The organism is Flavobacterium rhizosphaerae (assembly GCF_046000445.1).
GTDB classification, from domain to species: Bacteria; Bacteroidota; Bacteroidia; order Flavobacteriales; family Flavobacteriaceae; genus Flavobacterium; species Flavobacterium rhizosphaerae.
This window is the reverse complement of sequence record NZ_JBELPZ010000020.1, coordinates 1-57,671: the sequence shown is the minus strand read 5'-3', so window position 1 is coordinate 57,671 and position 57,671 is coordinate 1. Positions and strand designations below refer to the sequence as shown.

Sequence of the window (57,671 nt, the reverse complement as noted above, 5' to 3'; positions counted from 1 at the left end):
AACTATTGGAAAGCAGCGAAGCAGCTGCAAAAAAATACGCTTATGCCAATACAGGGGTAGGCATACACTCGCTCAGGGCGGTAAAGCCAGAGGATGTAAGAGAAGTTTGTAATACACTTGACGGTACCAAACCGTTTCATATACATGTTTCAGAGCAATTAAAAGAAATTGAGGACTGCTTGGCGTATCATGGCAAACGCCCTGTACAATGGCTTTTAGACAATTGCCCGGTTAATGAAAATTATCACCTGGTACACGCCACCCACCTGGATGACAGCGAGGTAAAAGGCATAGCCCAAAGCGGTGCCCATGTAGTGCTTTGCCCAAGTACAGAGGGTAACTTGGGCGATGGCTTATTTAGGTTTGGCGACTTTAAAAAGCATAACGGCAAATGGAGCATTGGTACTGATAGCCACGTTGGGTTAAACCCGTTTGAAGAGTTACGCCTGCTGGATTATGGCCAGCGCCTTGTAACACACAGCCGTACTACGTTTGTAACCCCGGATAGCGGAGACAGTGGTTTTAATGCTATAAAAATGGCCTGGCAAAGCGGCCGGAGTGCCATGGGTTCAGCTAACAGCCATTTTTTTGAAACCGGGCAGCCTTTTGATGCCGTGGTAATCAAATCAGGTTCGCCACTTACGGCAACGGCTGCTACCCGCCACCTGTGTAACACTTTTTTGTATAGTTCAGATGTTTCTGATATACAAGGTACTATGGTAGGGGGCAAATGGGTGGCTTTTCACACCTCGCAGTTAAATCGTGACACTATTGTGAACGATTTTATAAAAACAATGGAAGAGTTAGGTACAAGGAAGTAATTTTTTTTATTGCTACAGTAGTATATTAAAATGAAAAATATGCCTTTTGCCTGCAACCTATAATTATGTATTTTTGGCAAAAATTGTTATATCATGCTTGGACTGAAACTTTTAACCGACCCCCGTTGGGCCAATATAGCCGAAGGCAACCTTGAAGAAATACTTACTGACCATGCCTGGTGCGAGCAAAAGGCGGCATCAAATGCTATTTATTTGATTACCAATAATTCCGAGCATTTGGATTTTGTGCAGAAAATGGCAGAAATCGCTATGGAAGAAATGGAGCATTTTAAAATGGTAACCGATATTATAGAACAACGGGGCTATACATTAGGCAGGGAACGCAAAGATGATTATGTAAATCAGCTTATGAAATTTTGCAGGAAAGACGGCAGCCGTAATATGTCATTTATAGACCGACTGTTGTTTGCGGCCATGATAGAAGCCCGTAGCTGTGAGCGTTTCAGGGTGTTGTCTAAAAATATTAAAGATGAAGAACTGGCAAAATTTTACCATGAACTTATGGTAAGCGAAGCCACACATTACACCACCTTTTTAAACTTTGCCCGAAAATATGCCACAGATGTTGATGTAGAAAAACGCTGGGCAGAATGGCTAGAGTTTGAAGGGCAGCTAATACAGAGTTATGGTAACTCGGAGGCTATACATGGGTAGTTCACTTACTTTTTTGAAAGATACCTGTTCTTTTTGATTGAATTACTGAGGTTTATCTTAAGGATAAAGGGAAATGTAAATACAATAAGCCAAATCATTGTATTGATTGGCAGGAGGTTATAAATATAATTGATGCTAAATAATAAGCAGCAATATACAATACATAGTACAGATTTATTTACTGCTACCTGTTTTTCAGAGTAGCGTTTTATATGTGTTGTTTTATTTTCTTTAATGCGGGTTTTAAATTCTTTATAATTTTTATTTTTAGTGGGGAAAAAATTTGCAAGTAACATAACATTTTGAAAGGTATATATAGAAGAAACCCCTAATAAAAAGTAGCTTAAACCTAAGGCTATATTGCTTAAATCAGTATTAAGCCCTATATCTCCAAAACTGTAAATATTAAAAATATTATCAATGGCAATTGTAAGCATTATAAAGGTTGTCCAGATGCTGAGCCATAACCTTGTAGTTTTAGTTAATTTAAGATTTGACAATGCATGTACGAGGCAAAATACAGTAAAGCCAAATGTAATTAAAGCTATAATGTTTAAAACTAAACTGTTTGAAATAAGATGATACTTTTCGGATATCCAGTAAATAAAACTCAGCGAAAATAATAATGATGTGCCTTCGTCAAGGGGATAATTGTCTTCTTTTTATTTGTAATGGTGCTTAAAAGTAAAAAAAAGCCTAAGAACACATAGGGCCACCAGGTTAAATGTTGTTCAAAATCATATATGCGTTCGTGTTTACCCTTTATAAAAGTTATTAAGCTAAGGGCATATGCACCTGCAAAGTCTATTATAAACGCTTCTCTGTCTGGTTTTAATGAGTAGCCTTCGTAAGCAACTCCTGCAAATAAGGCAATAAGGCTAATAGAGAAAAATTTAGATTCAGAAGTGCTTATTGTGTATATAATATATAATGTAAGGGTTATAATAGCAACAGCAATTATTCCAAGTATAGTAATAAATACTAAGGAACCATTTGATATATTTCTTTTTTTTCTTTTTGCCACACTTCTTAGGGTATTAAAAGCCTCAAATATATCAAACTAATTCAACATGTTTAAAAGTAATATTTTGATTTTTGAATGATGTATAATTCCCTTATGTTTGTAGTTTATACGTTATGAAGAAGTTATTCGGTTACATTGCCTTATTCATACTTGCCTGCACCCTCACCTCGTTTGTGATGCACAAGTACTATGTATCGGTGTTTCAGTTAGATTATTCCCCCGAAAAAAAGAGAATAGAAGTTATTGCCCGTGTATTTGTAGACGACCTTGAAAAAGCCCTTGATTCCCATTATAATAAAAAAACATACATGGACACTTCGCAGGAAATTCCACAAGCTACAACATACATCAAGAATTATTTTTCAGATAATATAAAGCTTAAAATTAACGGGCAGGCTCAAAAATTAAAATACATAACCCGAGAGTTGGATGATGATACCGAAGTATTGTATTTTACGGTTCCGGCACCGGAAAAAGTAAAAACACTTTGGATGGAAAATAAAATATTGTTTGAACTTTTTAACGAACAGCAAAATATAATACATACCCGGGTGGACGACCAGAAAAAGAGCCTGCTCCTTACCACAGGCACCCCTTCGGGCACAGTTGAATTTTAATTATGAAGAAATTATTTTTTATCCTTTTAGCATTTGCCGCATTTCAGGCAAACGCACAAGATACCCCGACAAAAGAAAGACAGCCGGGCCATACCGATGAAACCGCTTTTAAGCAGATGTATGACCTGTTGGCTACCCCAAACATGTTTCGCACTGCATCGGGCGCGCCGGGGCCGGCGTATTATCAGCAGCAGGCCGATTATAAAATGGATATTGAGCTTGATGATAAAAATACGCGCCTGTATGGTACAGAAACTATTACATACCACAACAATGCGCCTGAAGCTTTAGAGTACCTGTGGGTACAACTTGACCAGAACCGACGTGAAAAAAACTCTATCACAGCGCAGGAAAACAGCCAGAAAATGAACCCTGCCTATAAAGCAGAAGGCTTTGCAAAAGATTTTTTGCAGGACGCTTTTGATGGTGGTTTTAAGCTGGAATATGTACAGGATGCCAATGGCAAGCCTATGGAGTATGTGGTAAACCAAACCATGATGCGCATAAACCTGCCGCAACCCCTAAAGCATGGCGAAACGGTTTCTTTTTCTATAAAATGGTGGTACAACATTAATAATTACAGGGTGCTTGGCGGGCGTAGCGGTTATGAACATTTTGATAAAGATGGTAACAACCTGTATGTAATAGCGCAGTTTTACCCACGCATGGCGGTGTATAATGATGTAGAGGGCTGGCAAAACATGCAGTTTTGGGGCAATGGGGAGTTTGCGCTTCCGTTTGGTGATTTCGAAGTAAATATTACCGTACCGGCAGACCATATTCTTGATGGTACCGGCGAACTCCAAAACCGTAAAGAGGTATTAACAGCAGCACAATACAAGCGTTACCAGGAGGCAGAAAAAAGCTTTGATGCCCCGGTTGTTATAGTAACCCAGCAGGAAGCCGAAGCAGCACAGAAAGGTTTTTCCAATAAAAAGAAAACCTGGCAGTTTAAAGCGCAAAACGTGCGCGATTTTGCTTTCAGCTCATCACGTAAGTTTATTTATGATGCCATGGCTGTAAAATTAGGAAGCAAAAATGTTATGGCTATTTCACTCTATCCGCCCGAGGCAAATCCGCTTTGGGGAGAAAAGTCAACCCGTATCGTGGCACATACATTAAAAACCTATTCAAAATATACCTTTGATTATCCTTATCCTAAAGCCATATCGGTTTCAGCCGAAGACCAGGGTATGGAATACCCCATGATATGCTGGAACTATGGCCGGCCTGATGAAAATGGCGTTGTGAGCGAGCGTATTAAATACGGTATGGCCAGTGTTATCATCCATGAGGTGGGGCATAATTTCTTTCCGATGATTGTAAATTCTGACGAAAGGCAATGGACGTGGATGGATGAGGGCCTAAACACATTCCTGCAATATTTAACAGAGCAGGAATACGAACAAAACTATCCTTCAAGCCGTGGCCCTGCGGCTAAAATAGTGCCGTATATGAGTGGTGACCAAAATTTTATTTCGCCTATTATGACGAATTCCGAAAGTATACACCAGTTTGGCTCTAATGCCTATGGCAAGCCTGCAACCGGGCTGGTAATGCTACGTGAACTTATAATGGGGCAGCAATTGTTTGATTATGCTTTTAAAACTTATGCCAACCGATGGAAATTTAAGCACCCAACGCCCGAAGACTTTTTCCGCACTATGGAAGATGCTTCTGCGGTTGACCTTGACTGGTTTTGGCGGGGTTGGTTTTATACCACCAATTATGTAGATATGGGCATTGAAGAGGTAAAATCGTATTACATAACAGAAACCCAGCCGGAAGGTATGAAAGACTATACCGTAAGAAAAGGCCGTTTTGGGCAGGATGCAGGGCCGTTTTTATATATGGTTCCCCAGGGTCCTGATGCTAATAAAATTAATACATCGGTTAATTATAACGATATAAAGCTGTTAAAAGAGTATATACAGCAAAAACTTACACCTGAGGAACGTGCCGCTTTAAAGCAGCCCAAATATTTTTATGAGGTTACCTTTAGTAAACCCGGGGCCATGCCTATGCCGGTTATAATACAGTTGCAGTATGAAGATGGTACTGATGAGGTGTTTACCTATCCGGCACAAATATGGCGTATGGATAACAAAACTGCTTCAAAGGTGTTTGCTACAGAAAAGCCGGTTAAAAAATTTCAGCTTGACCCTAAATTACAAACAGCCGACATAGATATTACCAATAACATGTGGCCAAGAGAAGCAGTGCCTTCCAAATTTGATGCAGTAGAAAAAAAATAATTTTGTTGAGCCAAAGGGTTGATAATGATGGTTTTGTTTTATATTTGAAAAAAACCAAATTTTATACCACAGATGAAAACAAAATTACTTTTATTTCTTTTAAGCTTTTCTTGTTTTGCCGTATTCGGGCAAGAACAGGTAAATATGTTTTATACCTACCCTAGCATCATGTCATCACCCGAAGTTACAGAGGCAGTAGATAACTATGCGCTGGTTAGCTCTGAAACTATTGACGAAAGTCAGGACGGTGAAAATGTAGTATGGAATTTTGATGACCTGCAGCTTATTACTTATACACATACTCAGTTCAGGCCCGCTACAACTGCCGAAGTTGAAGAATACCCGGCTGCTGACTTTGTTGTTGAAACCTTTATTGATGGCCAGGAAGACCCTACAAGCTACATGCTTTCTATGGATGAAAATATGCTGTCTAATGTATATTTTGTTGGTGGAGATATGGGAGGATATAGCGTTAATTATACAGACAACGCTTTTATTGGCAACTTTCCATTAAGCTATGGGTATATAAACACAGACGAAGTTGAAGGTACTTATCAAGCTGCTATAGGTATCTCTGGGACTTTCACTGGTTTTGCAACTGTAGAAGTTGATGCTTATGGTACACTAACGGTAAACCAAGGGGTAGCCAATAATACTCCTGTTGTACGCATGAGGCTTATTCAGACACTTTCTATAAATTATATGGGATTACCCGCCGGCCTTATTACCCAAAATATTTATAATTATTACGATGTCTCAGAGGGCAGTGTAACCCCAAACCCTATATTCCGGATTATATCAACAAATGTAGATATACCTGCTTTAAGCTTAGATGAAACCACGCGGTCTTATGAATCGTATATAGATACAACTGCGGGTACACAATCGTTTAAAAGGGTAAACCTTGCTATAGCACCAAACCCTGTAGGCGATGTGCTCCACATTACTGGAGACACACAAATACAATCTGTAACTGTAACCGATGCTGCCGGAAGGATAGTAGCCAGCGGAACCGGAAATGATATAGCTGTAAGCCATATAAGTACGGGCATATATTATGTAACGGTTGAAAATGGGCTTGGTAGGCAGGCTATAAAAATGGTAAAAAAATAGGCAAACACTTAGGTGGCCCATGTTTAATTTTTGCTAAATCCTCTCCTTCCTGTTAGTACTTTATATATCTTTGTAATAATAAAATTATCATGTTATGTTTGGAATAGGAGGAGGGGAACTAATGTTTGTACTGCTTGTGGTACTGATGCTCTTCGGTAGCGACAAAATTCCTGAAGTGGCCCGTGGCATAGGCCGGGGTATGCAGCAATTAAAAAATGCTACTAACGACATTAAGTCTGAAATACAAAACAGTGCAGATATAGACGGTATAAAAAAATCATTTACAGAAATAGGCAACGATGCCAAAAACCTTGGTAATGATGTAGCTTCAGAAATTGATAAGGCTAAGGAAAATGTAAAAGAAAACATTGAAGACATGTCGGGTCCTATAAAACGTAACTCATAGCATGCTCGAAAAACTGCTCGAACTTGACAGAAACCTTTTTGTATGGCTAAACTCGCTGGGAAGCGAAACGTTTGACCCGCTTTGGATTATAATAACCAAACAGGTAAGCTGGATTCCCATTTTTGCAATTATATTATGGCTTGCCTTTAAAAGGCTTGGGTGGCGCCATGCCGTACTGGTTATTTTTTGTATAGCAGTGCTGGTAGCGTTTACAGACCAGACCACCGTTTTTTTTAAAAATCACTTTCAAAGGCTAAGGCCTCAAAACAACAGTGATATTGCTTCTTTTGTAAGGGCAGTGCAGCACCGCAGTTCCTTCAGTTTTATGTCGGGCCATGCCGCTTCGTCAATGGCGGTGTCATTTTTTCTGTATAAAGTATTACACCCGTATTTAAAATATATGGGCTTCTTTTTTATATGGCCGGTGTTATTTGCCTATAGCCGTATATACCTTGGGCTGCATTACCCGGGCGATATTTTAGCAGGGTACCTTTGGGGGCTGCTTTCGGCATGGTGTATGCTAAAATTGTATGCTTACCTTCGTAACCGTTTCTTCCCCGTACAAAAAGAAGCGTTAGATCACCCTGCTAACAGTGAGCCCGTCTCTAATGGGTAGCAATACCGTTTCTACACGCGGGTCTTCTTTTATCATTTGGTTATATTCTAACAATGCCTTGGTGCTAAGGTCATTTGGCTTTAAAGGCTCCAATACCTTGCCGCTCCATAACACATTATCGCTCAAAATAATGCCGCCTTTGTTCATAAGGGGTACTATTATATTCCAGTAGTTTGGGTAGTTAGGCTTATCGGCATCAATAAATACCAAGTCAAACTTTTTGTCAAGGGTTACAATAATATCCAGTGCATTACCCAAATGTTGTATTATCTGGTTATTATAAGCCGATTTTTCAAAATATTTTTTCTGAAAATCATACAGCTCTTCATTGTGGTCTATGGTATCCAGTGTACCGTTATCCTGCAGGCCTTCGGCAAGGCACAAAGTGGCATAGCCGGTATAAGTGCCAATTTCCAGTATATGCAGTGGGCGTACCAATTTAGAAAGCATACTCAGTACCCTGCCCTGAAAATGCCCGCTAATCATACGGGGCTGTAATATTTTCTGAAGGGTTTCGCGGTTAAGCGCTGCTAAAAGTTCCGGTTCATTTTCGCTGTGGCTGGCAGCATAGTTTTCAAGCTCTTCACTAATAAAATGCATGGTAAAGGTTTTGCGGCAAAATTACGCAACAAATTATCAAATACATAAATAGTTAGTACCTTTGCGGCATGCAAACGGAAAAAAAGGATATAAGGGCACTTACAAAAGAACAGTTACGCGATTTTTTTGTGGCACATGGCGATAAGGCTTTCCGTGGCAACCAGGTATATGAATGGTTGTGGAATAAGCGGACGCATAGTTTTGAAGATATGACCAGCCTGTCTAAGGCCACCCGGCAAATGCTGGAAGATAATTTTGTGATTAACCACATACGGGTAGACCAGATGCAGCAAAGCAGCGATGGCACTGTAAAAAATGCCGTACGACTGCACGATGGCCTTGTGGTTGAAAGTGTGCTTATTCCCACTAATACCCGCACTACGGCCTGTGTAAGCAGCCAGGTAGGTTGCAGCCTTGATTGTAATTTTTGTGCCACAGCCCGCTTAAAGCGCATGCGTAACCTTAACCCCGATGAAATTTATGACCAGGTAGCCGCCATAGACGAAGAAAGCCGCCTGTACCATAACCGCCCCCTCAGCAATATTGTGTTTATGGGCATGGGAGAGCCGCTCATGAACTATAATAATGTGCTGAAGGCTATAGAGAAAATCACCTCGCCCGAAGGCTTGGGCATGAGCCCGAAACGTATTACGGTTTCTACTTCGGGTGTGCCAAAAATGATAAAAAAACTGGCTGATGATGAGGTAAAGTTTAAGCTGGCAGTATCACTCCATTCCGCTATAGATGATGTACGCTCACGCATTATGCCGTTTAGCGAAAAATTTCCGCTGAAAGATTTGAGGAAATCGCTGGAATACTGGTATAGCAAAACCAAAAGCCGCATAACCTATGAATATGTGGTGTGGAAGGGTATTAACGACACCAAGGCTGATATTGATGCCTTTGTAAAATTTTGCAAATATGTACCCTGCAAAGTAAACCTGATAGAGTACAACCCAATAGATGATGGGGAATTTCAGCAGGCAGATACGGAAGCTATTAACGCTTATATAGCCGCACTGGAAAAAAATAATATTGTAGTAAAAGTACGCCGCAGCCGCGGAAAAGATATAGATGCTGCCTGTGGGCAGCTTGCCAATAAAAACGAAGCAGTAGGCTAATTTCTGTTTAGCAGTCCAAACTTGTGGTACAGTTACTTTGCTACTTTAACTTTAAAATTAACAAAGTACTTTTATATCTTTGCAGTGCATGAAAATTACGGAGCAGATAAAGCAGCCTATTGCCAGAGAGATGGAACTTTTTGAAAAAAAATTCCATGAATCCATGTCATCTAAAGTGGCCCTGCTTAACCGCATTACCTATTACATAGTAAACCGCAAGGGCAAGCAAATGCGCCCTATGTTTGTGTTTCTTTCTGCCAAAATGGTTAGTGGTGGCCTGGTTAATGAGCGCACCTATCGAGGGGCTTCGGTAATAGAACTTATACATACCGCTACACTGGTGCATGATGATGTGGTGGATGACAGTAACCGCCGCCGTGGTTTTTTCTCCATCAATGCTTTATGGAAAAATAAAATTGCTGTTTTAGTAGGCGATTACCTTCTTTCTAAGGGATTATTACTGAGTATAGATAATGGCGATTTTGATTTGCTGCGCATAATATCGGTAGCTGTACGCGAAATGAGCGAAGGCGAACTGCTTCAAATAGAAAAAGCCCGCAGGCTGGATATCACCGAAGAGGTGTATTACGAAATTATCCGTCAAAAAACGGCTACCCTTATAGCCGCCTGTTGTGCGTTAGGTGCCTGTTCTGTTAAACCGGAAGGAGAAGACACTGCAACCATGCGACGCTTTGGCGAACTTATAGGCATGGCTTTCCAGATAAAAGACGACCTTTTTGATTATACCGAAGATGCCATAGGCAAGCCTACCGGTATTGATATAAAAGAGCAAAAAATGACATTGCCGCTCATCTATGTGCTTAACAATTGCACAAAAGACCAAAAAAAGTGGGTTATCAACTCCGTTAAAAACCACAATAAAGACAAAAAGCGTGTAAAAGAAGTTATTGCATTTGTAAAAGAAAAAGGAGGTCTTTTATATGCAGAGCAAAAAATGCTGCAGTTTCGTGATGAAGCACTTAATCTGCTTACCCCATATCCCGAATCTCCGTACAAGTCTGCATTGCAACTTATGGTAAAGTATGTAATTGAGCGTAAAATATAATTAATCTTCTGGTTTTACCACAACACATACAGTATGTTTACCTATACATTGCCTCAACAATAACGTTGTATTTCGCAATTATCAATAGCAATATGTCGCTACAAGCAAGAGTTTTTGTGCATAGTTTTAAAATACTTTAACTTGTATAGTATTTGTATTGGAGAATTGTTGATTTTAACATGTATTTATTTGTAGATTCATAAAATAATCGATATAAAATTAATTTATGAAAAAAATTTACCTATTTACAACACTGTTTTTGGGGATTACTGTAATGAGTGCTCAGGAAAACATCAATTTTGAAGCTACCGGAAATGGTACAAATTATACATGGAATGTATTTGAAAATGATACCAACCCACCTTTAGAGTTTGTAGCCAACCCGGACCCCTCAGGTATTAATACCTCTTCAATGGTGGCGAAATATACAACTCTTGAAACAGGTATGCCCTATGCAGGGTGCGAAACATCGCATGAAATGGGAATGGCCGATTTTGTATTGGATGCCGAACACAGTACGGTTAAAATAATGGTATATAAATCGGTAATAAGCAACGTGGGTATTAAACTGGTTACACCAGGCTCAGCTGCATTGCCGGAGGTACTTGTTCCAAATACCGTTATCAACCAATGGGAAGAACTTACATTTGATATGTCGGAATCTTTAGATCTTAACGAAGGCCCATTTGACCAGATAGTAGTTTTCCCTGATTATTCTGGCACACCGCGCACATACGGAACAATTACCTATTTTGATAACATAACCTTTGGAACCGCAGAAAATATGGATGATGTACCTATGACGGCTGCGCCAGACCCAACCTGGCCGGAAGGTGATGTAATATCAATGTTTAGTGGCGTGTATACTAACGTAGCGGTTGATACCTGGCTTACTGAGTGGTCTGCCGCCGGTTTAGTTGATATTCAGATTGAAGGTAATGATACCAAAAAATATACTAACCTTAATTATGCAGGTATAGAAACAGTAGCTACACAAATTGATGCCTCTGGAATGGAATATTTTAATGTAGATGTGTGGTCGCCCAACTTTACACAGTTGCGTATAAAACTGGTAGACTTTGGTGCCAACGCTGTTTATGATGGAGCCGGTGCAGGCGATGATGTAGAACATGAAATTACTTATGCAACCCCGGCACAATCACAATGGATAACCTATAGCATACCGTTGTCAGATTTTACAGGTCTTACTACAAAAGAGCATATATCCCAGCTTATTTTTTCTACCGATAACCTTGCTACGGTATATGTAGACAATGTGTTTTTTAGTAAAAACCCTGTTTCAGCAACTACGGCCTTTAATAAGTCAGCTATAAAAATATACCCTAACCCGGCAACCGATGTGCTGCATATACGCAGTACCACTGTTATTGATGGTATTACTGTGTACAATACATTAGGGCAGGAGGTATTGCAGCTTGCGCCAAATGCCGAAACAATAGCGGTAGATACAGCTTTGCTGGCTAAGGGTGTTTATAGTATAACCATCTCTTCAGAAGGCAAAACATCAAATCAAAAGTTTATAAAGAGCTAATTCTCTTAAGTTTATAGCAAAAAGCTGCCTTTTGGCAGCTTTTTTTTGTCCTGAAGTTTTATTATTTATATTGCAAACCCTTATATTTGAAAAGGTTAACCAAAAATTGTATAAATGAAAATATATAACTTATTACTTCTTTACTTACTTACCTGTTGGGGCGCCAGTGCGCAGCCGGACTCTTACACAGCTTTTAAAACGGAAACAGATTGGGCCGCAACCGGTTTTTATTATGAAATACCTTTTGAATATAAACAAAACGCAATAATAATTAAGGCAGATATTGGAGGAACATTATATGATTTTATTTTAGATACCGGTGCAGGGCTTGTTATAAGTGATGAGATAGCACGGGAAAACAACCTTAGTGTTGTATCTCAAAGAACTATTGCGGGGGCTAATAACCTTCGTCAAAAAGTAAAAGTTGTTAAGATAGACAGCCTTAAAATAGGCAAGCTTACATTTCGTGATTATGACGCCGATGCAATGGATTATATTGATTCCGGTTTAACGGAGTGCACCGTTGGAAATGGCGGTATTATAGGGTACAAAATAATGCAAAATGCGGCCTGGCAGATTAATTATAAAAAAGGTACTATTAGTATAGCAGATGGTGTTGTTGGCATGCCTAACCTGTCAAAGGCCGTAAGACTGCCTTTAGAAATTAAGAATTCAATTCCGTTTGTCGATATTAAAATTAATGGTAAAAAGGAGAGGGTGGTGTTTGATTTAGGGTATTTTGGGTCACTCTTACTTAATAAAAAAGGATTTAAAAGGTATAAAAACCTGCATTATGTAACAATAGAAGGCTCTTATTCAGAAGGTATAAGCGGCCGAAAAAAGGATACGTTTAAGATATATAAGGCTGATACTGTAAATTTAGGTACTGCAAGTTACACTAACAAGGCATTTGCGGTGAGTGACCAGATTGTTTTCTCTTTATTGGGCAATAAACTTATAAAAGATTTTATAGTAACTATAGATTATAAAGGCAGTTCTATTTACCTTACACCCTATGTAGATGCCAGCCTGGATAAAGGGTATACAGATTTTGATATTACCCTTAGCTATGATGATAACAAATTCATTATAGAAACAATAATTGAAAATTCTGAATCCGAAAAAATGGGGCTTAACACAGGCGATGAGGTTGTGGCAATAAATGGAAAGCCAATAGAGTGCCATAACACATGTGATTGCCAGGATTATTTTTTTAATTTACTGCACAATAGCGAAGAACTAAAAATTACTGTACTAAAAGAAGGGATGCCAAAAGAATATACACTGAAAAAAAATAAAATATTTTAATCAATGATTTTTTTTAATCTTCATGCAACCTTTTTTTAAACTGGCGCGTCTATGCTAATAGAAACCGGTTGATAATAAAAAAACCGGTAAGCAATAACCAACAACAATACGCTGTGAAAGTAATAAAATTACATCAGGAAGAGCGCGACATTATAGAGCAGGCAGCGGCCAACAACCGGCACGCGCAGCATAAAATCTATAATACGCATGCTCCTAAAATGCTGGGTATTTGCAGGCAGTATATAAAAGACCAGCAACAGGCCGAAGATGTAATGATAACTGCTTTTATGAAGGTATTTACCAACCTTAAAAATTTTGAGCATAAAGGCAGTTTCCAGGGGTGGATACGCAGGATTATGGTAAATGAATGCATATCGTTTATCAGGGTGCAGAAAAAGGTAGATTTTTTAGAAGATAAATTTTATGTAGAAGATACCTTTAATAATATAGAAAGCCACTTTTCGGTAGAAGACATACAATCGTTGATTGACGGCCTGCCCGAAGGATATAAAATGGTATTTAACCTGTATATTATAGAAGGTTACAAACATCAGGAAATAGCCCAAATGCTCGGTATAAGTGAGGGTACATCAAAATCGCAACTCTCACATGCCAGGAAAATGCTGCAGGAACAGGTTATCAAATTAAAAAATTATGAAAATGGAACAGAATAAGCTGGAAAAGCAAATTAAGCAAAAACTGGAGCAGCGCACCATACAGCCCGGGCCTGCCGCGTGGGACAGGCTTGATGCCATGCTTTCGGTAACCGAAAAAAAGAAAACACCCAACAGGGCATGGTTATATATGGCGGCTTGTTTTATAGCATTGTTAGTAGGCGGCGGTATATTTTTAAACCAGCAAGAGGGGCAGCAAAATGTTATAGATAATAATACCAATGTAGTTATACATCAGGAACAGCAACCGGAACCGTTAGAGGGTAAACCTGAAGTGTTTAGTAGCGAAAGTACACATGATATTGTTGAAGACATAACCCCTGAAACTCAAATACACAAAAACACAGCAGTAGCACAGGTAAGAGTTTCTAAACAAAATAAAGGCTTAAATACAGCAACACAGCAAAAAGAACAATTACAGCCGTTAGTTGTAACACCGACAGTAATTGATGAAACTCCTTTTACAAAGGCAGTAGCACAACAAGAGGTAAACAAAAATAAAATAGAAGTAAATGCCTCTTCATTACTGGCTTCGGTAGAAACTGATATCGCTCTTGAGCAAGTGCTTACTACTGGAAATAGTAAAATTTCAGGCAACAAAACCCGTGTGGCTATAAATTCAAACTCTTTGCTTACTTCTGTAGAAGGTGAGCTTGACGAAAGCTTTAGGAGCAAAGCCCTGCAAACAGTGGTAAAAAACTTTAATGCTGTAAAAACATCTGTAGCTAACAGAAATCACAAATAAAATCAGAATTACATTTTAAATCATCAAAAACATGAAAACGATCAATTTTTATGTAGTAGGATTGCTATGCCTTTTTACTACAGGGCTTTTTGCCCAGGAAACCTTTGAAGAAAAAGCCGCTGCTATTGCCAGAAACATACAGCAGATAACCAAACAGGAAAAGGATTCGCTTAAAGCGGAAGTAGAGGCGGTAAACCAGTTATTAGAGAATAATGAAATTACCAAGGATGAAGCTGATGAGCGCAAACAGGAATATGCCGAGAAAAGGGCTGCAAATATAGAGACCCGTGTAGCTGTTGAGCAGCAAAAACTAGATGAACTGGTACAGGATAAAGTAGATGGCAAAGTGGAGAGTAAGAGTAATACAACTACTATATTAGGTATAAAAGTTAACCATACCGAAAATGATTCGGTTAAGGTAGAAAAAGATTACAACCGCACCACCTCTCAATTTGTATTTGCACTGGGTTTAAACAGGCTGATGACCGATGGGGAGATTGATGATGAGAATTTTAAAAACAGCTCTGATTTTTATGAGTGGGGTGTAGCACTTAATACCCGCATATTTAAAGATAACAACCTGCTGCATTTTAAATACGGGCTATCATTACAGTACAATAACCTGCGCCCTACCAATAACAGGATATTTGCAGTAGATGGAAAACAAACCGTTTTAATAGATGACCCAAAAGGGAGGACGTTTAAAACAAGTAAGCTGCGTTATGTAAACCTTGTTATACCGGCCCACCTTGAGTTTGACTTTGGGGCTAAAAAAGTAAACGGGGATAAAACATACTACCCGGTGCAAAAAAGTGTACGCATAGGTATTGGCGGTTACGCAGGTATAAATGTAAAAGAAAAGCAAAAGCTGGTTTTTGATAATGATAATGGCAATAAAGTAAAAGAGAAAACCAAAGGCAATTATCACGTAAATGATTTTGTATATGGTGTAAGCGCCTATGTTGGTTATAGTTCCTTTAGCTTATATGCAAAATACGATTTGCAGCCTGTATTTAGTAATAATCAAATAGATCAGAATAATTTGTCTCTTGGCATACGTTTTGATTTTAATTAATACGTTAAAGGTTAGTTTTGTACTTTTAAGACGTCTTCAGATATCCATCTGAAGGCGTCTTTTTTGTTTTAATAAATTATTTAGAAGTTAAAAAATAATCCTTTGTAATTTAGGGGGCAAAACGCAATCGCCCATGCCACACAATCACGCACACGGCCATAGTCATGACCATAATTATTCTGGAAAAAACCTTAAAGTAGCTTTTTTCCTGAATCTTGTTTTTACCTTGTTGGAAATTGTGGGCGGTTTTTATGTAAACAGTGTTTCCATACTTTCAGATGCCCTGCATGATCTGGGCGACAGCCTTTCTTTGGGTATATCATGGTACCTGCACAATAAATCAAAACAAAAAGCCGATAATAAATTTACCTTCGGCTATAGCCGGTTCTCCCTTTTAGGGGCGCTTATAAATAGTATCGTTTTAATTGCGGGATCCTGCTTTGTGGTGTATGAAGCAGTTAACCGCCTTATGGCGCCAGAGCCAGCGGATGCCCAGGGAATGCTCTATTTTGCACTATTGGGTATTGCTGTTAACGGATATGCCGCGTATAAACTAAGCGGGGGGAAATCATTAAATGAGCGTGTGGTAAGCTGGCACCTTATAGAAGATGTACTGGGCTGGACTGCTGTACTGGTGGTAAGTATTGTAATGCTTTTTACCGATGCCCCATGGCTGGACCCTGCACTTTCGCTTTGTATTACACTATTTATATTATACAATGTTTTTGGCAGGTTAAAAGAGACGGTAGTCATCATGATGCAGTCTGTACCGGGAGATATAGATACTGACGAGATAAAACACAAAATTTTAAAATTACCTTATGTGGTAAACATACACCATACCCATATCTGGTCTTTAGAGGGTGAGCACCATGTATATACCACGCATGTACGCACACAGGGCATTACTACCTTTGCCGAGGTGTTGCAGGTAAAGCAGGATGTTAAAACCATACTTAAAGAATATCCGTTTACGCATTATACGGTTGAGGTAGAGCTGGAAAATGAGCCTTGCGACCTGAAAGACTGATAGTTTTGCTGTTATTGTAATTCTTTTATCATTAAGGCAGTAAACTTTGTAACTTTGCCGCTCTGTTATTCCGGCTTATTAAAAGGATTTGATCTCAAAAAATACCATAGATACCGTTTTTGAAACCGCCCGTGTAGAGGAGGTGATTGGCGATTTTGTAAACCTGAAACGCTCAGGTAGTAATATGAAAGGATTAAGTCCTTTCAGCAATGAAAAGTCGCCCTCATTTATGGTATCTCCTGTAAAACAGATATGGAAAGATTTCAGTAGTGGCAAGGGCGGTAATGTAGTGGCTTTTTTAATGGAGCACGAACATTTTTCATACCCCGAAGCCATACGCTATTTAGCCAACAAATACAGTATTGAAATAGAGGAAACCGAGCAGAGTGACGAACAGAAAGAGCAGGCAAATGAACGTGAAAGTATGTACCTGGTATCAGAGTTTGCCCAAAAATACTTTTACAATATACTGCATAATACTGATGAGGGCCGCGCTATAGGCTACAGCTATTTTAAAGAGCGGGGCTTTACGGCAGATACTATAAAAAAATTCGGTTTGGGCTATTCTCCTGCAGAGTGGGATGCATTCAGCAAAGAGGCAGCAGGTAAGGGTTATAACGTTGAATTTTTAGAAAAAACAGGGCTTACCATTGTTAGGGAAGATGGCCGCATGGCCGATAGATTCCGTGGCAGGGTGATGTTCCCCATACAAAGTATGAGCGGGCGTGTGCTTGGCTTTGGCGGGCGTATTCTGGGCAACGATAAAAAAGCAGCAAAATACCTAAATTCACCCGAAAGTGATATTTACCACAAAAGTAAGGTGCTGTATGGTATTTACCATGCCAAACAGGAAATAGCCAAAAAAGATAATTGCTACCTGGTAGAGGGTTATACCGATGTGATACAACTGCACCAGGCCGGTATAGAAAACGTAGTGGCCAGCAGCGGTACTGCCTTAACTCCGGACCAGATAAGGCTTATTAACCGGCTTACCAAAAACATCACAGTGCTTTTTGATGGTGATGCGGCAGGGTTACGGGCATCTATCCGTGGTATTGACCTCATTCTTGAAGAAGGTATGAATGTAAAGGTCTGCACTTTTCCTGAAGGGGATGACCCGGACAGTTTTGCAAAAAAAACACCGTATGAAGAACTGGTAAAATACCTGGATGAAAATGCCATGGATTTTATCCGCTTTAAGGCATCACTCCTTATGGATGAAGCCAAAAACGACCCGGTTAAAAAAGCAGGGCTCATACGGGATATGGTAAGCAGTATTTCTAAAATACCAGACAGGATACAACGCGAGGTATACATACAGGAAACCGCCCGTATTATGGATATTAGTGAGCAGGTGCTGGTAAGCACACTGGCACAGCTGGTACAAAAAGATATTACCGAAGCAGATAAAAAATATAAACAGGAACGTAAAGAGCAAACCCTCAAGCCGGTTACAGGCGAAGATACTGTTGCTCAGGTACGCATAAACATATTGGAAGGGCTGGAGCGTAAAATAATCGAAATTTTATTGCTTTATGGCGGCGCTGAGCAGGAGTTTGAAGATGTATACATAAAATATGATGAGTTTGGTAAAGAATATGAGTATACCGAGCGCAAAGATTATAAAGTATATGAGCGTATTTACCTAAACCTTCAGGAAGACGAAATAGAATTTACCAACCCATTATTTAAGCAACTTTATACAGTAATTATAAATCATTATATTGCCCATAACGGCACCCTTAATGCCGAATCTTTTCTAAATACGCTGAGTCCGGATTTGCAGGGGGTAGTGGCCGATATTTTTATGCAGGATGAAAAATACCACCTGCATGAGTGGGAAGAGAAAAAGCAAATTCCTGTAAAGGATAAAAACCTTTCTGTAGCCACTTATACTAATGAACATATAATTGATTTGCGCTGGCTACTTTTAGGCAGGCTTATAGAAAATTTAAAAAGCGGTGTAAGCCCCGATGCCGATAACATGGAAATACTCATGGCAGTTAATGATTATAATATACTGGTAAATTACCTTTCCAGAAAAATAAACCGAATCCGTAGCAGGTTTTATTAGTATAGTGTTCTCTAACTGGGCTTCCTTTTTGACCGTCGTGGAAGAATTTGTATGTATTTAGTTTTAGATTTCTCGGCTTCACTTCGTTTCGCTCGAAATGGAAGTTTTTATATTTGGCTTTAGTTCCATTCCGACCGTAGTGGAGGAATCTCTAAATTTCATCGTTAAAAAATCTGAATTCAGGATTATTCTGCCTAATTAAGTTTTCTTTCTTTTCCCTACTCCATTTTTTTAATTGTGTTTCCCGGTTAATAGCCGCCTGAACATCTGAATAATGTTCCCAATAAAGTAAATAATAATATTTATACCTGGCCGTAAAGGCTTTAGAATTCGCTTCAGGATTTTGATGATAATTTAAGCGTTCCTTTAAATTTTTGGTAAATCCAATGTATAAAACAGTTCTTGTTTTATTTGTAATGATGTAAACATAATAGTTATATTTATCTGAAGTTTGAAACATATAACATGATTTTTAATTGCTTGCCATACAAAAATAACAAAGGCTGTCTTTTAAAGACAGCCCGTTATATTATAAAAGTAAAGTTTTCTTTTTGGTAGTATGGTGTGGTTAGTTATACAATTTCGAGGGTTTTTGCTTTATTAACCAAATCTACAAGGTTGGTAACATGTAATTTGGTAAGCAGCCTTAGCTTATATGTACTTATTGTTTTTTCATTAAGCTCTAAAAGTTTGGCAATTTCCTTGTTTTTTTTGCCTTCGCTAAGGTAACGCAGTACTTCAATTTCGCGGCTCGAAAGTTTTCTGTACAACCGTTCAGATTTTTTACCTTTATTTAAAAGGGCAAGATTTTTTCTTACGGTTTCACTAAACACTACTTCACCACTATTTACTTTTTTTATAGCGTGCTCCAGCTCTTCCATTTTAGAACTTTTGTGTATATAGGCAGAAACACCGGCTTTTAGCGCATTTGGGGCATAAATCTGTTCAGCAAGGTTGGTAAATATAATAACTTTCGTTTCAGGAAAATCCTTAACGAGGGATTTTACAGAACTAATACTGGTTAATCCTTCAAGTTCAAGGTCTATAACAGCAACATCTACCGTTTTTTTGCCTAAAACATCTAACAGGCTGTCCAGATTATTTACCACCCCCACAAAACTAATTTGAAGATTATCGCTAAAATACGATTTCATTCCATAATGCACTACAGGATGATTATCCGCCAGGCATAACTTTATCATAATTGTGATTTTTTAGGGTTTCACTTATAAGTAAAGTTAGCAATTAATATCTTAAAGTATTGTGAATGAAAGAATTTTATGTCAAATTTAAGGGAATTTTACAAACTGGTATCGGTTGCATTTTATGTTGGTTGATAGTGTTTAAACGTTTATAAATTTCAAAAACCTCTTTTTCACGTCCGGTAAAATCTGCCGCAACTTTGCCAGAATCATTTTGTTGCATTGCCCATTCAAGTTCTTCATATGTAGCGCCAATCTGGTCTTCATCACTGCGGTCATCGCCAAAAAGCCCATCGGTAGGTTTTGCAACCAATATACTGTCAGGCACATTAAGGTGGCGTGCTAAAATACGCACCTCTGTTTTGGTAAGGTCAGCTATAGGGCTTACATCAACCCCGCCATCACCATATTTAGTATAAAACCCTACGCCAAAGTCTTCTACTTTATTGCCGGTTCCCGCAACAAGCGCATTATGTATGCCGGCAAAATAATACAGGGTAACCATCCTCAGGCGCGAGCGTGTATTGGCCAGGGTAAGGTCGGTTAAATGCTGTGTGCCGGCTTGGGGTACCTGCTCTTTAAAGTGGGCAAAAGTACTGGTAAGATCTACTTCTTCCGATGAAACATTGCTAAACCTGGCCTGTAAATTTTTTACATGCTCTTTCGCGCGGCTCACGTGGCTATCGGCCTGGTGAATGGGCATTTCCAGGCAAAGGGTAGGCAGCCCGGTGCGGGCGCACAGCGTAGAGGTAAGGGCAGAATCAATTCCGCCTGATATCCCTACAACAAATCCTTTTACTTTTGCGTTAGTGGCATAGTCGTGCAGCCAGTTGGTTATATGGTTGGCAATAGCTTCAGAATCAAATTTTGTATGGGTTAGCATAATTGTTGTTTATTAACGTTGTATGTATATTTGCCATAAATTTAAAAAATAGTAAAGAAAGAAATCAGCAATAAAATATAAAATGAAAAAAAACATCATCATTTTGTTTGCAGTACTTATAGTATTTTCATGTAAAAAAGAAAATGAAACAGAAGAGAAAATAGCCGAAATTCCTGTAGAGGAGATTGCTATAGAACGTTTTGATAAACTTTTTTTTGAAACAAAACCCGAAAATCTGCCCGGACTTAAAAAGAAATTCCCTTTTTTATTTCCGGCTAATGTACCCGATGCAGAGTGGGTTGAAAAACAAAATAATGAGTTTGAACGTAAATTATACACAGAAGTGCAAAAGAAATATCCCGACCTGGATACGCTTCAGCAAAATATTACCTCACTTTACAGGCATATAAAATTTTATTACCCGGAAACGCCCAGGCCCCGCGTAATCACATTGGTATATGATAACCTGGATATGAAATGTGTATATGAAGACGGCTTAATTCTTATTCCCCTTAGCCTTTACCTGGGAAAAGATAATGAGCTTTATGTTAGCAGTATGGATAAATACCACCTACAGGAGCATGAGCCGTCTCAAATAGTACCGGATATTGTTACTGCTTTTTCTTCAGGTAAAATAGCCCCGCCTGCCGATCGCACTTTACTTTCGTTAATGGTGTTTTACGGTAAGCAGCTTTACCTTAAAGACCTGCTTATACCGGATGTGGGTGATAATGACAAAATAGGTTACACTAAAGAGCAGGAAGCATGGGCCGAAGTTAATGAAGAAGAAATATGGCGCTATTTTGTAGACCGCAAGCTTTTATTTGATAATGATAGTAAACTCCCCGGCAGGTTTATTAATCCAGCACCTTTTAGCAAATTTTACCTTGAACTTGATAATGAGTCGCCGGGCAGGTTGGGGCAGTGGCTGGGGTGGCAAATTGTAAGGGCGTATGCCCAAAACAATAAAAACGTACCTTTGCAGGAGCTAATGGCAACAGATGCCAGGACTATTTTTGAAAACTCTAAATACAAGCCCAAAAAATAATGGCCAAAAATCCTTTAAAATCTGAAATAAAAATTGTTGTAGAACTTGATGAAAACCGCGTGCCGGAAAAACTTAGCTGGACCGCTCGTGATGGCGGTGTGGTAAATGAAGACAGCAAGGCCGTGATGCTTTCTGTATGGGACAACAAAGCCCAGGAGAGTATGCGTATAGACTTATGGACTAAAGATATGCCTGTGGATGAAATGAAAGTTTTCTTTCACCAAACGCTGGTTTCTATGTCGCATACCTATGAGCGTGCCACAGACGACCCAAAAATGGCAGAAACCATGCGCGATTTTTGCGATTATTTTGCCGAAAAGCTGGAACTTAAAAAAGATTAAGAAGCAAAGTGGATGTTCTTATACGAAGGTATAATGCAGATGATCTGCCCGATTTAGTACAGCTTTTCAGGGATACTGTGCATGCAATAAATGCAAAGGATTATACCCCGGAGCAACTAAACGCATGGGCGCCTGCAACTATTGATGCAGAGCGCTGGGGGCAGAAGCTACTGGCACATTATACCCTTGTAGCTAAAATTAACGGGGTATTGTGCGGCTTTGCCGATATAGATGATACCGGATATTTTGACCACCTGTTTGTGCATAAAAATTACCAGGGCAAAGGCATTGCAGGTAAACTTGTAGCCGCTATAGAAGCGCATGCACTGCAAAATAGCTATAAACGTATAACGGTAGCTGTTTCTATAACAGCAAAAACATTTTTTTTACAAAAGGGGTATACTATAATTAGCCCGCAGCAGGTTCCGTATAACGGGCAGGTTTTTACCAATTATTTTATGGATAAAAAAATTATATAGGGGTGTTGCTGAAAAAATCCTTGTTTACATTATCTATAAACTCCAGTACTTCATCTTTACCTAACCCTTTAGAAGATGAGGTTACAAAATACCGGGGCATTTCTTCCCATCCGGCTTCCAGCATTTTTTTAGTGTAAGCCTCAACATGTGCCAGTTGCACTTTAGGTCCAATTTTATCAGCTTTTGTAAAAATAATACAAAAAGGCACCTGCTTTTCGCCCAGGTAATTAATAAACTCCAGGTCTATTTTTTGCGCCTCATGGCGAATATCCACCAATACAAAACCGCACACCAATTGTTCTCGCTGCTCAAAATACTGGGTGATAAATTTTTGGAATGTTTTTTTAGCAGTTTTAGAAACACGCGCATATCCATAACCGGGAAGGTCTACCAAAAACCAGTTGCCGTTTATTTTAAAATGGTTAATCAGCTGTGTTTTGCCGGGCCTGCCAGATGTTTTTGCCAGGCTGTTGCGGCCTGTAAGCATATTGATAAGTGATGATTTGCCTACATTGCTACGCCCTATAAAAGCATACTCAGGCAGTGGCTCTTTCGGGCATTTTTTTACATCGCTGTTGCTTATAACAAATTCGGCGCTGGTTATTTTCATCCGGTGGTAAATTGTGGAAGCCGGTTTTAAACAGCCTTAATTATATTATACGGTTTCCTGCTCAATGGTTTTTTTGAGCCAGGCATGCATTATTTCATTAAACTCGTCCGGATGTTCCATCATGGCGGCATGGCCACATTTGTCAATCCAGTGTAAAGACGAGTTAGGTAGTAGTTTATTAAATTCTTCAGCCACATCCGGAGGTGTTACTGTATCGTTTTTACCCCATATTATGCAGGTAGGCACATGCATTTTAGGCAGGTCTTTTGCCATATTGTGCCTTATGGCACTTTTGGCTATGGTAAGGGTTTTTACCAGTTTAATCCTGTCATTGGCAACCGCATATACTTCATCAATAATCTCTTCGGTAGCTATGGCGGGATCATAAAAAACTTCTTCTGCTTTCTTTTTAATATACGCCCTGTCGCCCCGGCGCGGGTAGCTGTCGCCCATGGCGCTTTCATAAAGCCCGCTACTTCCGGTTATTATAAGCCCAAGCATTTTTTCGGGGTACATTTTAGTGTGGTACAAAGCTATGTGGCCACCCAGCGAGTTGCCAAGTAGTATTACCCTGTCAAACCCCTTATAGGTTATAAAGTCTTTTACCCAGCGGGCAAAGGCTTTTACATTGGTTTTTAATATGCTTTGTGTGTATATAGGCAACTCTGGTATTACTACTTTATAGCCCTGTTTCGGAAAATAGCTGGCTACACCGTCAAAATTACTCAGCCCGCCCATCAATCCGTGAAGTATGATAATCGGGGTGCCTTCGCCTGCCTCGTAATAAGTGTATTTGCCTTCTTTATGTGTGCTTTGCATGTGTGATACTAAACATTTCAAATCAGCACAAATATAGGACTTTCTAAAATATAATTTTTTTTTGTTACCCTTTAATTTGAGTCATTTGCGCGGCCTGCTTTACTTTTAAAAGTGTATGCCTCATACAAGAGAGTTAAGTGTTTGTGTATCAGTTTTAAATTAACAAAACTTTATAGTTTTGATCGTTTTTATAAAATTATCATGCTTTTTGCTGAAATAGTACTTTTTTTTCAAAAATATCTGCGAAATGCTTAAATTTTTTTAAGCAATAATTTTTCTCAAAATTGTTTTACAGGTCATTTTATCACAAAGTGGTATAAACAGGCAAAATTTATTAACAATGTGGTAGAGAGTGGTAAATAATGGGAAATAATATTTATATTTGCTATAAAATGACCTGAAACATAACTGCTTGAATACCATAATAGGAACATATGAATGCAAGGTAGATAACAAAGGTAGGATGATGATTCCTGCTCCTTTGAAGAAGCAGCTGCATGAAGGTTTGGGCGATGGTTTTGTATTGAAGCGTTCAGTTTTTCAGCCCTGCCTTGAGTTGTATCCTATGGCTGAGTGGAATAAAATGATGGAGAAAATTAATAAGCTGAACCGCTTTGTTAAAAAAAATAATGATTTTATCCGGAGGTTTACGGCAGGGGTTAAAATAGTAGAAATGGATGCTGCCGGAAGGTTGCTGGTGCCAAAAGACCTGGTGCTTTTTGCAGGTATAGAGGCTAATGTGGTATTGTCTTCGGCGGTAAATATTGTTGAGGTGTGGGATAAAGACCGTTATGAGGCATCGATTGATGCATCTGCGGATGATTTTGCTGCTCTGGCTGAAGAAGTAATGGGAAATATAAATGATGATGATGGAATATCATAATCCGGTATTGCTTAATGAAAGTGTAGACGGGCTTAATATAAGGCCTGATGGGGTGTATGTAGATGTGACCTTTGGTGGCGGCGGACACTCACGCGAAATTTTAAGCAGGCTTGGTCCCGATGGTAAATTGTTTGCTTTTGACCAGGATGAAGATGCGCAGGCTAATGTTATTGATGATTCCCGTTTTACGCTGATACCGGAAAACTTCAGGTTTATAAAACGCTATTTAAGGTTTTATGGAGTGAAAGAGGTAGACGGTATTTTGGCAGACCTCGGTGTTTCGTCGCATCAGTTTGATGTGGCAGAGCGTGGTTTCAGTACCCGTTTTGATGCCGGGCTGGATATGCGGATGAGTCGTAAAGGGGAGCTGGACGCGTATAAGGTTATAAATGATTATGAAGAAAAACACCTAAGGCAGATTTTTAAGGAGTACGGTGAGATTAAAACCGGAGGTGCAATGGCAAATACCATAGTACACGCCCGGCGCGACAAGGCTATAAAAAATACAGGGGAGCTAAAAGAGGCGCTGGCTAAATTTTTACCGCCACATAAAAGCAATAAGATATTGGCGCAGATATACCAGGCTATACGTATAGAGGTAAATCAGGAAATAGAAGTGCTAAAGGAGTTTTTAATGCAGGTTGAAGAAATTTTGCCTTCTGGTGGCAGGCTTAGTGTGATAAGCTACCATTCGCTTGAAGACAGGCTGGTAAAGCGTTTTATACGCAATGGTATGTTTGAAGGGGAGCCAGAGCGTGATATATACGGCAATTTTGAAGTGCCATTTAAAAATATAGGGAAGCTTATAGTGCCGGATGAAGCTGAAATAGCAAAAAATAACAGGGCGCGCAGTGCTAAATTAAGAATAGCAGAAAAATTATAGTTATGAAAGGCGGGGTATACAGTTTATTAAAAGCTAAATATCTGGTAGACCAGGGGTCTATGAAAAACTGGCGTTTCATTATTTTCTTAATCTTGGTGGCTATGTTAATGATTGCCAATTCGCACAATTATGAACAAAAGCTCTTCAGGATATCAGAGCTGGAAAATGAGATAAAAGTATTACGGGCCACTTTTGTAGACAGGCGCTCTGAGCTTATGAAACTGAAGATGGAAAGTACTGTGGCGGCAAAAATGCAAAAAAGGGATATTTTTCCCAGTCAGATTCCGCCAAAAAAGATAAAAGTAATTAAAGAGAAAGAAAAAAATACACTTGCAAAATTATGGGAGTAGAGGATAAAAAAATCTCTTACCGTATCTACTTTGTAGCCTTCATAATATTTATGATGGCTGTTCTTGTTTGTGTAAAGCTAACTAATATACAGTGGGTAGAGGGCGATTATTACCGAACGCTTGCCCGCCAGCGCACCGTTAAAGATTTTACCATTCCTGCCAACCGCGGCAATGTGTATTCGGCAGACGGAAGCTTGCTGGCTACCTCTATACCGCACTATACCATACGTTTTGATGCACTATCTCCAGCTTCGGAAGATTTTGATGCATATCTGTCGCCACTGGCCGATTCGCTTTCAGTAATGTTGGGTAAACCGTCTGATTACTATTATAACGCGCTACGCAAAGCCCGGGTTAATAAAAACAGGTACTTGTTTATAGCACGCGGACTTAATTATACTGATTTGCTTCGTATTAAAAGTTTTCCGCTTTTTGAGCTAGGTGCTTATAAGGGAGGGATTATTACAGAGCAGAAAACAGTGCGCGAGCACCCTATAGGCAAAATAGCCGAACGTACCGTAGGGTATGAGCGCATAAGTCATAGCGGTAAAACGCTTTATGTGGGTATTGAAGGGGCTTTTGCCGAATACCTAAACGGTAAAGATGGCCGCCGCATGATGCAGAAAATAGCCAAGAACCAGTGGAAGCCTATTAATGATGTTAATGAGATAGACCCTGTAGACGGTTGCGATGTAATAAGTACCATAGATGTGTATATACAGGATATTGCGCACCATGCTTTATTAAAACAACTTGAATATTATGAGGCAGACCACGGCTGTGTGGTGGTAATGGAAACCAAAACCGGGTATGTAAAAGCTATATCTAACCTGGGCCGTGCCAGTGACAGTACGTATTATGAAACGGTAAACTATGCGGTGGGCGAATCTCAGGAACCGGGCTCTACCTTTAAACTGGCCGGGCTTATGGCGTTGCTTGATGACGAAAAAGTGGATACCAGCGCCGTGTATGACACTCAGGGTGGCGATATAAGCTATTTTGGCCGCCATGTAAGGGATTCCCACAGGGGTGGTTACGGAAAAATATCCCTGGCACGTGGTTTTGAGGTGTCTTCTAACACCGTATTGGTGCAGGCAGTGTATGAAAATTATAAAGATGATCCCGAGGCTTTTTTAAAGCATATAGATGATTTTGGGCTTAGTAAAAGGCTGGGTGTATCTATAAAAGGGGAAGGCTACCCTAAAATGCCACACCCGGGAGACAAACAATGGTCTAAGCTTTCTTTACCATGGATGGGCTTTGGGTATGGCGTAAGCTTAACCCCGTTGCAAACACTTGCTTTTTATAATGGGGTAGCCAATAACGGCGAGGTGGTAAAACCATTATTTGTAAAAGAAATAAAAGAGTGGGATAAAACCATTAAAAAATATGATAAAGAGGTTTTAGTACCGCAATTGTGCAGCCAGAAAACACTGGATAAAATAAAAGCTATTTTAGAGGATGTGGTAAAAAAAGGGACCGGTAATAAACTGTATTCGCCTAATTTTTCCATGGCGGGTAAAACCGGTACGGCACAGGTAAATTATGGTAAGGGCAAAGATGGGGAAATGTATTATTCATCTTCTTTTGTTGGATATTTTCCGGCAGATAACCCAAAATATTCATGCATTGTGGTAATACACAAACCCAGTGTAAGAAAAGGGTACTACGGGGCAGATGTTTCAGGACCGGTATTTCGCCGGATTGCCCAGAAAATATTTACTGATGCGCCCTCTACCAACCAGGTTAAAAAGCTGGATCAGACAACCCAACAGCAGGAAAAATTATATGCCTCTTATTATACCAGCATACAAAAGGCTGGCAGCGCTATGCCCAATACTATTGGCATGAGCGGTATGGATGCCGTGGCGCTATTAGGTAATATGGGCGCTAAAGTGCAGGTGCTGGGTATGGGCAAAGTAAAAAAACAATCGCTGGCGCCCGGGCAAAAAGTAACTAAAAACCAAACGATAACCTTAGAGCTATTGTAATGATATTAAGGGACCTTATATATAAAACCCCCATTGAGGCCGTAAAAGGCCCAACGGATATTTTGGTTGAAAAGGTGGAATTTGATTCCCGCAAGGTCAGCCGGGGCGATGTGTTTGTGGCTATAAAAGGCACAAACAGCGATGGGCATGATTATATAGCACAAACGGCCGGGCAGGGTGCGGTTGCAATAGTATGCGAAACACTGCCGGACGATATAAAAGAAGGGGTTACTTATATTAAGGTAAAAAACACCCATGCCGCGCTGGCATTTATGGCAGCAAATTATTATGGCAACCCGTCGCAAAATTTAAAACTGGTAGGCGTTACCGGTACTAATGGTAAAACTACAATAGCCACATTATTATACCAGCTTTTTAAAAACGCGGGTTATAAAGCGGGATTATTGAGTACGGTTAAAATTATGGTAGGCAATACAGAATATCCTGCCACGCATACCACGCCAGACTCTATTACTATTAACCGCTACCTGAAACAAATGGTAGATGAAGGGGTAGATTATTGCTTTATGGAGGTGAGTTCGCACGGTATACACCAACGCAGGACAGACGGGCTGGTTTTTGCCGGAGGCATTTTTACCAACCTGTCGCATGACCACCTGGATTACCATAAAACATTTGCTGAATACCGCGATGTTAAAAAGAAGTTCTTTGATGATTTGCCAAAAAACGCTTTTGCCCTGGTAAATGTAGATGATAAAAATGGCTTGGTAATGCTGCAAAATACTGCAGCTAAAAAGTTGACCTATGCCCTTAAAACCTATGCTGATTACAAAGCACAGGTGCTGGAAAACCAGTTTACCGGTTTACTGCTTAAAGTCAACGGGCAGGAGGTATGGGTAAAGCTAATAGGTAGTTTTAATGCCTATAATCTTGTGGCAGTATATGCTGCTGCCGTAAACCTTGGGCTTGATGAGAAAGAGGTGTTGCAGCTAATGAGCGCACTTGAAAGTGTATCGGGCAGGTTTCAGTTTATTATATCTGAAACTAAAGTTACGGCTATTATAGATTATGCCCATACGCCCGATGCACTGCAAAATGTGTTGGATACTATAAGTGATATACGCACCCGTAACGAGCAGCTTATTACCGTAGTAGGCTGTGGAGGCGACAGGGATAAAACCAAAAGGCCGGTTATGGCAAATATAGCCTCCACTATGAGTGACAGGGCCATTTTTACCAGTGATAACCCGCGTAGCGAGGACCCACTGGATATAATTGAAGATATGGAAAAGGGGGTAGAGCCCCAGAATTATAAAAAAACCGTTGCGGTAGTTGACAGGAAACAAGCCATTAAACTGGCCTGCCAGCTGGCTTTCCCTAACGATATAATTCTTATAGCAGGTAAAGGCCATGAAACTTACCAGGAAATAAAGGGGGTTAAGCATGACTTTGATGATATGGAAACAGTAAAGGAAATTTTAGTGCAATTAAAAAAGTAGCAATATGCTGTATTATTTATTCGATTATCTGCACAAGCACTGGAACGTTCCGGGCACAGGGGTATTTCAGTATATCACATTCCGCTCCGGTTTGGCCATTATACTGTCATTGCTTATCTCTACTGTTTTTGGTAAAAAAGTAATCAACTTTTTACGCCGTCAGCAAATAGGCGAAACCGTGCGTGAGCTGGGACTTGAAGGGCAAACACAAAAAGCAGGTACACCAACTATGGGTGGGCTTATAATAATATTTTCTACCCTTATACCGGTATTGCTGTTGGCTAAGCTGGATAATATTTATGTTATGCTACTTATTGTTACCACATTATGGATGGGTACCATAGGCTTTATAGATGATTATATTAAAATATTTAAAAAAGATAAAGAAGGTTTAAAAGGTAGGTTTAAGGTTGTGGGGCAGGTAGGCCTCGGGCTTATTGTAGGGTATATATTGTATTTCCATCCACACGTTACTGTACGTACAGATACCGGGAAGGTAAACATTTATTCAGAAAGTTCAGCGGCTGAAACGCTCCCACTTGAAGAAAAATCAACGGCTACCACTATCCCGTTCCTAAAAGACAACGAATTTGATTATGCCGAGCTGCTATCGTGGATAGGCGATGATTATAAAAATTATGCCTGGCTGATTTTTATACCTATTGTAATATTTATTATCACAGCCGTAAGCAACGGAGCCAACCTTACTGATGGTATAGACGGCCTGGCAGCAGGTACATCGGCAATAGTGGTGTTGGCACTGGGTATTTTTGCCTTTGTATCGGGTAATATTATGTTGTCTAATTATCTCAATATAATGTATATACCCAACTCTGGGGAAATGACGGTGTTTATAACAGCCTTTGTAGGTGCACTCATCGGATTTTTATGGTACAACACCTATCCGGCATCGGTGTTTATGGGTGATACAGGTAGCCTTACCATTGGAGGTATTATAGCGGTACTGGCTTTTGCAGTACGCAAAGAGCTGTTAATACCGGTATTGTGTGGCATCTTCCTGGCAGAAAACCTTTCGGTAGTAGTACAGGTGGCTTATTTTAAATTCACAAAAAGAAAATATGGTGAAGGCAGGCGCATTTTTTTAATGGCGCCATTGCACCACCATTACCAGAAAAAAGGGTACCATGAAAGTAAAATTGTTACCCGTTTTTGGATTATAGGAATATTACTGGCCATTTTTTCACTGGTATCATTAAAACTAAGATAATTATGAGGCTGGTAATTTTAGGTGGGGGAGAAAGCGGTGTTGGTACTGCCATTTTAGGAAAGAAAAAAGGCTTTGATGTTTTTCTGTCTGATGCCGGAAAGATAAAAAGCAATTATAAAGAAGTTCTTGCAATTAATAAAATAAGCTTTGAAGAAGGCCAGCATACCGAAGACCTTATACTGAATGCCGATATGGTAATGAAAAGCCCGGGCATACCGGACAAGTCGCCCATAGTAAAAAAGTTGCTTGATGCCGGGGTAGAGGTAATATCTGAAATAGAATTTGCATTTGAATATACCCAAGCAGAAACCGTGGGTATAACCGGAAGCAATGGTAAAACCACCACTACCATGCTTACACATTATCTGCTACGGCAAGGGGGGCAAAACGTAGGGCTTGCAGGTAATATTGGTAAAAGTTTTGCCTGGCAGGTGGCCGAAAATAAGGCAGAGGGTTATGTATTAGAGCTAAGTAGCTTTCAGCTTGACGGGATAAAAAAGTACCGCCCACACATAGCGGTAATAACCAACATAAGCCCCGATCACCTGGACCGCTATGAGTATAATTTTGATCTGTATATAGCAGCCAAGTTCAGGATAACGGCTAACCAGACGGCAGATGATTACCTGATATATGATGCTGATGATGAAACCATAAATGCCTGGCTTGAAAAAAACAAGGAAAAAGTAAAAGCGCAATTAATCCCTTTTTCGCTTTCGGGAGCTACCAAAAAAGGGATATATGTAAAAGATAACACAATAATAAGTAAAATAAAGAAACACGAATTTACTATGCCAATAAACGAACTGTCATTAGAGGGTAAGCACAATGTAAAAAACGCGATGGCGGCAACGGCAGTAGCGCAACTTAAAAAAATAAGAAAGCAAACCATAAGGGAAAGCCTTTCTAACTTCCAGGGGGTAGAGCACCGCTTGGAGAAAGTATTAAAAATACAAAACGTTCAGTATATAAATGACAGTAAAGCTACCAACATAAACTCAACATTTTACGCATTGGATAGCATGAATACCCCAACCGTGTGGATTGTGGGTGGTGTAGACAAAGGCAATGACTATCATGAATTAATGCCTATGGTGCGCGAAAAAGTAAAGGGAATTATAGCCCTGGGTGTAGACAATGCCAAAATTATAGAAGCTTTTGCCAATGTGGTAGATGTACTTGTAGAAACCACAAGCATGGATGAAGCCGTAAAAATTGCCAATAAAATAGCAGAGAAAGGCGATACCGTATTGCTTTCGCCGGCCTGTGCGAGTTTTGACCTGTTTGAAAATTACGAAGACAGGGGCAGGCAGTTTAAAGAAGCAGTACAGAATTTATAAAAAGTCAACTTCTCTCCGGGGAGAAGAGACTTGGAATGATGAATAAAATAGATAAAAAGTGAAAGAGTTAATTAACAACCTGAAAGGAGATAAAGGCATATGGTCATTCGTGATGCTGTTGGCCCTTATTTCATTCATGCCTGTATTTAGCGCAAGCTCCAACCTGGTATACCTGGTAGGCAAAGGCTCTACTATAGGTTACCTGGTTAAGCATCTCGTTCATATATTTATTGGTTTCGGGCTTATTTATCTGGTACACAAAGTGCCTTATCATTATTACAAAGGTTTATCTCAGTTGGCTATGCCTGTGGTAGGCCTGCTGTTGCTGTATACTATGTTTCAGGGTACGGTAATAGAGGGAGCCAATGCAAGCCGCTGGATAAAAGTGCCATTTATAGGGGTTACTTTTCAAACCTCGGCACTGGCCGGTATAGTGCTTATGGTTTATGTGGCGCGGTACCTGGCTAAAATTTATGATAAGCCGGTAACTTTCAGGTCGTCATTTATAGAGTTATGGATTCCTGTATTCCTCATTTTAGGGTTAATACTGCCTGCCAACTTTAGTACGGCTGCACTTATATTCTCTATGGTATGTATGCTGGTGTTTGTAGGCAAATATCCAATAAAATATCTGTTCTACATTGTGGCAATGGGGGTAACTATGCTTACCATGTTTGTGTTATTTGCCAAAGCATTTCCTAAAGCCATGCCCAACCGTGTAGATACATGGATATCGCGTATGGATAGTTTTTTTGACGATACCCCTAATGAAGATGACTACCAGATTGAAAAAGCAAAAATAGCCATAGCATCAGGAGGTGTTTATGGCCTTGGCCCAGGCAAAAGCATACAGAAAAACTTTTTACCACAAAGTTCATCCGATTTTATTTTTGCCATAATTGTAGAAGAATATGGCCTTGCCGGCGGGCTTGCTGTGTTGTTTTTGTACCTTATGCTGTTCTTCAGGTTTTTGGTAACGGCACACAAGGCAAAATCACTGTTTGGTAAACTTTTAATAGTCGGTTTAGGTTTTCCCGTCATCTTCCAGGCACTTATCAATATGGGTGTTGCGGTAGAATTACTTCCCGTAACCGGGCAAACATTACCGCTTATCAGTAGCGGGGGTAGTTCCATCTGGATGATATGCATTTCAATTGGCATCATATTAAGCGTTACCAAAAAAGAAGAAGAAATAGCACAGGAAATAGCTGAAAAAGAAGAGCGTGAAGCAGCGCTTCAGCAATTGATAGATGAACATATATTAAAAGAAAAAAATAAGGAAGAGGCAGGTATGGCACCCGCGGCATATTCGGTTGAAGATGCTGCTAACCCCATGCGGGCTGTAATGGGTAAATAAATTGTTGGCAGTTACGGTGTACAGTATGACAATACGTAACATACCACGTAGAATAATATAAAGCAGTAACGGTAATGGCATAGTTACTTTGCCATTTGGAAATTTAAAAGATGGAAAAACCAAAATTCATATTAAGCGGCGGCGGTACCGGGGGGCATATTTACCCGGCTATAGCTATTGCCAATGAGTTGAAATTGCGTTTTCCCGATTGCGAAATCCTGTTTGTGGGGGCAGAAAATAAAATGGAAATGCAAAAGGTGCCCCAGGCCGGTTATAAGATAGAAGGTTTATGGATTGCAGGTTTACAACGCAGGCTTACTGTAGATAATGCACTTTTTCCTGTAAAGCTGCTTAAAAGTTTACTAAAAGCAAAAAAGATAGTAAAACAATTTAAACCCGATGTTGCCATAGGTACAGGCGGTTATGCCAGTGGGCCGCTATTGCGGGCTGCAGGCACAGCTGGTATACCAACCCTTTTGCAGGAACAAAACTCTTATGCAGGTATTACCAATAAATGGCTGGCAAAAAAAGCCGCTAAAATTTGTGTTGCCTATGATAATATGGAGGCGTTTTTCCCGGCAGGTAAACTGGTAGTAACCGGTAACCCGGTACGTCAGGATTTGGTAGATACAGCCTCTAAACGTACTGAGGCAATTGAACGTTTTGGGCTGGACCCGCAAAAGAAGACATTGTTGGTTTTAGGAGGTAGCCTTGGGGCTCGCCGTATAAACCAGCTTATAGATAAAGAACTGGCATGGATAGTGGCGCAGGATGTGCAGATAATATGGCAGTGTGGTAAGCTGTATTTTAATGATTACCAACACCACAGTGATAAGGAAGATGTTACAGTGCTCTCTTTTGTAGAGCGCATGGACCTTGCTTATGCCGCTGCCGATGTGGTGGTGTCCCGTTCGGGGGCGTCATCGGTTTCAGAGCTTTGTATAGTGGGCAAACCGGTGCTGTTTATACCCTCGCCCAACGTGGCAGAAGACCATCAAACAAAAAATGCAGCCGCCATAGTAAATAAAGATGGGGCATTAATGCTGAAAGAGGTACAGCTTGATACACAGTTTCAGCCTGTCTTTTCAGATCTTATAACAAATACTGAAAAGCAGCAAAAGCTGGGGCAAAATATAAAAAAGCTGGCTAAGCCCGGCGCCACAAAAGATATAGTAGACGAAATAGAAAAACTGCTTAACAGCAAACAGGGGTAATGGAATTAGATAAAATACATAACGTGTTTTTTATTGGCATAGGCGGTATAGGCATGAGCGCCCTGGCCCGTTATTTTAATAACGCGGGTAAAAATGTGGCAGGCTATGACAAAACCCCTACGCACCTTACCGGCGAGTTACAGGCAGAAGGTATTGCAGTACATTTTGAAGATAAAACAGAATTAATTGAACCGGCGTTCTTTGATAAAGAAAATACCCTTGTGGTAATAACACCCGCGGTGCCCAAAAACCATATGCAATGGAATTACTTTTTGCAAAATGGATTTACGGTAAAAAAGAGGGCAGAAGTATTGGGCATCATTACTAAAGGCACCTTTAGTTTTGCAGTTGCAGGTACACATGGCAAAACCACTACCTCAAGTATACTGGGGCATATATTGCACCACAGCGGGGTAGATGTTACTGCTTTTTTGGGCGGGGTAGTAGAAAACTATAACTCAAACCTTATTGGTAAAGGTAAAAGTGTAACAGTAGCAGAGGCTGATGAGTTTGACCGTTCCTTTTTACACCTTCACCCAAACATAGCTTGCATAACCAGTATGGATGCCGACCACCTGGATATTTATGGCGATACCGCTTCTATAGAGGCGTCATTTGTGGAGTTTGCTGATAAGGTACAGGATAAAAATAATTTATTTGTAGCCGCAGGGTTGCCCTTGCAGGGGGTAACCGTAGGAGTAGAAAAAGGTGAGTTTTCAGCACAAAATGTGCGTATAGAAAACGGCTGGTATGTGTTTGATGCCGTAACGCCAACCCAAACCATTACAGGTTTGCGCTTTGGGCTGCCGGGTAGGCACAACCTCTCTAATGCCATGCTGGCGTTTGCAATGGCAAATACTTATGGGGTAGCCGCAGAGGATATCGCCCGTGCGCTTGAAAGCTTTAAAGGGGTAAGGCGCCGTTTTTCATACCAGTTAAAAAAGGAAAAACTGGTGTATATAGATGATTATGCCCATCACCCTACAGAAATTGATGCGGTATACCAGGCGGTTAATGAGCTGTATCCGGATAAAAAAGTGCTTGCAGTTTTTCAGCCGCACCTGTACAGCCGCACCAGGGATTTTGCCGAAGGGTTTGCCAAAAGCCTTTCGCAATTTAAAAATATAGTGCTGCTGGATATTTATCCCGCCCGGGAGTTGCCTATTGAAGGCGTAACATCGCAATGGCTGTTGGATATGATGGATAACCCGGCTAAAAAACTGGTTACTAAAGAACAGTTGCCGGATTTGCTTAAACAAACAGATGCACAAGTGGTTATTACCATTGGGGCAGGGGATATAGGCGAAATGGTTCCCGAAATTAAAAAGATATTAAATGAAAAGGTTTAACTGGAATAACATACGGCTGCTGCTTATTATAGCAGCTATAGGTTTTCTGTATTCTTTTTCAGGAGGCCGTAACGAGGCGCGTAAATTAAAAGGGGTAAGTATTGAATTTGCTGATAAGGAGAGTTATATCACCAAGGATAAAGTTAATAAGTTGTTGATACAAAATTATGGTGAGGTTACGGGCATTAGCAAAGAAAATTTAGATTTGAATAACGTGGAAAAACGCCTTAATGAAAATCCAATGATTGATAAGGCAGAGGTTTACGCTACAATAGACGGCAAGCTTATCGCCGTTATTGTACAGCGAAAGCCGGTGGCACGCGTTTTTAAAGGGGGAACATCTTTTTACATTGATCATAACGGGGCACAAATGCCACTCTCGGAAAGCGAAACTGCAAGGGTTTTGCTGGTAACGGGCGCGGTAGAAAGTGTAGATGCGGCAACATTACACCAATTGGTTAATTACATATTTGATGATGTTTATTTAAAAAAGAATATTGTTGGTGTTGCCATTACCCCGGCTGGTGGAGTAAAAATGCGTTGCAGGGATCATGATTACGAAATTATTTTCGGCAGGCCGGTAGATATAGACAGGAAGTTTAAAAATTATAAAGCATTTCTTCAGGATGCTAAAAATGATACAGTGATAGATAATTATAAAACAATAAACCTGAAGTTCACCCAACAGGTTGTGTGCACCAAAAAATAGATTTATGGAAAAAGACAGCATTGCAGTAGGATTAGACATCGGTACAACAAAAATTGTGGCGATGATAGGCAGGAAAAATGAGTATGGTAAACTGGAAATTCTTGGTGTGGGTAAATCCAGGAGCCTTGGTGTGGCCCGTGGCGTTGTAAATAATATTACCCAAACCATACAGTCTATACAACAGGCTGTACAGGAAGCCGAGGCCGACTCCGGCTACAAGATAAATGACGTAGTGGTGGGCATAGCCGGGCAGCACATACGCAGCATACAACACAGCGACTATATTAGCCGTAATAACCCTGAAGAGGTTATAGGGGATGAAGATATAGACAGGCTTATAAACCAGGTGCACAAACTGGCCATGTTGCCGGGTGAAGAAATTATACATGTATTACCACAGGAGTTTAAAATTGATGGCCAAAATGAAATTAAAGAGCCTATTGGCATGTATGGGGGCAGGCTGGAGAGCAGCTTTCATGTAGTAGTGGGCCAGGCATCATCCATACGCAATGTAGGCAGGTGTATAAAAAGCAGCGGGTTAGACCTTTCGGGCCTTACTCTTGAGCCGCTGGCATCGGCTGATGCAGTATTAAGCCAGGAAGAAAAAGAAGCCGGTGTAGCCCTTATTGATATTGGCGGCGGTACTACAGACCTTGCTATATTTAAAGACGGCATTATACGCCATACGGCAGTAATACCGTTTGGAGGCAATATCATAACAGAAGACATTAAAGAAGGCTGCTCTATTATAGAGAAGCAGGCCGAATTGCTTAAAGTAAAGTTTGGTTCGGCATGGCCGGGCGAAAATAAGGATAACGAAATTGTTTCCATCCCCGGTTTAAGGGGGCGTGAGCCTAAAGAGATATCCCTTAAAAACCTGAGTAAAATAATACATGCCCGTGTGGTAGAAATTATAGAACAGGTTTTTGCAGAAATAAAAGCTTACGGGCATGAAGATCCCCGCAAAAAACTTATTGCAGGTATTGTATTAACAGGTGGAGGTGCAGAGTTAAAGCACATTAAGCAACTTGTAGAATATATTACGGGTATGGATACGCGTATAGGATACCCTAATGAGCATCTGGCAGGAGATTCTGACGAAGAGATATCAAGCCCGCTTTACGCTACGGCTGTAGGCCTGGTAATGAACAGCCTGCGCAATAACACAAAAAGTGCTATTCCGCTTGTAGAAATGCAGAAACCGGCAGAGCATAGGGTGGCGCAGCCAGTAGCAGCAACAGAGCCTGAGCTGGAAACTGTAGCAGTAGCCCGTGAAGAAGATAAGCAGCAGGACTCGACCGAGAGAAAAGTAAAACGGTCGTTTTTTGATAAGTATATAGATAAGATTAAAGATTTTTTGGATAACGCAGAATAAAACCCGAGAAGTATGATAAACAACTCTGAATTTGGAAGTATATCGTTTGATTTGCCTAAAAACCAGTCAAATGTTATAAAGGTAATAGGTGTTGGCGGAGGCGGAAGCAACGCAATCAACCACATGTTTAAGCAGGGGATTAAAGGTGTAGATTTTGTAGTTTGTAATACTGATTCGCAGGCTTTGCAAAACAGCCCGGTTCCTAACAAGATACAGTTAGGTGTAAACCTTACCGAAGGCCTTGGGGCAGGGGCCAACCCCGAAGTGGGCCAGCAGGCAGCGCTTGAAAGTATAGAAGATATAGAAAAAATGCTGGATACCAATACCAAAATGCTGTTTATAACAGCCGGTATGGGTGGTGGTACCGGTACCGGTGCAGCTCCGGTTATTGCCCAGCTTGCAAAAGAACGAGACATCCTTACGGTAGGTATTATTACAGTACCGTTTCAGTTTGAAGGCAAGGTGCGTATGGAGCAGGCACATGCAGGTGTAGAGCGCTTACGTAAACAGGTAGATTCACTTATTGTTATCAACAATAATAAACTTCGTGAAGTATACGGTAACCTGGGCTTTAAAGCCGGTTTCTCTAAGGCAGATGAAGTGTTGGCAACTGCCTCAAGGGGCATTGCAGAGGTAATTACACACCACTATACACAAAATATTGACCTTAAGGATGCCAAGACAGTATTAAGCAACAGCGGTACGGCCATAATGGGGTCGGCCACAGCATCAGGCGACAGCCGTGCCAAAGATGCTATTGTGAGCGCGCTCGATTCTCCGTTATTAAACGATAATAAGATAACAGGGGCTAAAAATGTATTGTTGCTTATTGTATCAGGCACTAACGAAATTACCATTGATGAAATAGGCGAAATTAATGATCACATTCAGGCAGAAGCAGGCTTTAATGCCAACATTATTATGGGTGTGGGCGAAGACGAAAGCCTTGGAGATGCTGTAGCGGTAACTATTATTGCCACCGGTTTTAATGTAGAGCAGCAAAACGAGATTGTAAATACAGAGCCTAAGAAAATTATCCATGCACTGGAAGATGAGCAACTGCTTACACATAACCTTAGTAAACAGCAGCTAACACCATTTGATATAGAAGCTCCTGTGAAAGAGGCGGATAATGAAAAAAATATAGTGGAGGCCATAGCCGAAGAAGAAAAAATTGTGTTTTCACTGGAAGACGAAGAGGAGGAAGTTGAGGAAAAAAAGCACGTAGCTGAGGCCGAAATGCTGCCTCAGGAAAAAGATGTAAATGAACTTGATGTTTTCTTTGAAATAGTTTCGCCTCAAAAAGAAGAGGTTAAGGCTATAGCACCTCAAATAAAAGACGTGTTTGATATTGAGGTTATTGATCCGGAATTTGTAGTGGTTAAAAAGCAGGAAGAACAATTTACGTTTTCTTTTGACCTTGGCGAAGACAGGACAAGGAAAGAGGAAAAACTGTTTTTTAATACCGATGAAAAAATACGTGACATACATGTGAAAGAGCCCGTACAGGTAATACCTATGACAGAGCTTAATGAGCGTGGTATAATACGCTATTCATTAGAGGATTATCTTGAAAAAGAGAAAGAGTTGCTGGATTCTAAGCCTGCTGCCAAAATTCAGGAAACAGCTGATGAAGAATTAAGGTTTACCCTTAAAACCGATAAAAAGGAAGAGCCGCAGCAACCGGCTGCCGTAAGGGAAGAAGTTTCTCCGGTAGAAATGACTATTGAAGAAACATTGCGTTTAAGGGCAGAAGAGCGCCGGAAAAAAATGAAGGATTTTAACCATAAATTCCACAATAATGCGGCAAAAGTAGATGAGTATGAAAAAGAGCCGGCCTATAAAAGAATGGGTATAGACCTTCATGTACAACGTGTGGATAACACTAAATCAAGGCTTTCTTTAGGAACCGACAGTAATGACGATTTACAATTACGTTCTAATAATTCTTTTCTGCATGATAATGTAGATTAACTAACCCGAATGTGAACGTAGCCCGAAAGCGCCATAGTGTGTTTTCGGGTTATTTTTTTTATCTTCGCAGGCACATTTCAAAAAGCATTTATTATGAGTTTTCAAACAAAAATTATGGATGCCATGAAAACGGCAATGAAAGAGAAAGACACCGTGAGCCTTGAAGCGCTGCGTGCTGTTAAATCTGCTTTATTGCTGGCACAGACCGAGACAGGGGCAAAAGAGGAAATAAGCGAAGAAGAATCGATAAAGCTACTGCAAAAACTGGTAAAACAACGCAAAGACAGTGCGGCAATATACTTACAACAAAACAGGGAAGACTTGGCTGATCCCGAACTGGCACAGGCTGCTGTTATAGAAAAATTTTTACCGGCTCAGTTGAGTGAGGAAGAAGTAGAAGTTGTGGTGCGCAAAATTATTACTGAAAACAACTTTAGCGGTATGACCGATATGGGCAAGGTAATGAGTATTGCTTCCAAAGAGCTAGCAGGGCAAGCTGATGGCAAAACCATTTCTACAGTAGTTAAAAAAGCATTAGCATAACGTTTTAGGTTCAGGTCCAAGAACCTAAAACGTTATATAGGCTCCATAGTTCAATGGATAGAATTTCAGATTCCGGTTCTGAAGATTTGGGTTCGAATCCCGATGGGGTCACATCTTTTGGTAATAAAAAACACCAAAAAACATGAAAAGCTCTGCATTTGCAGGGCTTTTTCCTTTATAACGCTACAGGTGTAAAATTACAGAAAAAAGTAACCGATGGAACAGGAAATGTAACCACTACCCAATATTCCGGGGGCTTTATTTATGAGAATGGCGTGTTAAAATCTATGTTCCAGCCGGAGGGTTATGTGGATTTTGAAAATGGGATTTCGTATATTTACCAGTACAAAGACCATTTGGGTAATGTACGGCTAAGTTATAAGAAAAACAGTAATAACAATTGATATTGTTGAAGCCAACGATTATTATCCATTTGGCATGAAACACAGAATAGCAGGTGAAACACCTGTTGCCAATACCAACCCGGCGCTAAAGTATAAGTACAATGGCAAGGAGCTGCAAGACGAACTGGGGGCTTAACTGGGACAGTTTTAAATACCGCAATTATGACTATACTATAGATAGATTCTTTAATATAGACCCGCTTGCTGAAAAAAATCCTTATAATGGAGTTTATAATTTTGCTGAAAATAGAGTTATTGATGGTAATGAGCTTGAGGGATTAGAATTGGAAATATTCATAATGAGGATGGTACTGTAAAAACAACTCTGACTGTCCAATTATATAATAATGCTAATTTATCAGATAAGCAGATTGAAAAATTTAAAGAAAATGCACAAAAACAATTTTCTCAAATTTATTCCTCGGAAGATGGTGTATCTGCAGAGCTCATTTTTGAAGATGGTCCTGCAGATTCTTCTGATGCAGCATTTGCAGTTACTTTAATTGATCAAAAGGTGGTTGAGAATAGAGATAATGGGGGAAATGTAACTCGTAAGTATGTGGGAGGTCACACATCAAAATTAGGAGATACTCAAAAAAATGGATTTAATGTAGTAGGGAGGATTAATGGTAAGATTCAAAATTTTGGCAGTATGGCTCACACTTTAGCTCATGAAGCAGGTCATACTGCCGGTTTGCGGCATCCTTGGGGCCAAGATAATCAAGTATCAGATGTAAGGCAAGGTTCTCCAAATGTAAAAGATAAAACAATTAAAAGAAATTTGATGAACTCAGCTGCTAACCCTATTCAGGCCTTAAGAAGTAATGATGGAAAAGAATTAACACCTGGTCAATTTAAAGCTATTGATGAACTAATAGAATCACGACAATAAGTTTATGAAGAATAATTTTATATTACTAGTTTCAGTTTTCTTTCTCATTCTTTTTGAAGGATGTAATCTTCTAAAGGATAATACATCATCACCTATTAATGATTTAGAATGTAAATCAGATTTAAAAATTGAATATGAGACGAATAGAAAACTTGGTGAATATGGAAGGGAGAAAAACAAAGTAAGATTTGTATTTCTTAGTGATTATCATAATGATGATATTGAAGTATATGTAAATGATAGCCTTTATTTTTCAAAAAGAAATCTTATACAAGATACTAGTAATGATCTTTCGACCTTTTTTGATTATAAATTTTTAAATGATGAAGAAAAACCTTTAATTCTATTTAAATCATCTAAAAGAGATAATTGCTGCAAATTTAAACTTAAGAAGGGATATAGAATTGTTTATGTATTTTATTATCAGGATTATTGGATAATAAGATATTCAAATATTGAATATCCATTGGAGTAGATTTTTTTAATATTTATAAAAAAGACCATTTGGGTAATGTAAGGCTAAGCTATAAGAAAAACAGTAATAACAACTCAATTGATATTGTTGAAGCCAACGATTATTATCCCTTTGGCATGAAGCATACGATAGCAGGTGAAATACCTGTAGCTAATACCAACCCGGCGCTAAAGTATAAGTATAATGGCAAGGAGCTGCAAGACGAGCTGGGGCTTGGAGTTTATGACTATGGAGCAAGGAATTATGACCCCGCAATAGGAAGATGGTTTAATATTGACCCGTTGGCTGAAAAGTATACTAACCTCAGTCCATATATTATTGTCTAAATAATCCTACAGTCTTCGTTGATCCTAATGGTAAAGAAGTTGTAGCTCATTGTCAAGATGCACAAGATTTAATTCTAAATAGCTTAAAGAATTATTGGGAGCCAACCATGGTTTTTCATTTAATAAAAAAGTCGTATTAAAGCATAGTAGTAGTAATAAGGAACATCGTAAAGATAAAAAGAGCTATAGCAAAGAACAATGTCTATTTTCGAAGGAGTTTCAGCAATTGCATCAGATACAGAACACACTATAGATTGTGTTTAGCCAGTTTGGAGATGATACATCTTATTAAGCAACATTTAAAACCCAAACTCCTGTGTTGAATCCAGATGTTTCTTTTAAAGTAGGGCCTGATGGAAATCCTGTATTGAAAGAGGATGGTAGCACGGCTACTACATTTACAACTCACCCTACTGTTGGACAGACAGCAGGTGGAGCATTTTTAACTTATGCAGGAAGTAGGACGGGGGTTGTTACTATATTTCCTGATATCGCGAAGGTAAGGAGATTTAAATCAGCTGGTACACCTACTAATCCAAGTCTAACAGCAATTACCATTCACGAGTTATTAGACCATGGTTTAGATTTTATTCGGACTGGAAATAATAATAAATCTAGCGGACCAAGTATTAATAACGTTACCTATCAAAACAATGCTCTAAAAATAATCAAGAGCACTACAAGAGTCGGACATGACAATCAATAAACATATATTATGAATGTAAGATTAATTAAATTTTTATTTTTTTTCTTTATACTCGTGGGGTGTGGGCGTAAAGAATTAATTAGTAACAGTACTCAGACCTGTTTTTACAAACAAGGTGATTTTTTTATAGTTAACTTTTCGAATCAAAGTTCCGACATAAAGTCAATAACAAATATTTCATTAATTTCTGATAAGAATTTTTTCCTGTTAGATGATTATCATCATTTTCATGGTGATACTTTGTACATTAGATTTCCAAATGATAAAGATGTAAAAATATCTGATGCTATGGAACCGAATACCAAAGTTATTAATGATAGCTTAATTATATTAAAGTCAAAGAGAGTTCAACAACTTTTTAAAGTTAAGCATAATTTTAATGTAATAAAATTTTCTAACAACAAAGACTATATACATATTAACGAGTGTAATAAAACGTAATTGGATGTTCTATGTGAGAACATTAATTCTAAATAATTGCTAGTTGCTGATATGAAATTATATGGAGGTTAATTCTACTTATATACAATTTTAAAAGCGAATTACGCAATTCAATGTATATAGTGATAAAACAACCTCTATGATTTATAGCTTTTTAATACCTACCATATACCCGCTATAATCATTGCAATTAAGACCGCCAGCCCCTTTAAGACCGCACCAATTAATCCAAGGTCATTACTTACTGATGTGGGTGCATTGCGCTTGTGGTGGTTCTCTATGCCATGCGTACCTGAATGATGCTATGGAACAATTGGAAGGGCAGATAGCTTCAGCAAAAGTGGCAATGGCTAGGCTTTCATCCGTACAATTATACTATGTGTTATCAGGAAATGATTTTAACCTGGATATTAATAATCCCGATGATCTAAAGATTGTGTGTATGGGGGTGTCACAAAAGCACCAAAATTAGCCCCCTTTTTGTTTTATAAACCTTACTAACTCTATATATTTTCATATCTTTTAAATATTTCATAGGGAAATACTAACTTTATAAAATGGAAAAATTCATTGAATATATTTTACAATTCGGAAATTTAAACCCGCAGCAAATTGAATTGATTTCAAAAAACGGAACTGCAATCCATCTTCATAAAGACGACTATTTTGCTGAAGCAGGAAAGACATTTAATCAGGTAGCTTTTATCCTGAAAGGCGTTTTGCGTATTTGCTATTATAATAACAAAGGCGAAGAAATCACGAAGTATTTTATAGAAGAAAACCAATTTGTAGCAAACCCATACCAAAACGAACCATTCACAGAATATATTCAGGCGGCCACAGATTGTAATTTACTTGTATTTTCACCACAACATTGGAACGAATTTTCAAATACAATTTTGGACTGGGATAATATTATGAATAAGATATTTCATCGTGCTTTGATGAAAAAGATGGACAGGAGAAGTTCTCTGGTTTCAGAAGATGCCACGACTCGTTATCTTGTATTCATAGAGAAATTTCCAAACCTTATCAATCGCATTCCTCTTTCATATATTGCTTCTTACCTGGGGATTACGCAGTCATCATTAAGCAGAATCAGAAAAAACATTAGTTAAACTCTTTTTGCCAAATGGCAAATGTTTTCCATTTTAGTTAATGCACCTTTGTATTATTAATATAAAGAAAATTAAAATGGATATTAAAAAAACAATTACAATTGGAGCCCGTACAGCAAATCCGCTAACTGTAAAACGATTAGGGTATGGTACAATGCGCCTTCCCGGGGAAGAGGTTTGGGGTGAGCCTGAAAACAGGGATGAAGCACTTAAAATCTTAAAGGCAACTTCCGAAAAAGGCATACAATTTCTTGATACTGCCGATTATTACGGGAAAGACGTAACCAACCGGCTTATTAGCGAAGCCCTGTACCCATACAACAAAGATTTGGTTATTTGCACCAAAGTAGGAGCCAACAGAGGAGCAGATAAAAGCTGGGGGATTTATGACAAGCCTGAAAACTTACGGGCAAGTATTGATAATAATTTAAAGACTTTAAAGATTGAACAAATACCATTGGTGCATTTTCGTGTTATGCCCGGAACTTACACACTTTTAGAAGAATCGCTGAATGCTATGTTTGAAATGCAAAAGGAAGGAAAAATATTGAATGTAGGACTAAGTAATGTTAACCCGGAAGAATTAAATATAGCCATAGCAATGGGTAATGTAGCAAGTGTAGAAAATGCATTTGGTTATGAACAGCGCACAAGTTTTTCAGCATTTGGACAAGAAGTCAGGGGAATGCAGGAAGTGATGGACATTTGTGTAAAAAACAGTATTCCGATGATTCCTTTTTTTTCCCTCCAAACTTCTTTGCCAAAAGGAGCAAATAAAATTGCAATAATTGCCGAGAAATATAATGCTACACCTGCACAAATAAATTTAGCTTGGTTATTACATTACAACGAATTAATTTTGCCGATACCCGGTACTTCAAAATTGGCTCATTTTAATGAAAATATTAAAGCTTTAGACATCTCCCTTTCAGAAGAAGATATGGAATTTTTGGGATAGTATCAATTTAAATGGGTATTTCATATTGAGTGAAAGCTATATAGCATTTAGAGGGGTTAAAACAGTAGTCAGGTTTAAACCAATACCAACTTTTGCAGTATCTCAATGGATTTACGGTCTCATCCGGTATATAACTAAACCATACAAAGCAAAGACCCACGCTGTTTTAACCCCGCTGAAATGCCTGAAAACACTAAGATTTCTGAACATAAGTTCTGACCCAGATGGCTATCTAAATAAAAAAAATTAGAGTTACGCTCAGTATTTACTGGGCTTTTAGTTTGTGAGACTGGCGCTTTTGGTAAAAAACCTTACCAGGGTACTTCTGTGCGTATGAATACAGCAACTGCATAATATATTGATTGCTTTTATAAGCAGTGAGGTAATCTTTAACTTCTTGAATATCAGTAATTCCTATTTCATAAGGAATGTAGCCCATCCCAAAAAAGTGGCCGTTTTCTACCCATATGCAGCTCTGTTCTTCAGGTGTCCTGCCCTTTTCAATAATGGCAAATGTGGGTCGGTTGTTTCTTACAAAGTTAATGGCTAAAGCTACTTTTTCATTGTTTTCTTCCACATTTTGTACATTTTCTGAGCTTGTGGTGTGAAACATTTCTCCTTCAGCGCTTGTACCGTATTTACAAAAATTCTGGTCAATTTCAAACTGCCGCGAGATATTTTGCAACAGCGTTATACCTTCATATTGCGAATGAAATACCTCAATACTATCCTGAAATTTCCCTAGCTTACCTATTGCCAGGTATCTGTAGCCATTTCTGGCTTCATAACTATATAGCCGGTACTTAGCTTCAAATTTTTTTAAAGACCGGTTATATAAAGGCCAAAGTTTTTTAATTTCAATACATTCCAGTAAAAGGGCAATAAGTTCTGTGGCGCAAACCTCATAAGTAATGGCGTGTATATCCCTTAAAAAATTTTGCCTCTGTGGGGTAGTTTTATGGCCGCTAAAGTGCGAGGCCACCCTTTTTTTTAGGTTTACTGCCTTTCCTACATACACCACCTCCCGTACCTGGTTATAAAAGTAGTAAACACCAGGTTTTTCCGGCAACTTTTCAAAATCTTCAGGGGGTAGGTTAGGGGGCAGGCGTTGGTCCGTAGCCGTTTTTTTAATCATTTTGGCTATTTGCCCCTCAGTATCCCATTCCAGCAACCGGGCAAACAGCACTGCCGTAGCATCGGCATCGCCGCCAGCACGGTGCCGGTTTTGCAGTATAATATTAAGCGAATTGCAAAGGTTCCCCAAGCTGTAAGAGGGTAGCCCCGGGCGTATTTTTCTGACGGCTCTTACAGTACACAGTTTTCTGGCAGTCCATTTATAACCGGCTTCTTCAAGCTGGTGCCGTACAAATGAATAATCAAAATTTACATTATGTGCTACAAAAACACGGTTATTAAGCAATGCATATATCTTCTCTGCTACAGCATCAAATACGGGGGCATCGCGCACCATGTTATTGTTAATGCCTGTTAATGCAAATATGGGTAGGGGAATTTCTTTTTCGGGGTTTACAAGCGTTTCAAAACGGTCTGTAACCTGTTTACCGTCATGAATAATAATTGCAATCTCTGTAATACGGCTGCCGCCGGCATTGCCGCCTGTGGTTTCAATATCTACTATGGCATACTCCATCGTCATCTTCATTTATGCAAACATAACAACTTTTTTAATACAGTAAAAACACTGTAGTTGTACATACCTGTATTTAACACACGAGTATGTGTTGCAAAATTGTTAACCGATGCTTTATAGGAAAATGACAGTAAAGTTATCTTCTGATGTATAATAAAGGACAGCTATTGCATAATAAGGTTTGATATACCGTTTGTATCAAGCACTTTTACACCCTCAATATGCTCAAGCGCATGCTTTGGCATAAAAGGCATTTCGGCAGTTTCAGGATTTTGTATGGCCACTATACCACCTGCTTTTTGTATAGCAATAAGTCCGTTGGTACCATCGGCGTTAGCGCCCGATACCAATATAGCGGTAAGCGCGTTGCCATATACTTCGGCAGCCGATTCAAAAGCAACGTCAATACTGGGTCGGCTGTAATTTATTTTTTCAGAGGCATCCAGTGCCAGGGTATAGTCTTTTTCAAAAAGCAGGTGATAGTCAGACGGGGCTATGTAAATATAACCCGGCAATACAGGCACTTTATCATCAAGCTCATATACTGGTATATGGGTCTTCATGGCAATAAGCCCCTCAAGCAGGGTATCTTCACTGCCTTTACGGTGCACCACTATTATAAGCGCTTTATTGTTAAGGCTGGTGAGCCGGGGCAAAACATTAAGCAATACCTCAAGGCTGCCGGCTGAGCCGCCTATCATAATAACATGGGCTGGAATATTTACTTTATTTTCTTCCATATTTTTTCCCTGCCGTTAACCCTTTCATATTTATGCTGTATGGGCGAAAAGTTTATGGTTTCTTTTGTGCCCAACACCAAATAGCCAAGATTAGAGAGGCTTTCGTCAAATAAAGATAATGCTTTGTCTTGTAGTTGTTTGTCAAAATAAATTAAAACATTCCGGCATAAAATCAAATCAAATTCATTAAATGAGCTGTCTGATACCAGGTTGTGTTGCGAAAATACCATGCGTTCCATAAGGTCTTCGCTAAATTTTGCAAGGCCGTAATTGGCAATATAATAATCAGAGAAATCATTTTGCCCGCCGGAATTCATATAGTTTTCAGAATATTGCTGCATCATCCGTAGGGGAAACACCCCCTTTTTAGCTACGCCCAGCACTGCAGGGTTCAGGTCGGTAGCATAAAGCAGGCATTTATGTAATAGGTTGGCTTCTTTTAATAAAACGGCCATAGAAAAAACTTCTTCGCCTGTTGAGCATCCGGCATGCCATATACGTATAAAAGGTTTTACAGCGAGTAGTGGTAAAATGGTGTTTCTGAGTATTTGGTACACATGCGGGTCGCGAAACATTTCGGTAACGTTAACCGTTATTTCTTCTACTACAGTTTTAAAATATACCGAATCGCTGCGTATGCGTGACAGTAGCTCAGAAAAATCATTAAAATTTTCAAGCTGGTAAATACGATCTATACGTCTCTTAAACGATGCCCTTGAATAACCACTGAAATCATAGCCATAATATTCAAAAATGTCATTAATCAGTATTTCAAGTTGTCTGTCAGTAATCATAAATCAAATATCATTTAAAATCAATAGCAACTTATCTACATCAATTGGTTTAGAAATATAGCCATCGGCTCCGGCACGTATACATTTTTCCCTGTCGCCCACCATTGCCTGGGCTGTAACAGAAATAACAGGGGTCTGCATGCGGTGCTTTATTTTTTTAATAGCAGGTATTGCCTCATAACCATCCATTTCTGGCATCATCATATCAATAAGCACAGCATCAATTGTTTTATCAGTTTCTAATAACGCTATAGCCTCTTTTGCACCCTGGCATGAAATACAGGTAAAATTTTTGGCCCTTAACGTTGCGGTAAGCGCAAAAATATTACGGTCATCATCATCTATTATTAATATGTTCTTTTTATCCATAATTGCGTTGTTTTAGCCCCTGTCATATAACCACACCCTTAATAATGAAAGCAGTTGGTCTACATCTACAGGTTTGGTAATATAATCTGATGCGCCTGCATTTATACATTTTTCCCTGTCGCCCGTCATTGCTTTTGCTGTAACGGCAATAACAGGCAGGTTTTTCCACTTATAGTTTTGCCTTATCCGGGTGGCTGTTTCATAGCCATCCATATTTGGCATCATCATATCCAGCAAAACAACATCAGTTTCCGGGTGCTCTTCCATAACGGCAAGTGCCTCTTTGCCATCTATGGCAGTTAACACATTCATTTTTAAAAGTTCCAGTGCTTTGGTGAGCGAGTATATGTTGCGTACATCATCATCTACAACAAGTACGGTTTTATCTTTTAATATGTTATTTAGCCTGCTGTAACGGGCTTCTTTAGTACCGGTATCTTTTTTGTTTTCTTCAACAAGGTGTAAAAACAACGATACCTCATCAAGCATGCGCTGGTAAGAATGTGCAGTTTTTACAATTATACTGTCAGCATACTTTTTAATTTTGAGTTCCTCTTTCATAGAAAGGCTTTTTCCGGTAAATACAATTACGGGGAGGTTTTCCAGCCCTTCGTTACGTTTTACATTTTCCAGTATTTCATAAGCCTGCCTGTCGGGCACTCCCATATCCAGTATTACGCAGTTAATGCCCTGTTGGAGTGCTGTAACACCCTCATTAATCTCACTTTTTATTTCAGAATTTACGTTATGTGTTTCCAAAAAATAAGCCAGAGCTTTAGCATGTTTTGGGTTGTCTTCAATAATAAGCACTTTTTGCGATTCGCGGTTTACTATTTGTTCTATGCGCTTAAAAATTTCAGGTATCTGTTCATAGGCTGCCGGTTTATCTAAAAAATTGATGGCGCCCTTCATAAGGCTCTCCTTTTTTAGTTTATGGGATGACATCATGTGCACCGGTATGTGGCGGGTTTCTTTATTGGTTTTAAGTTCATCCATAACTTCCCATCCACTTTTTACAGGCAATTGTATATCCAGTAATATGCCTACAGGCAAATAGGCCAGCGCCAGGTTAAGCACATGGTCACCACGAACGGCAATAATACCTTTATAACCTTGTTTACGGGTATAATCCAGCAGTGTTTTGGCAAAGTTTACATCATCTTCTACAATTAGTATGGCTCTGTCATTTTCGGTAATTTCATTACGGTCATCAGGAACTTCATCCGGTATGGTCTGGCTTACAAACTCGTTCTGGGCTTCTGTATTTTCATTTTCATGAACGGGCACCGGTACATGCGGCGCAGTTATATTGGTTTGCTCTCTCGATACTACAAAATGTCCGGTTGCATGGCCTAATATAGGCATGGTAACAATAAATTCACTCCCTTTGCCGGCTTCGCTTTTAAGGGTAATATCGCCCCCAAGCAGTTTAACAAGTTCCCGGCTTATAGAAAGCCCAAGCCCGGTACCGCCATACTTGCGCTTGGTAGAACCGTCTGCCTGTTGAAATGCTTCAAAAATAAGTGGCTGTTTTTCACGCGGAATGCCAATTCCTGTATCTTTTACTGTAAACTGTACCAGTTTATCATTTTCGGCATGCTTGTTTATTTTTAATGTAACACTGCCTTCCGATGTAAATTTTAGCGCATTAGAGATAAGGTTCTTTAAAATCTGGTCCAGGCGCATTTTATCAGTTTTAATAACCAGGGGCGCGTCCTTATCGTCTATATTAAATGCAATATTTTTTTGGCGGGCTACTTCGCCAAACATGTTTTTAAGGTTGTTTTCAATTTCGTTTACTGATACATCTAAAAACTCAATCTCCATTTTACCTGCTTCAATTTTAGAAAGGTCAAGTATTTCATCTATCAGCGCCAGTAATCCGTTGCCTGAGCTTTGTATTACAGTGGCAAACTCAACCTGCTCCGGAGACATGTTTTTATCATTATTTTCGGCAAGCAGCCTGCTCAGCAATAATATAGAGTTTAGTGGTGTGCGGAGTTCGTGAGACATGTTGGCCAAAAATTCCGACTTATACCGTGTGCTCAGTTCCAGGTCTTCCGATTTTTTCTGAATTTCCAGGTTGCGTTCTTCCAGTAATACACTGCGTTCTGCCAGTTCTTCATTGGTTTGTTGCAGCTCTTCCTGCTGTACCCTCAGTTCTTCTTCACTGGCCTGTAGCTTGCTGGTTTGTGCCTCAAGCTCGGCATTCATGTTTTCAAGCTCAGTATGTTGCACACGCAGTTCTTCAGATTGTGCCTGGGTTTCTTCCAGCAGTTCCTGTATGCGTTGCCTGTTTTGTGAAGATTTTATAGCGATGCCTATGTTATTGGCCACCGACTTTAAAAAGGTAATGGTGCGGGGTGGAAATGGCTTTACCGAGGCAAGCTCTATTACCCCAACTATTTTTTCATCATATACAGGGAGTGCAATTATATGCCCGGGCTTAACTTCGCCAAGAGCATAGGTTATGGCAATATCTTCTTCTGAGAGTGATTTTAGCTCCAGCATTTTACCTGATACTACCGCCTGGCCGGTTAGCCCCTGCCCAATTTTTATAACCTCCCGGCTTTCATTGGGTATATAACTATACCCGGCAGATTTATAGAGATGATCGCCTTGTAAAAGATATAGCACTCCGGCATTACTATTTATATAACCACACAGGTACGCAATAATATCATCCGTAAGTTCATCAGGCCCTTTTTCGCCAATCATCACCTGGTTTAGCTCTGCCACACCGGCCTGTAGCCATTCGTTATCCGAAAGTGATTTAAAAGACCTGCTCAGCGCCATAGCCATATTATTAAGCGATTCGCCCATACTGCCAAGGGCATCGCTTTCATTATGTTCTACGCGTACATCATAATTTCCACGTGCTATTTCGCCGGCAATGTTACTGGTAAGTGTAATACGTGATGCTGTTTCCCTGTCTTTTTTCTCCAGTTCTTCCAGCAGTTTTGCCCGCATTTTATAGTCGCTAAAAATCCGGGTGAAATACCAAACGCTTATAATAAACGAAATAAGGGCGGCAAAAATAATGAGCAGGGTAGTGTAGTTGCCATAATTTTCAGAGCTGGATATCCGCTCTTTAAGAAGACCCTTTTCATTATTTTCCATCACCTTTACCATAGCCCGGATGTCAGACATAATATTCTTTCCCTTATTTACATCCTCAACATCAGTAGCATTTCCGGCTAATTTTTCATCTACGCGCTTTTGCAGGTAGTTGAAAAAAGTATCGCTTACAGGCCCAAGGTCTTTTAAAATAACCTGTTGGGCTTCATTATCACTCGTTAGTTGTTTTACCTGGTCAAAATAAGCGTCGGCTTTTGCCTGGGCACCGTTATATTGTTCTAAAAAGTTCTGCCTTCCGGTGAGCAGGTAGCCGCGCACCCCGGTTTGTGCATCAATCATTACACCGGCGCCCTCATTAAGATTATATATTACGTCTTGTGTATGGTTAACCATCTTATTGCTGTTAAGCAGGCTGCGTATGCTAATATAAGAGGCAACCGAGCTTATGGTGAGTATGGTGAACGATATACTAAAGCCGATTAATAAATTACGTTTAAAATGTGTATTCATTATGTACTTGTACTGTATGGTTATATCTTTTTAATCTGCTGCAAGGGGTAATATAATGTAAAAGCTGGATCCCTCTCCCAATTTGCTTTTTGCCGTTATAAGCCCGTTATGTTTTTCTGTAATTTTTTTAGCCAGTGCCAGGCCAATGCCTGTGCCCTCATACAGATTACGGTCATTTAGGCTCTGGAAAATAATAAAAATTTTATCAAGGTAAACCTCGTCAAACCCAATGCCGTTATCACTTATGGTAATTTTGCAGTACTTGCCGTTTTGGGTTTCCTCACTGTCAAATGCTTTTTTGGCTATAATCTGTGCGCTTACCTCAATTTTTGGGGCAACGCCCTCACGGGTAAATTTTAAGGAGTTCCCTATAAGGTTCTGGAAAAGCTGTCGCAACTGGCTGGGTACACCGGTTACATACGGCAGGCTGTGTAGGGTTACCTGTGCCTTTTTTTCATCAATTAGGTAATCAAAATCAGGCAATATGTCTTTAATTATGGCGTTAAGAGATACCTTTTCCGGCGCAACATTGGCCGAAAGCCGCGAATATTCCAGCAGGTCAGAAATAAGGTCAGACATACGCTTGGCGGCGCGTACCGTCCGGAAGGCATAATTTTCTGCCTTATCATCCTGCGCCAGGTAACGCTCCTTTATAATTTTGGTAAACATTTCAATTTTACGCAGCGGCTCTTTCAGGTCGTGCGATACCACCCACGAGAATTGTTGCAGCTCATGGTTGCGCAGTTCAAGCTCCTCATTTTTTTGCAGCAGTTCTGCTGTACGTTCGGCTACTTTAGCTTCAAGATTAACCTGGGCCTCCTTACGTATTTCTATTTCTTTAGAAAGCACGTCTTTCATGGCCTTAAGCTCATGTTGCTGCTCAGATAGTTTTATAAAGGTTTTTACCTTTAAAATTAGCAGGTCTGGGTCTACCGGCTTGGTTATATAATCCACCCCGCCAGACTCATAACCCTTAGATATAAATTTTTTCTGCTTGTTTATGGCCGAAAGAAATATTACAGGTATATCTTTAGTGCGGTTATTGCCGGCAAGTATTTCGGCTACTTCAAAACCATCCATGCCCGGCATCTGTACATCAAGTATAATAAGCGAATAGTTCCGCTTTAAAATCATTTTTAAAGCCTCTTCGCCAGACTCGGCAGCATCCGCAGCAATACCATGAATTTCCAGTGTTTTTTGTAAAGCTACAATATTAGCCGGTATGTCATCAACAATTAAAATCATCGTCTTGGGGGCGCATCTTGTGTTTGCTTCAGGCCAGGTAAATTAAAATAAAAAGAACTAATGCATAAGCCATGTAAAATCAAGCTTCGCATCTGTTTTTTTATTGGTTTTTAACAATCCTTCAAAAATAGGAAAAGAAATGTTAAACACCTGTTAATTTTGATTATGAGTTATAGCGGTACTTATTAACACAAACTTAAAAACAACTATTTTTTACAGGCTTTAGTTGTTGCTATTTTTGCGGGGAGGAGGGCTGACAAAATGGAAATACAAGTATCTTGTGACAATGAATTGAATAAATTAATAAAGCAGGGCAATACCCACGCTTTTGAAATAATTTATGACCGGTACTGGAAGAGGCTTTTTTCTTATGCCTATAAAATTCTGGACAATGCCGAAGTTTGTGAGGATATTGTTCAGGAAATTTTTATCAGCCTCTGGAAAAATGCTGCAACAGCAACCATACTTAACCTGGAGGCTTACCTGTTGCAGTCTGTAAAGTATAGAATTGCTACACATATACGCGATTTTAAATTTCAGAAAGAACATATTGATGTGTTACACACCATACAGGTGCCCGATACCATTGATGATGTAGAATACAGGGAAACCGAGCGCAGTATTATTGAACAGATAGATAAACTGCCCCCACGCTGCCGCGAGATATTTATGATGAGCCGTTTTGAACATTATTCTAATACCGAGATAGCACAAAAGCTAAACCTTTCTATCCATACGGTAGAAAAGCAGATAAGCAATGCTCTTAAACACTTGCGCTCCGGCCTTAATATGTACAATCTCACCATTTTTGTTATCGCAATGTTTCTTTAGTGTTATGCCGACGGCCTTGTTTTTAAGAAAACATTAAACCGAAAAATAGGTGTACTTGTACTACCCCCAAAATGCTACTTACCGTTAAAAGTAGTTATTTTGGACAAAGATCAGTTTAAAGAGCTTGCCGGTAAATATGCAAAAGGAACCTGCTCTGCAGAAGAGAAAAAAGCAGTAGAGGCTTTTTTTGAGCAGATGCAGCATAAAGAAGTGTATTTGCACAATGACCCCGCAAGGCGCGATAAAATATTAAAAGGAATATACAGCCATATAAACAGTACACGCAGAAAAACCGGATTTGCCAAAATGTTGAAGATAGCGGCAGCCATAGTGCTGTTACTGGGGGCAGGGTTGTTTACGGCATTATATAACAACAAGGTGCCAATGGTAAAACAGTTTGCCGCCCGGGGCGAAAAGAAAGAAGTAACCCTTAAAGACGGCAGCGTAATAGTGCTTAACTCCGGCAGCAGTATAACGTATCCCGAAGTGTTTGGCAATACAAGAAATGTTACCCTTACGGGAGAGGCTTATTTTAAGGTTTTCCGTAACCCTTCAAAACCTTTTATCGTTTCTACCCACAATGCTACAATAAAAGTACTGGGCACCTCTTTCAACATCAACTCATTTAAGCAGCATACAACCCATGTAAGTGTGCTTACCGGTAAAGTAGAGGTAAGTGCCCCCTCTGGCCAAAAGGTAATACTGGTTAAAAACCAGCAGGCGGCCTATACCGATAATAATGGTTTTATCCGTACCGGGGCAGACAGTAATGAAGGTATTGCCTGGACCAGAAATATTATTGCCCTTAACAATGCTACCCTTGCCGAAACGGCAAAAATACTGGAAAACTGGTATGATGCAGAAATTGAACTGCAGGGCGCCGGATTAGGCAGCCTTACCATTACCGGTAAATTTAAAGACGAAAAGCTGGATAGCGTGCTGGAGAGTATAGCTTATGTAAAACACCTTGAAGTAACATATGTAACCCCCAAAAAGATAATTATAAGAAAAAAAGCTACCTGACACTAAAAAACCAAACCCGCAACTGCTGCAACAGGTGCGGGCCATTAAAAATGACTATAAACATAAATTAATTTACAGCCAAAAGTATGACTACGAAACTACAATTTTTTTTGAAAGCCATCTCAAAGAAAAAGTGTTTTTATTTACTGGCAGTTGCCTTTGCATACTGCCATATTTATGCAGCCCCGGTGGCCGGGGTGGCCCCGGGTATATCACTGCACATGCAAAATGCCCGTGTTACAGAAATCTTTTCTGCTATAGAAAAGAAAACGGATTATACGTTTGTTTTTGACGAAACCATTTCGTCTACCTCAAAACGGTTTACCATACATGCCGATAACGAAGATGTTAACGGCCTGCTCAACAGGCTTGCCAAAGCCACAGGCTTCAGCTTTAAAACAATTAGTAAAACCATTACGGTTACCAGGCCGCAGTCTGCCCAGGTACAGGTACAGGGTAGGGTGTTAGATCAGTCTGGCATGGGTATGCCCGGTGCCCTGGTTGCTGAAGTAGGTACAAATAATACTGCAACTACCGATGTAAATGGTAATTTTACCATAAGCGTATCATCATCCAACGCAGTGCTTTCTGTAAGTTATATCGGGTTTGAAACCGTTCAGATAGCTGCCAACGCAGCTAGTCCGCTAAGTATTACCCTTATGGAGGCTGCCAATCAGCTTAATGAACTGGTAGTTACCGCACTCGGTATAAAAAGGGAAGAAAAAAAATTAGGGTATGCCCAGCAAACTCTTAATTCCGATGATATAGACGGCACAGTGCCAAACAACTGGTCATCTGCCTTAAAAGGTAAAGTTGCGGGCCTTAATATTATTTCATCCGGCTCCGGCCCCCTAAATTCGCAGGATATTGTATTAAGGGGAGGCCGCTCTTTAGACCCTAAGCATAACAGGGCACTAATTGTTGTTGACGGGGTAATGATGACTTCAGAAATGACAACTTCTGGTTCTTCTACCGCTTATATGGGCGATGATTCACCTATAGATTACGGTAACAGCATTAACGACCTTAACCTGGATGATATTGAGAGTGTAACCGTGCTAAAAGGTGCCGGTGCTACCGCGTTATATGGTGAAAGGGCTGCTAATGGCGCTATTATTATTACTACCAAATCGGGTAAAAAGGCCAAAGGCCTTGGGGTTACCATAAACTCCGGCGCTACGTTTGATGTTATACAGCGATGGCCCGATTACCAGTATAAATACGGACAGGGCGCGGGTAGCTCTTTTGATGAAAACGGAGATCCTTACTACTCATACGGCGCCGCAGAAGACGGCATACG

Annotated in this window: 59 protein-coding genes and 1 tRNA gene (1 of these 60 running past the window's edge); 47 read left to right on the top strand and 13 right to left on the bottom strand. The window is 39.7% G+C overall.

Annotated features, from left to right (window positions below):
- Together hutF and miaE are read left to right on the top strand one after the other, a co-directional pair.
- Positions 1-821, top strand: partial view of a formimidoylglutamate deiminase gene (hutF, locus tag ABS766_RS14875; RefSeq protein WP_408085987.1) — the 3' portion only. It extends 562 nt beyond the left edge of the window; the window shows 821 of its 1,383 coding nt (coding positions 563-1,383); its start codon lies off the left edge, out of view; it ends in the stop codon at positions 819-821.
- A gap of 93 nt (positions 822-914) precedes the next feature.
- The gene (gene miaE, locus ABS766_RS14870) at positions 915-1,496 is read left to right on the top strand and encodes a tRNA-(ms[2]io[6]A)-hydroxylase (protein WP_408085986.1); all 582 of its coding nucleotides are present in this window, start codon (positions 915-917) and stop codon (positions 1,494-1,496) included.
- A 610-nt stretch (positions 1,497-2,106) separates the two neighbouring features.
- Here the strand turns inward: miaE and ABS766_RS14865 are convergent.
- Positions 2,107-2,520: a hypothetical protein gene (locus ABS766_RS14865; protein WP_408085985.1), complete on the bottom strand. Its 414-nt coding sequence runs from the start codon at positions 2,518-2,520 to the stop codon at positions 2,107-2,109.
- Positions 2,521-2,633: 113 nt separating this feature from the next.
- Here ABS766_RS14865 and ABS766_RS14860 point away from each other — a divergent pair, with 113 nt between their 5' ends.
- From ABS766_RS14860 to ABS766_RS14840, 5 genes are all read left to right on the top strand, one after another.
- Positions 2,634-3,137 (top strand): DUF6702 family protein, encoded by a 504-nt coding sequence (locus ABS766_RS14860; RefSeq protein ID WP_408085984.1) that lies wholly within the window; start codon positions 2,634-2,636, stop codon positions 3,135-3,137.
- Positions 3,138-3,139: 2 nt separating this feature from the next.
- Positions 3,140-5,392, top strand: a complete 2,253-nt coding sequence (locus ABS766_RS14855; RefSeq protein WP_408085983.1) for a M1 family metallopeptidase — start codon at positions 3,140-3,142, stop codon at positions 5,390-5,392.
- 72 nt (positions 5,393-5,464) lie between these two features.
- Positions 5,465-6,505, top strand: a complete 1,041-nt coding sequence (locus ABS766_RS14850) for a T9SS type A sorting domain-containing protein (protein ID WP_408085982.1) — start codon at positions 5,465-5,467, stop codon at positions 6,503-6,505.
- A 94-nt stretch (positions 6,506-6,599) separates the two neighbouring features.
- Positions 6,600-6,911, top strand: coding sequence for a Sec-independent protein translocase subunit TatA/TatB (locus tag ABS766_RS14845; protein WP_408085981.1), 312 nt, complete (start codon positions 6,600-6,602; stop codon positions 6,909-6,911).
- Position 6,912: 1 nt separating this feature from the next.
- On the top strand, positions 6,913-7,527 hold the full coding sequence (locus ABS766_RS14840) for a phosphatase PAP2 family protein (RefSeq protein WP_408085980.1): 615 nt from the start codon (positions 6,913-6,915) through the stop codon (positions 7,525-7,527).
- Here the strand turns inward: ABS766_RS14840 and ABS766_RS14835 are convergent.
- Positions 7,486-8,127, bottom strand: a complete 642-nt coding sequence (locus ABS766_RS14835; protein WP_408085979.1) for an O-methyltransferase — start codon at positions 8,125-8,127, stop codon at positions 7,486-7,488. The two genes, ABS766_RS14840 and ABS766_RS14835, sit on opposite strands and share 42 nt — an antisense overlap.
- Positions 8,128-8,195: 68 nt before the next feature.
- Here ABS766_RS14835 and rlmN point away from each other — a divergent pair, with 68 nt between their 5' ends.
- The 9 genes from rlmN to dnaG all read left to right on the top strand — a co-directional run bounded on the left by rlmN (position 8,196) and on the right by dnaG (position 18,772).
- Positions 8,196-9,248, top strand: a complete 1,053-nt coding sequence (gene rlmN, locus ABS766_RS14830) for a 23S rRNA (adenine(2503)-C(2))-methyltransferase RlmN (RefSeq protein ID WP_408085978.1) — start codon at positions 8,196-8,198, stop codon at positions 9,246-9,248.
- Positions 9,249-9,336: 88 nt separating this feature from the next.
- Positions 9,337-10,314: a polyprenyl synthetase family protein gene (locus ABS766_RS14825; protein ID WP_408085977.1), complete on the top strand. Its 978-nt coding sequence runs from the start codon at positions 9,337-9,339 to the stop codon at positions 10,312-10,314.
- Positions 10,315-10,540: 226 nt separating this feature from the next.
- Positions 10,541-11,866 carry a T9SS type A sorting domain-containing protein gene (locus tag ABS766_RS14820; protein ID WP_408085976.1) on the top strand — a complete coding sequence of 442 codons (1,326 nt, stop codon included), beginning with the start codon at positions 10,541-10,543 and terminating at the stop codon, positions 11,864-11,866.
- A gap of 114 nt (positions 11,867-11,980) precedes the next feature.
- Positions 11,981-13,174, top strand: a complete 1,194-nt coding sequence (locus tag ABS766_RS14815) for an aspartyl protease family protein (RefSeq protein WP_408085975.1) — start codon at positions 11,981-11,983, stop codon at positions 13,172-13,174.
- Between the two features lie 113 nt (positions 13,175-13,287).
- Positions 13,288-13,848, top strand: coding sequence for an RNA polymerase sigma factor (locus ABS766_RS14810; RefSeq protein ID WP_408085974.1), 561 nt, complete (start codon positions 13,288-13,290; stop codon positions 13,846-13,848).
- On the top strand, positions 13,835-14,593 hold the full coding sequence (locus ABS766_RS14805) for a hypothetical protein (protein WP_408085973.1): 759 nt from the start codon (positions 13,835-13,837) through the stop codon (positions 14,591-14,593). Before ABS766_RS14810 ends, ABS766_RS14805 begins: the two co-directional genes overlap by 14 nt.
- A gap of 31 nt (positions 14,594-14,624) precedes the next feature.
- Positions 14,625-15,668, top strand: coding sequence for a hypothetical protein (locus tag ABS766_RS14800; RefSeq protein ID WP_408085972.1), 1,044 nt, complete (start codon positions 14,625-14,627; stop codon positions 15,666-15,668).
- Between the two features lie 133 nt (positions 15,669-15,801).
- Complete coding sequence (locus ABS766_RS14795) at positions 15,802-16,698, top strand: cation diffusion facilitator family transporter (protein ID WP_408085971.1); 897 nt, start codon at positions 15,802-15,804, stop codon at positions 16,696-16,698.
- An 88-nt stretch (positions 16,699-16,786) separates the two neighbouring features.
- The gene (gene dnaG, locus ABS766_RS14790; RefSeq protein WP_408085970.1) at positions 16,787-18,772 is read left to right on the top strand and encodes a DNA primase; all 1,986 of its coding nucleotides are present in this window, start codon (positions 16,787-16,789) and stop codon (positions 18,770-18,772) included.
- Positions 18,773-18,923: 151 nt separating this feature from the next.
- Here the strand turns inward: dnaG and ABS766_RS14785 are convergent, their stop codons facing one another.
- From ABS766_RS14785 to nadE, 3 genes are all read right to left on the bottom strand, one after another.
- Entirely contained in the window at positions 18,924-19,232 is a 309-nt protein-coding gene (locus ABS766_RS14785) for a GIY-YIG nuclease family protein (RefSeq protein ID WP_408085969.1), read from the bottom strand.
- Between the two features lie 112 nt (positions 19,233-19,344).
- Positions 19,345-19,974, bottom strand: a complete 630-nt coding sequence (locus tag ABS766_RS14780) for a LuxR C-terminal-related transcriptional regulator (RefSeq protein ID WP_408085968.1) — start codon at positions 19,972-19,974, stop codon at positions 19,345-19,347.
- Between the two features lie 76 nt (positions 19,975-20,050).
- Positions 20,051-20,857, bottom strand: coding sequence for an NAD(+) synthase (gene nadE / locus ABS766_RS14775; RefSeq protein WP_408085967.1), 807 nt, complete (start codon positions 20,855-20,857; stop codon positions 20,051-20,053).
- Positions 20,858-20,939: 82 nt separating this feature from the next.
- Here nadE and gldB point away from each other — a divergent pair, with 82 nt between their 5' ends.
- Genes gldB through ABS766_RS14760 form a run of 3 tightly spaced genes read left to right on the top strand, consistent with a single transcriptional unit; the run spans position 20,940 to position 22,725 of the window.
- The gene (gene gldB / locus ABS766_RS14770) at positions 20,940-21,905 is read left to right on the top strand and encodes a gliding motility lipoprotein GldB (RefSeq protein WP_408085966.1); all 966 of its coding nucleotides are present in this window, start codon (positions 20,940-20,942) and stop codon (positions 21,903-21,905) included.
- Complete coding sequence (gene gldC / locus ABS766_RS14765; RefSeq protein ID WP_408085965.1) at positions 21,905-22,246, top strand: gliding motility protein GldC; 342 nt, start codon at positions 21,905-21,907, stop codon at positions 22,244-22,246. The genes gldB and gldC overlap by 1 nt, the downstream gene beginning before the upstream one ends.
- Before the next feature lie 8 nt (positions 22,247-22,254).
- Entirely contained in the window at positions 22,255-22,725 is a 471-nt protein-coding gene (locus ABS766_RS14760; RefSeq protein ID WP_408085964.1) for a GNAT family N-acetyltransferase, read from the top strand.
- Here ABS766_RS14760 and yihA read toward each other — a convergent pair.
- Together yihA and ABS766_RS14750 are read right to left on the bottom strand one after the other, a co-directional pair.
- Entirely contained in the window at positions 22,718-23,335 is a 618-nt protein-coding gene (gene yihA, locus ABS766_RS14755; RefSeq protein WP_408085963.1) for a ribosome biogenesis GTP-binding protein YihA/YsxC, read from the bottom strand. The genes ABS766_RS14760 and yihA overlap by 8 nt on opposite strands.
- 45 nt (positions 23,336-23,380) lie before the next feature.
- Positions 23,381-24,154 (bottom strand): alpha/beta fold hydrolase, encoded by a 774-nt coding sequence (locus ABS766_RS14750; protein ID WP_408085962.1) that lies wholly within the window; start codon positions 24,152-24,154, stop codon positions 23,381-23,383.
- Positions 24,155-24,566: 412 nt separating this feature from the next.
- Here ABS766_RS14750 and mraZ point away from each other — a divergent pair, with 412 nt between their 5' ends.
- The 25 genes from mraZ to ABS766_RS14625 all read left to right on the top strand — a co-directional run bounded on the left by mraZ (position 24,567) and on the right by ABS766_RS14625 (position 46,130).
- Entirely contained in the window at positions 24,567-25,037 is a 471-nt protein-coding gene (mraZ, locus tag ABS766_RS14745; RefSeq protein ID WP_408085961.1) for a division/cell wall cluster transcriptional repressor MraZ, read from the top strand.
- Positions 25,024-25,920 (top strand): 16S rRNA (cytosine(1402)-N(4))-methyltransferase RsmH, encoded by an 897-nt coding sequence (gene rsmH / locus ABS766_RS14740; protein ID WP_408085997.1) that lies wholly within the window; start codon positions 25,024-25,026, stop codon positions 25,918-25,920. The genes mraZ and rsmH overlap by 14 nt, the downstream gene beginning before the upstream one ends.
- Before the next feature lie 2 nt (positions 25,921-25,922).
- Positions 25,923-26,270, top strand: a complete 348-nt coding sequence (locus ABS766_RS14735; RefSeq protein ID WP_408085960.1) for an FtsL-like putative cell division protein — start codon at positions 25,923-25,925, stop codon at positions 26,268-26,270.
- Positions 26,261-28,261 carry a penicillin-binding protein gene (locus ABS766_RS14730; protein ID WP_408085959.1) on the top strand — a complete coding sequence of 667 codons (2,001 nt, stop codon included), beginning with the start codon at positions 26,261-26,263 and terminating at the stop codon, positions 28,259-28,261. The genes ABS766_RS14735 and ABS766_RS14730 overlap by 10 nt, the downstream gene beginning before the upstream one ends.
- Positions 28,261-29,721 (top strand): UDP-N-acetylmuramoyl-L-alanyl-D-glutamate--2,6-diaminopimelate ligase, encoded by a 1,461-nt coding sequence (locus ABS766_RS14725; protein ID WP_408085958.1) that lies wholly within the window; start codon positions 28,261-28,263, stop codon positions 29,719-29,721. The genes ABS766_RS14730 and ABS766_RS14725 overlap by 1 nt, the downstream gene beginning before the upstream one ends.
- 4 nt (positions 29,722-29,725) lie before the next feature.
- Positions 29,726-30,949, top strand: coding sequence for a phospho-N-acetylmuramoyl-pentapeptide-transferase (mraY, locus tag ABS766_RS14720; protein ID WP_408085957.1), 1,224 nt, complete (start codon positions 29,726-29,728; stop codon positions 30,947-30,949).
- A 2-nt stretch (positions 30,950-30,951) separates the two neighbouring features.
- The gene (murD, locus tag ABS766_RS14715) at positions 30,952-32,289 is read left to right on the top strand and encodes a UDP-N-acetylmuramoyl-L-alanine--D-glutamate ligase (protein WP_408085956.1); all 1,338 of its coding nucleotides are present in this window, start codon (positions 30,952-30,954) and stop codon (positions 32,287-32,289) included.
- Positions 32,290-32,347: 58 nt separating this feature from the next.
- Complete coding sequence (locus tag ABS766_RS14710; RefSeq protein ID WP_408085955.1) at positions 32,348-33,646, top strand: FtsW/RodA/SpoVE family cell cycle protein; 1,299 nt, start codon at positions 32,348-32,350, stop codon at positions 33,644-33,646.
- 110 nt (positions 33,647-33,756) lie between these two features.
- On the top strand, positions 33,757-34,860 hold the full coding sequence (gene murG, locus ABS766_RS14705; protein WP_408085954.1) for an undecaprenyldiphospho-muramoylpentapeptide beta-N-acetylglucosaminyltransferase: 1,104 nt from the start codon (positions 33,757-33,759) through the stop codon (positions 34,858-34,860).
- Positions 34,860-36,209, top strand: a complete 1,350-nt coding sequence (gene murC / locus ABS766_RS14700) for a UDP-N-acetylmuramate--L-alanine ligase (RefSeq protein ID WP_408085953.1) — start codon at positions 34,860-34,862, stop codon at positions 36,207-36,209. The genes murG and murC overlap by 1 nt, the downstream gene beginning before the upstream one ends.
- Positions 36,196-36,918, top strand: a complete 723-nt coding sequence (locus ABS766_RS14695; RefSeq protein WP_408085952.1) for a cell division protein FtsQ/DivIB — start codon at positions 36,196-36,198, stop codon at positions 36,916-36,918. Before murC ends, ABS766_RS14695 begins: the two co-directional genes overlap by 14 nt.
- A gap of 4 nt (positions 36,919-36,922) precedes the next feature.
- Positions 36,923-38,293, top strand: coding sequence for a cell division protein FtsA (gene ftsA / locus ABS766_RS14690; RefSeq protein ID WP_408085951.1), 1,371 nt, complete (start codon positions 36,923-36,925; stop codon positions 38,291-38,293).
- Between the two features lie 12 nt (positions 38,294-38,305).
- On the top strand, positions 38,306-40,267 hold the full coding sequence (gene ftsZ / locus ABS766_RS14685; protein WP_408085950.1) for a cell division protein FtsZ: 1,962 nt from the start codon (positions 38,306-38,308) through the stop codon (positions 40,265-40,267).
- A gap of 93 nt (positions 40,268-40,360) precedes the next feature.
- Positions 40,361-40,810 carry a GatB/YqeY domain-containing protein gene (locus ABS766_RS14680; protein WP_408085949.1) on the top strand — a complete coding sequence of 150 codons (450 nt, stop codon included), beginning with the start codon at positions 40,361-40,363 and terminating at the stop codon, positions 40,808-40,810.
- Between the two features lie 39 nt (positions 40,811-40,849).
- Positions 40,850-40,921: transfer RNA gene (locus ABS766_RS14675), tRNA-Arg, on the top strand.
- A gap of 47 nt (positions 40,922-40,968) precedes the next feature.
- A complete protein-coding gene (locus tag ABS766_RS14670) occupies positions 40,969-41,214 on the top strand; it encodes a hypothetical protein (RefSeq protein ID WP_408085948.1) in 246 nt (81 codons plus the stop codon).
- Between the two features lie 101 nt (positions 41,215-41,315).
- Positions 41,316-41,531: a hypothetical protein gene (locus ABS766_RS14665; RefSeq protein ID WP_408085947.1), complete on the top strand. Its 216-nt coding sequence runs from the start codon at positions 41,316-41,318 to the stop codon at positions 41,529-41,531.
- A 197-nt stretch (positions 41,532-41,728) separates the two neighbouring features.
- The gene (locus ABS766_RS14660; protein ID WP_408085946.1) at positions 41,729-42,106 is read left to right on the top strand and encodes a hypothetical protein; all 378 of its coding nucleotides are present in this window, start codon (positions 41,729-41,731) and stop codon (positions 42,104-42,106) included.
- A gap of 4 nt (positions 42,107-42,110) precedes the next feature.
- Positions 42,111-42,581: a hypothetical protein gene (locus ABS766_RS14655; protein WP_408085945.1), complete on the top strand. Its 471-nt coding sequence runs from the start codon at positions 42,111-42,113 to the stop codon at positions 42,579-42,581.
- A 29-nt stretch (positions 42,582-42,610) separates the two neighbouring features.
- Positions 42,611-42,907: an RHS repeat domain-containing protein gene (locus ABS766_RS14650; RefSeq protein WP_408085944.1), complete on the top strand. Its 297-nt coding sequence runs from the start codon at positions 42,611-42,613 to the stop codon at positions 42,905-42,907.
- A gap of 319 nt (positions 42,908-43,226) precedes the next feature.
- Positions 43,227-43,613: a hypothetical protein gene (locus tag ABS766_RS14645; protein ID WP_408085943.1), complete on the top strand. Its 387-nt coding sequence runs from the start codon at positions 43,227-43,229 to the stop codon at positions 43,611-43,613.
- Positions 43,614-43,622: 9 nt separating this feature from the next.
- Positions 43,623-44,054 carry a hypothetical protein gene (locus ABS766_RS14640; protein ID WP_408085942.1) on the top strand — a complete coding sequence of 144 codons (432 nt, stop codon included), beginning with the start codon at positions 43,623-43,625 and terminating at the stop codon, positions 44,052-44,054.
- A gap of 247 nt (positions 44,055-44,301) precedes the next feature.
- Positions 44,302-44,526 carry a hypothetical protein gene (locus ABS766_RS14635; RefSeq protein WP_408085941.1) on the top strand — a complete coding sequence of 75 codons (225 nt, stop codon included), beginning with the start codon at positions 44,302-44,304 and terminating at the stop codon, positions 44,524-44,526.
- Positions 44,527-44,611: 85 nt separating this feature from the next.
- Positions 44,612-45,172, top strand: a complete 561-nt coding sequence (locus ABS766_RS14630) for a Crp/Fnr family transcriptional regulator (protein ID WP_408085940.1) — start codon at positions 44,612-44,614, stop codon at positions 45,170-45,172.
- 76 nt (positions 45,173-45,248) lie between these two features.
- Positions 45,249-46,130, top strand: a complete 882-nt coding sequence (locus ABS766_RS14625) for an aldo/keto reductase (protein ID WP_408085939.1) — start codon at positions 45,249-45,251, stop codon at positions 46,128-46,130.
- Positions 46,131-46,395: 265 nt separating this feature from the next.
- On the opposite strand, the gene ABS766_RS14620 is transcribed toward ABS766_RS14625, so the two are convergent.
- From ABS766_RS14620 to ABS766_RS14595, 6 genes are all read right to left on the bottom strand, one after another.
- Positions 46,396-47,793, bottom strand: a complete 1,398-nt coding sequence (locus ABS766_RS14620; protein ID WP_408085938.1) for an exonuclease domain-containing protein — start codon at positions 47,791-47,793, stop codon at positions 46,396-46,398.
- Positions 47,794-47,945: 152 nt separating this feature from the next.
- Positions 47,946-48,521 (bottom strand): chemotaxis protein CheB, encoded by a 576-nt coding sequence (locus ABS766_RS14615; protein WP_408085937.1) that lies wholly within the window; start codon positions 48,519-48,521, stop codon positions 47,946-47,948.
- Entirely contained in the window at positions 48,503-49,315 is an 813-nt protein-coding gene (locus tag ABS766_RS14610; RefSeq protein ID WP_408085936.1) for a CheR family methyltransferase, read from the bottom strand. Before ABS766_RS14610 ends, ABS766_RS14615 begins: the two co-directional genes overlap by 19 nt.
- 3 nt (positions 49,316-49,318) lie before the next feature.
- On the bottom strand, positions 49,319-49,684 hold the full coding sequence (locus ABS766_RS14605; protein ID WP_408085935.1) for a response regulator: 366 nt from the start codon (positions 49,682-49,684) through the stop codon (positions 49,319-49,321).
- A gap of 12 nt (positions 49,685-49,696) precedes the next feature.
- Positions 49,697-53,272, bottom strand: a complete 3,576-nt coding sequence (locus ABS766_RS14600) for a hybrid sensor histidine kinase/response regulator (protein WP_408085934.1) — start codon at positions 53,270-53,272, stop codon at positions 49,697-49,699.
- A gap of 30 nt (positions 53,273-53,302) precedes the next feature.
- A complete protein-coding gene (locus tag ABS766_RS14595) occupies positions 53,303-54,517 on the bottom strand; it encodes a hybrid sensor histidine kinase/response regulator (RefSeq protein WP_408085933.1) in 1,215 nt (404 codons plus the stop codon).
- 261 nt (positions 54,518-54,778) lie between these two features.
- Here ABS766_RS14595 and ABS766_RS14590 point away from each other — a divergent pair, with 261 nt between their 5' ends.
- The 3 genes from ABS766_RS14590 to ABS766_RS14580 form a co-directional block, all read left to right on the top strand.
- Positions 54,779-55,348, top strand: a complete 570-nt coding sequence (locus ABS766_RS14590; RefSeq protein WP_408085932.1) for an RNA polymerase sigma factor — start codon at positions 54,779-54,781, stop codon at positions 55,346-55,348.
- 99 nt (positions 55,349-55,447) lie between these two features.
- On the top strand, positions 55,448-56,371 hold the full coding sequence (locus ABS766_RS14585) for a FecR family protein (RefSeq protein ID WP_408085931.1): 924 nt from the start codon (positions 55,448-55,450) through the stop codon (positions 56,369-56,371).
- 110 nt (positions 56,372-56,481) lie between these two features.
- The coding region (locus ABS766_RS14580; RefSeq protein ID WP_408085930.1) for a TonB-dependent receptor plug domain-containing protein at positions 56,482-57,671 on the top strand (1,190 nt) is incomplete at its 3' end.

Bases quoted from the DNA above. Each gene is read 5' to 3' on its own strand.
- miaE (WP_408085986.1), top strand. From the start codon at position 915: ATGCTTGGACTGAAACTTTTAACCGACCCCCGTTGGGCCAATATAGCC.
- ABS766_RS14860 (WP_408085984.1), top strand. From the start codon at position 2,634: ATGAAGAAGTTATTCGGTTACATTGCCTTATTCATACTTGCCTGCACC.
- ABS766_RS14855 (WP_408085983.1), top strand. From the start codon at position 3,140: ATGAAGAAATTATTTTTTATCCTTTTAGCATTTGCCGCATTTCAGGCA.
- ABS766_RS14850 (WP_408085982.1), top strand. From the start codon at position 5,465: ATGAAAACAAAATTACTTTTATTTCTTTTAAGCTTTTCTTGTTTTGCC.
- ABS766_RS14845 (WP_408085981.1), top strand. From the start codon at position 6,600: ATGTTTGGAATAGGAGGAGGGGAACTAATGTTTGTACTGCTTGTGGTA.
- ABS766_RS14840 (WP_408085980.1), top strand. From the start codon at position 6,913: ATGCTCGAAAAACTGCTCGAACTTGACAGAAACCTTTTTGTATGGCTA.
- ABS766_RS14835 (WP_408085979.1), bottom strand. From the start codon at position 8,127: ATGCATTTTATTAGTGAAGAGCTTGAAAACTATGCTGCCAGCCACAGC.
- rlmN (WP_408085978.1), top strand. From the start codon at position 8,196: ATGCAAACGGAAAAAAAGGATATAAGGGCACTTACAAAAGAACAGTTA.
- ABS766_RS14825 (WP_408085977.1), top strand. From the start codon at position 9,337: ATGAAAATTACGGAGCAGATAAAGCAGCCTATTGCCAGAGAGATGGAA.
- ABS766_RS14820 (WP_408085976.1), top strand. From the start codon at position 10,541: ATGAAAAAAATTTACCTATTTACAACACTGTTTTTGGGGATTACTGTA.
- ABS766_RS14815 (WP_408085975.1), top strand. From the start codon at position 11,981: ATGAAAATATATAACTTATTACTTCTTTACTTACTTACCTGTTGGGGC.
- ABS766_RS14805 (WP_408085973.1), top strand. From the start codon at position 13,835: ATGGAACAGAATAAGCTGGAAAAGCAAATTAAGCAAAAACTGGAGCAG.
- ABS766_RS14800 (WP_408085972.1), top strand. From the start codon at position 14,625: ATGAAAACGATCAATTTTTATGTAGTAGGATTGCTATGCCTTTTTACT.
- ABS766_RS14795 (WP_408085971.1), top strand. From the start codon at position 15,802: ATGCCACACAATCACGCACACGGCCATAGTCATGACCATAATTATTCT.
- ABS766_RS14785 (WP_408085969.1), bottom strand. From the start codon at position 19,232: ATGTTTCAAACTTCAGATAAATATAACTATTATGTTTACATCATTACA.
- ABS766_RS14780 (WP_408085968.1), bottom strand. From the start codon at position 19,974: ATGATAAAGTTATGCCTGGCGGATAATCATCCTGTAGTGCATTATGGA.
- nadE (WP_408085967.1), bottom strand. From the start codon at position 20,857: ATGCTAACCCATACAAAATTTGATTCTGAAGCTATTGCCAACCATATA.
- gldB (WP_408085966.1), top strand. From the start codon at position 20,940: ATGAAAAAAAACATCATCATTTTGTTTGCAGTACTTATAGTATTTTCA.
- gldC (WP_408085965.1), top strand. From the start codon at position 21,905: ATGGCCAAAAATCCTTTAAAATCTGAAATAAAAATTGTTGTAGAACTT.
- yihA (WP_408085963.1), bottom strand. From the start codon at position 23,335: ATGAAAATAACCAGCGCCGAATTTGTTATAAGCAACAGCGATGTAAAA.
- ABS766_RS14750 (WP_408085962.1), bottom strand. From the start codon at position 24,154: ATGCAAAGCACACATAAAGAAGGCAAATACACTTATTACGAGGCAGGC.
- rsmH (WP_408085997.1), top strand. From the start codon at position 25,024: ATGGAATATCATAATCCGGTATTGCTTAATGAAAGTGTAGACGGGCTT.
- ABS766_RS14735 (WP_408085960.1), top strand. From the start codon at position 25,923: ATGAAAGGCGGGGTATACAGTTTATTAAAAGCTAAATATCTGGTAGAC.
- ABS766_RS14730 (WP_408085959.1), top strand. From the start codon at position 26,261: ATGGGAGTAGAGGATAAAAAAATCTCTTACCGTATCTACTTTGTAGCC.
- ABS766_RS14725 (WP_408085958.1), top strand. From the start codon at position 28,261: ATGATATTAAGGGACCTTATATATAAAACCCCCATTGAGGCCGTAAAA.
- mraY (WP_408085957.1), top strand. From the start codon at position 29,726: ATGCTGTATTATTTATTCGATTATCTGCACAAGCACTGGAACGTTCCG.
- murD (WP_408085956.1), top strand. From the start codon at position 30,952: ATGAGGCTGGTAATTTTAGGTGGGGGAGAAAGCGGTGTTGGTACTGCC.
- murG (WP_408085954.1), top strand. From the start codon at position 33,757: ATGGAAAAACCAAAATTCATATTAAGCGGCGGCGGTACCGGGGGGCAT.
- murC (WP_408085953.1), top strand. From the start codon at position 34,860: ATGGAATTAGATAAAATACATAACGTGTTTTTTATTGGCATAGGCGGT.
- ABS766_RS14695 (WP_408085952.1), top strand. From the start codon at position 36,196: ATGAAAAGGTTTAACTGGAATAACATACGGCTGCTGCTTATTATAGCA.
- ftsA (WP_408085951.1), top strand. From the start codon at position 36,923: ATGGAAAAAGACAGCATTGCAGTAGGATTAGACATCGGTACAACAAAA.
- ftsZ (WP_408085950.1), top strand. From the start codon at position 38,306: ATGATAAACAACTCTGAATTTGGAAGTATATCGTTTGATTTGCCTAAA.
- ABS766_RS14680 (WP_408085949.1), top strand. From the start codon at position 40,361: ATGAGTTTTCAAACAAAAATTATGGATGCCATGAAAACGGCAATGAAA.
- ABS766_RS14665 (WP_408085947.1), top strand. From the start codon at position 41,316: ATGGCAAGGAGCTGCAAGACGAACTGGGGGCTTAACTGGGACAGTTTT.
- ABS766_RS14655 (WP_408085945.1), top strand. From the start codon at position 42,111: ATGAAGAATAATTTTATATTACTAGTTTCAGTTTTCTTTCTCATTCTT.
- ABS766_RS14640 (WP_408085942.1), top strand. From the start codon at position 43,623: ATGAATGTAAGATTAATTAAATTTTTATTTTTTTTCTTTATACTCGTG.
- ABS766_RS14635 (WP_408085941.1), top strand. From the start codon at position 44,302: ATGTGGGTGCATTGCGCTTGTGGTGGTTCTCTATGCCATGCGTACCTG.
- ABS766_RS14630 (WP_408085940.1), top strand. From the start codon at position 44,612: ATGGAAAAATTCATTGAATATATTTTACAATTCGGAAATTTAAACCCG.
- ABS766_RS14625 (WP_408085939.1), top strand. From the start codon at position 45,249: ATGGATATTAAAAAAACAATTACAATTGGAGCCCGTACAGCAAATCCG.
- ABS766_RS14620 (WP_408085938.1), bottom strand. From the start codon at position 47,793: ATGAAGATGACGATGGAGTATGCCATAGTAGATATTGAAACCACAGGC.
- ABS766_RS14615 (WP_408085937.1), bottom strand. From the start codon at position 48,521: ATGGAAGAAAATAAAGTAAATATTCCAGCCCATGTTATTATGATAGGC.
- ABS766_RS14610 (WP_408085936.1), bottom strand. From the start codon at position 49,315: ATGATTACTGACAGACAACTTGAAATACTGATTAATGACATTTTTGAA.
- ABS766_RS14605 (WP_408085935.1), bottom strand. From the start codon at position 49,684: ATGGATAAAAAGAACATATTAATAATAGATGATGATGACCGTAATATT.
- ABS766_RS14600 (WP_408085934.1), bottom strand. From the start codon at position 53,272: ATGAATACACATTTTAAACGTAATTTATTAATCGGCTTTAGTATATCG.
- ABS766_RS14595 (WP_408085933.1), bottom strand. From the start codon at position 54,517: ATGATTTTAATTGTTGATGACATACCGGCTAATATTGTAGCTTTACAA.
- ABS766_RS14590 (WP_408085932.1), top strand. From the start codon at position 54,779: ATGGAAATACAAGTATCTTGTGACAATGAATTGAATAAATTAATAAAG.